Below are 57379 nucleotides of genomic sequence, written 5' to 3'. Positions count from 1 at the left end.
CAGTTCGCGCAGCAGCGCGGCGATCGGCTGCTCGCCGTGGTCGGTGCCGCCGCCGGGCAGGTGCCACCGGCCCGCTCCGGGGTAGCCGTCCGCGATCATGGTCAACAGCACCCGCCCGGCCGGGTCGGTCACCAGCCCGTACGCCCCGAAGCGCAGCCGCCGGTCGGGCCGGGCGGCCGGCGCGGCCGGCAGCGCCCGGGGCAGACCCGGCGGCAGGGGTGTGACGGGCAGGCCGAGCAGGTCGGCGGTGAACGGCATCAGCGGCACGGCCGCCGCCTCGGCGGGCGTGAACCAGGAGAGCTCGTCGCTGCCGCCGGCCGGCTCCGGCCGCGGTTCTCCGCCCCGCACGGCGACGTCGAAGACGAGCCGGTCGGTGTGCACCGCGACGCCGGAGTCTCCGAAGGTGGTCACGTCGGCGAGCACGGCCCGCAGCCCGGTCACCTCCACGGCGAGGCCGGTCTCCTCGGCGAACTCGCGGACCACCGCGTGCGCCGGGTGCTCGGCGTGCTCCACCCCGCCGCCCGGCAGCTGCCAGACTCCCGGGAAGGGGCAGGAGGCCGACCCCCGGGCCAGCAACACCCGGCCGGCGTCCTCACACACCCCGTACGCCCCGACCCGCCGCAGCTCCTCGGCCACCCGCTGCTCCCCCGCATCGCCGGCTCCACCCCGTCGATCATGAGGCTAGCGGCACCCGAGCCGGCGTGTGGCCCGGTCAACCTCATGATCAACGCGGCGCGGCGTGGGTGGGTCAGGCCAGGCGGGCGGCCTGGACGGCTTCGGCGGTCACCTCGGTGAGGCGGTCGGTGGGCAGGGCGCCGAGTTCGGCGGGGGCGAACCAGCGCGCCTCGCAGGTGGAGCCGCCGACGTCGGCGACGGTCGGCGGGGCCGGCTGGTCGACCACCACCCGGTAGAAGGCGCGCACGCCGTGCCAGTCGATCGGGTAGCCCTCCGGGCCGAGCGAGGCGGCGTCCCGGTGGCTGGCCACCCCGAGCAGCTCGACCAGGCGCCCGGTCTGCCCGGTCTCCTCGACCAGCTCGCGGATCAGCGCCGCGCCCGGCTGCTCGCCGTAGTCGGTGCCGCCGCCGGGCAAGTGCCAGCAACCCGCGCCGGGATAGCCGTCGGCCACCCGGGTGAGCAGCACCCGCCCCTCGGGATCGGTGCAGACCGCGTACGCGGCGAAGCGCTGCGCCCGGTGCAGCCCGTCCGGGCCGGGCACCGCGTAGAAGGAGGGGAACTCCGGCGGCTCGTCCGGCACCACGTCGGCGGAGGAGGCAGGCAGGTCCAGGGCGCGCGCGGTGAACGAGCGCAGCGGCAGTTCGGCGGCCTCCTCGCGGGTGAACCAGCGGGCCAGGTCGGTCGGCCGGTCCACCCGGTCGGCGAGCGTCCCGCCGCGGACCGAGACCCGGTAGATCAGCCGGTCGGTGTGGATGGTGATGCCCCGCTCGGGCAGCGCCCGCATGTCGGCCAGCACGTCGCTGAGGCCGGAGACGGTCACCGAGAGCCCGGTCTCGGCTGCGGTCTCCCGGACGACGGTGTGGTTCGGGTCCTCGCCGTGGTCGACCGCCCCGCCGGGCAGCGACCATGTGCCGGGAGTGCCGGAGCGCTCCGACGCGCGGACCAGCAGGACCCGGCCGACCGGGTCAGCACAGACTGCGTATGCCGCGATCCTGCGCAGCGGCTTCAGCGAGGTGGTCACGGGAGGAAATTCTCCCCGGCGCCGGTTACCGGCATCGAAAAGAGTCAGATTCCTGACTCAAGACTCCCCATCAGGGGTCGGTCAGGGTAGAGGTCCGGGCGGTCACCGAGGTCGATCCGGCCGGCCGCGCGGAGGCTGGAGGCATGACACACACCAACCCTCCCCAGGCCCCGTACAAGCAGCTCCGCCGCCCGACCACCGACCGGATGGTGGCGGGCGTGGCCAGTGGTATCGGCCGCTACTTCGCCGTCGACCCCACCCTGGTCCGGGTCGTCTTCGCCGTCAGCGGCCTGCTCACCGGCGGGCTCGCGCTGCTCGCGTACCCGATCATGTGGTTCCTGATGCCCGAGGAGCCGGCCGACGCGCCGGCCTGGCCGCACCCGGCGGAGGGCGCGCCGCCCACCGTGGCGCAGCCCACCGTCCCGCCGACCACCGCCGGGCAGCCGGCGCCGCCGACCTACCCGCCGGCGGCGTGAGGCCGGGTCACTCCCACTCGATGGTGCCCGGCGGCTTGCTGGTCACGTCCAGCACCACCCGGTTGACCTCGGCGACCTCGTTGGTGATCCGGGTGGAGATCTTCGCGACCACCTCGTACGGCAGCCGGGACCAGTCGGCGGTCATCGCGTCCTCGCTGGAGACCGGGCGCAGCACCACGGGGTGTCCGTAGCTGCGCCCGTCCCCCTGCACCCCGACGCTGCGCACGTCGGCCAGGAGCACCACCGGGAACTGCCAGACGCCGCGGTCCAGGCCGGCGGCGGTCAACTCCTCCCGGGCGATCAGGTCAGCCCGGCGCAGCACGTCCAGCCGCTCCCGGTCCACCGCGCCGATGATCCGGATGGCCAGGCCAGGCCCCGGGAACGGGTGCCGCCAGACCATCGCCTCGGGCAGGCCGAGCTGGAGGCCGAGCGCCCGGACCTCGTCCTTGAAGAGCGTGCGCAGCGGCTCGACCAGGGCGAACCTCAGGTCCTCCGGGAGACCGCCGACGTTGTGGTGGCTCTTGATGTTGGCGGTGCCGGTGCCGCCACCGGACTCGACCACGTCCGGGTAGAGGGTGCCCTGCACCAGGAACTCGACGTCGCCGTGCGCGGCGACCTCGCGGGCGGCGGCCTCGAAGACCCGGATGAACTCGCGGCCGATGATCTTGCGCTTCTGCTCCGGGTCGGTCACCCCGGCCAGCGCGCCGAGGAACCGGTCGGCGGCGTCGACCACCTTGAGTTTGATCCCGGTGGCGGCGACGTAGTCCTTCTCCACCTGCTCGGCCTCGCCGGCGCGCAGCAGGCCGTGGTCGACGAAGACGCAGGTGAGCTGGTCACCGACGGCCTTGTGCACCAGCGCGGCGGCGACCGCCGAGTCGACCCCGCCGGAGAGGCCGCAGATGACCTCCTTGTCGCCGACCTGCTCGCGGATCCGGGCCACCTGCTCGTCGATGATGTTCTCGGCCGTCCAGGTGGGCTCGATGCCGGCGATGTCGTGCAGGAAGCGGCGGAGCATCTCCTGGCCGTGCGCGGTGTGCCCGACCTCGGGGTGGAACTGCACGCCGGCCCGACGGCCGGCGAGGTCCTCGAACGCGGCCACCGGCGCGCCCGCCGACTCGGCGGTCACCGTGAAGCCGGCCGGCGCCTCGGTGACGCAGTCGCCGTGGCTCATCCAGACCGGCAGGTCGTCCGGCAGTTCGCGGAGCAGCACGCCGGCCTCGGGGCGGGCCCGCAGCGGGGTGCCGCCGTACTCGCGGTTGCCGGTGCGGGCCACCGTGCCGCCGAGCGCCTGGGCCATCGCCTGGAAGCCGTAGCAGATGCCGAAGACCGGCACCCCGGCGTCGAACACCCCGGCGTCGATCTGCGGCGCGCCCGGAGCGTAAACGCTGGACGGGCCGCCGGAGAGGATGATCGCGGCCGGCTGCTTCGCCAGCATCTCGGCGACCGGCATCGAGTGCGGCACGATCTCCGAGTAGACGTTGGCCTCGCGCACCCGGCGCGCGATGAGCTGGGCGTACTGGGCTCCGAAGTCCACCACGAGGACGGGGCGAGGCGTGCTCATGTGCAGAAAGCCTACCCACAGTCACGGCCCACCCCGGGCGCGCCCCGCCGCACCGCACCCGCAATCCGCGATCTTGCACTTCCCGCCCCGACAAACAGCGCAGAAGTCGCAGCTCGGGGGCCGCAGGTGCAAGATCGCGGGGGTCAGGGGCGCAGGGCGGCGGGGGCGTGCGGCGGGACGGCCGGGTGCCGGGGCGGGACCGGGGCGAGCCGGACGTACGGCGACCCGAGCGGCGGCCGGGGGTCCTCCTCGCCCTGGTTGGGCCAGAAGGACATGGCGCGTTCGGCCTGGGCGGTGATGGTCAGCGACGGGTTCACCCCGAGGTTCGCCGAGATCGCCGCGCCGTCCACCACGTGCAGCCCCGGGTGGCCGTGGACCCGGTGCCAGGGGTCGATCACCCCGTCGGCAGCGGTGGCGCCGATCACCGCTCCGCCGAGGATGTGCGCGGTCATCGGGATGTCGAACGGCTCGGTGAGCGACCCGCCGGGCACGCCACCGATCTCCTCGGCGAGCAGCCGGGCGGCGGTGTTGCCGGCCGGGATCCAGGTCGGGTTCGGCGCGCCGTGGCCGGGGCCGGAGACCAGCCGCCGGCCGAGCGGGCCGCGCCGGAACCGGGTGGTCAGCGAGTTGTCCGCCGACTGCATCACCAGGGCGATCACCGTCCGCTCCGACCAGCCGCGCACGGAGAGCATCCGGGCGGCCGTGCCGGGCTGGCGGAGCAGGGTGGCCACCCAGCGGCGCACCCGGTGCGGACCGCCGTCGACCAGCAGCGACTGGAGCAGGCCCATCGCGTTGGAACCCCGGCCGTAGCGGACCGGCTCGATGTGGGTCTGCGGGTCGGGGTGGAACGAGCTGGTGATCGCCACCCCCTCGGTGAAGTCGAGCCGCTGCGCGCGGGCCCGCTGGCGCGGCACCGAGGCGCCGAGGATCGCCTCGGAGTTGGTCCGGGTCAGCTCGCCGAGGCGGGGCGAGAGCGCGGGCAGCGCCCCGGTGGCCTTCATCTCGTGCAGCAGCCGCTGGGTGCCGAGCGCGCCGGCGGCGAAGACCACCTGGTCGGCGTGGATCACCTGACGGCGCCGGCGCAGCCACGCCCCGGTGCGGACGGTCTCCACCGCGTAGCCCCCGCCCGCGGCCGGCCGGACGGCGGTCACCGTGGTCAGCGGGTGGACCACGGCGCCGAGCCGCTCGGCCAGCCAGAGGTAGTTCTTCACCAGGGTGTTCTTCGCCCCTTGCCGGCAGCCGGTCATGCAGGAGCCGCAGTGCGTGCAGCCGGTGCGCTCCGGGCCGGCGCCGCCGAAGTACGGGTCGGCGACCCGCTCGCCCGGGCGGCCGATGTGCACCCCGACCGGGGTGGCGTGGAAGGTGTGCCCCACCCCCATCCGCTCGGCCACCGCGCGCATCGCCCGGTCCGCCCCGGTGAGCATCGGGTACGTGGTGACGCCGAGCATCCGCTTCGCCTGGTCGTAGTGGCGGGCCAGCTCGTCGCGCCAGTCGGTGATGTCGCGCCACTGCGGGTCGTCGTAGAAGGCGGGCAGCGGCTCGTAGAGGGTGTTCGCGTAGACCAGCGAGCCGCCGCCGACCCCGGTGCCGGAGAGCACCATCACCCCGCCGCCGGCCCGCCGGTCGGCCGGACGGAGCAGGGTGATCCGTTGCAGGCCGTAGCAGCCGAGCTTCGGCGCCCAGAGGAAGCGGCGCAGCCGCCAGGAGGTCTGCGGGAACTCGTCGTCGGCGAAGCGCCGCCCGGCCTCCAGGACACCGACGCGGTAGCCCTTCTCGGCGAGCCGGAGCGCGGTGACGCTGCCGCCGAACCCGGACCCGATGACGAGCACGTCGTACCGCATGGACGCATCATTACCGGTCAGTAGCGGTCGCGCCAGGGGCAGTTTTCGCGCGATCATGCACCCCGTCCACCGCCCGCCGCCCCCGGACGCAACCCGAGGCCACCGTCGGAGCGTTGAGTCAGGTACGGGAAGAGGGGTCGGACATGGTGCTGGGATCACGGACGCCGCGGCGGCGCTGGCTGCTGGGGCTGGCCCTGCTCACCGCCGTCGTGCTGGTGGTGGCGGGCGCCGTGGTGGTGACCCGGCTGGTCGACCGGAACGCCGGGTCCGGGTCGCCGGTCGCCGGCACCCCGGGCGGCACCCCCTCGCCCACGGGCGGCACGCCGAGCGGTAGCCCCAGCCCGACCGGCCCACCGCCGGGCGCGGACATCACCGGCCCGCTCAACCTGCTGCTGGTCGGCGTGGACACCCGGGTCAGCGTGCCCGGCTGGGAGCCGCACGCCGACGCCGTGCTGGTGCTGCACGTGCCGAAGGGACTGGGCCGGGCGTACCTCTTCTCCCTCCCCCGCGACCTGGTGGTGGACATCCCGGCCTTCCCGAAGGCCGGGTACCGGGGCGGGCGGACCAAGCTCACCCACGCGATGAGCTACGGCAGCCGGGTGCCGGGCAAGCCCAAGCAGCCGAGCACCGCGCAGGGGTACGAACTGCTGCGCAGCACCGTCAGCGGCTACACCGGCCTGCGCATCGACGCCGGCGGGGTGCTCACCTTCGGCGGCTTCGACAAGCTGGTGGACACCCTCGGCGGGGTGGACATCTACGTCGACCAGCGGGTGGTCTCCCGGCACCGCCGCCCGGACGGCCGGCACCGCGACCCGGCGCCCGGCGGCTACACCGGGCCGCAGATGGTCTACGAGAAGGGCCAGCGGCACCTGACCGGCTGGCAGGCGATCGACTACGCCCGGCAGCGCTACCTCACCGGCGGCGACTATGCCCGGCAACGGCACCAGCAGCAGCTGGTCCGGGCCCTGGTCCGGAAGCTCCTCGACCAGGACCTGGCCCGGCAGCCGGAACGCGTCGAGCAGGTGGTCGCCGCGCTCGGCGACACGCTGGTCTACGCCGCCGCCGGCGGACGGCGGATCGTCGACTTCGCGTACGCCCTCGGCGGGCTGCCGGCGGACCGGTTCGTCCTGGTCGGACTCCCCGGCGCCGCGGTCGGCCGGGGCAGCGGCTACCGCGGCGAGCAGCTCACCGGGACCGGCCGGGACTTCCTCACCGCGCTGCGCGCGGGCCGGGCCGAGGCGTACCTCGCCCAGCACCCGCAGCTGCGGATCCGGACCTGACCCGCCGGGCGGGCGGTCAGAGCCGCTCGGGGCGGTCGGGGCGTTCGGTGCCGTAGAGCCAGGCGTCGAAGAGGTCGTCCAGCCGCTCGCCGGAGATCCGCTCGGCCAGCGCCACGAACTCGGCCGTGGTGGCGTTGCCGTCGCCCTTCTCCGCCGCCCAGGTCTTGAGGATCTCGAAGAAGGCCTTGTCGCCGACCGCCACCCGCAGCGCGTGCACGGTCATCGCGCCGCGCTGGTACACCGACTCGCTGAACAGGTTCTCCACCCCCGGCTTCCCCGGCGGGGTGCGCCACACCCGGCTGGCGGCGCCCTGATAGCGCGCCTCGAACGTCTGCTCCGCCTTCCGGCCGGCGTCGTGCTCGGCCCAGAGCCACTCGGCGTACGTGGCCAGCCCCTCGTTGAGCCAGATGTCCTGCCACTTGGCGAGCGTCACGCTGTTGCCGAACCACTGGTGGGCCAGCTCGTGCGCGACCACCCCGGTGTTCTCGCCGTCGCGGAAGAAGGCCGCGGCGTAGACCGGGCGGCTCTGCGTCTCCAGCGCGTACCGGATCCGGTCGTCGGAGACCACCACCCCGCCGTACGACTCGAACGGGTACGGGCCGAAGAGCCGCTCCAGGTAGTCGGCGACCTTCACGGTCTCGGCGATCGACCGGTCCGCCGCGCCCTCGGAGAGCCGGGTGGTGACCGCGTGGAACACCGGCCGTCCCTTGTGCTCGCCCCGGGTCAGCCGGAACTTGCCGATCACCACCGTGCTCAGGTAGCTGGCCATCGGCGTCCGCTCGGCCCATTTCCAGGTGGTCCAGCCGTCCGCGCTGCTCCTGCCCACCGGCACGCCGTTGCTCACCGCGGTCAGCCCGTCGGGCACGGTGATCTCGAAGTCGTAGGCGGCCTTGTCGGAGGGGTGGTCGTTGACCGGGAACCAGGTGCTCGCCGACTCCGGCTGGCCGAGCGCGATGGCGCCGTCGGCGGTGTGCAGGAAGCCGCCCTCGCCGACCGCCTCGTTGCGCAGCGGCTCCGGCTCACCGTCGTAGCTGATCTCGGCGACGAAGCCGTTGCCGGCGATCAGGCCGCGTGCCGGCGTGATCACCAGCTCGTCGCCCTTGCGGCTGTGCCGGGCCGGGGCGCCGTCCACCGTCACCGCGCGTACGGTCAGCCCGGCCAGGTCCAGATTGAACGCGGAGAGGTCGGCGGTCGCGGCGGCCTGCACGGTGGTGGTGCCGGTGAGCCGGTCCTTCGCCGGGTCGTAGCGCACCCGGACGGTGTACCGGCCGACGTCGTATCCGCCGTTGCCGTAGGTCGGGAAGTACTCGTCGCCCACCCCGGCGGCCCCGGGTTTGAACTGGCGCCCGGCGCCCGGCGTCGGGGCGGCCGAGGTGACGTCCGGCTCCACCGCGGACCCGCACCCGCCCACGCCCAGCGCCCCGACCATCAGCAGGCCGGTGACCAGCAGAACCCGCCGCGACAGCGCCATCGCCTCGCCCCTTCCCGCGCCGACGGGCCGCCCGGCCGGTCGGCCGGCGGCGGCCACCGGGGGACCCGCGCCACGGCCGGCCCGCCCGGCGGCAGCCTACCGACCGTCGATCAAGGACCCGTCACGGCAGGGCGGGCGCGCTGCCGCCGACCAGCCAGGCGTCGAAGAGCGGCCGCAGCGCCCGCCCGGCGACCCGCTCGGCGAGCGCGACCAGGTCGGCGGTGGTGGCGTTGCCGTCCCGCCGCTCGGCGGTCCAGCCGCGCAGGATGCGGAAGAAGGTCTCGTCACCGACGGTACGGCGCAGCGCGTGCACGGCCAGCGCGCCGCGCTTGTAGACGGCCGTGCCGAACAGCTGTGCCGGTCCCGGGTCCACGGACGGCCGGGACCAGTCCGTGGCGGCGTACTGCAGCTCGAAGTTGCGCTGCGCGGTGCGCCCGCCGTCGTGCTCCTCCCAGAGCCACTCCGCGTAGCTGGCGAACCCCTCGTTGAGCCAGATGTCGCTCCACCGGGTCAGCGCCACGCTGTTGCCGAACCACTGGTGGGCCAGCTCGTGGGCGACCACCCCGGTGTTCGGCTGGCCGTCGCGGAAGAAGCCCGGCCCGTACACCGGCCGGGACTGGGTCTCCAGCGCGTAGCCGATCCGGTCGTCGGTGACCACGATCCCGCCGTACGAGTCGAACGGGTACGGCCCGAAGCGGCTGGCCAGGAAGTCGGCGATCTCCCCGGTCCGGGCCAGCGAGGCGGCCGCCGGGCCGGTCGCCGGCAGGCTCGCCGGCACGGCGGTGACCATCGGCTTGCCGGCGTGGGTGCCCGTCCGCACCCGGTAGTCGCCGATCACCAGCGTGCTCAGATAGCTGGCCATCGGCGCCCGCTCGGTCCACCGCCAGGTGGTCCAGCCGCCCGCGCTCGTCTTCTCCCCCGGCACCCCGTTGCTCAACGCGGCCAGCCCGTCCGGGACGGTCACCTCGATGTCGTAGGTGGCCTTGTCGGACGGGTGGTCGTTGACCGGGAACCAGGTGGCCGCCGAGCGCGGCTGGCCGAGCGCGATGGCGCCGTCGGCGGTGTGCAGGAAGCCGCCGCTGCCCAGCACGCCGTCCAGGACCGGGGCGGGCACCCCGCCGTACTCCACCTCGACGGCGAAGCGGTTGCCCCCGGCCAGGCCCGCGGCCGGGGTGACCACCAGCTCGTCGCCGTCGCGGGTGTGCTCGGCCGGGCTGCCGTCCACCCGGACCGCGGCGACGGCCAGCCCGGCCAGGTCCAGGTTGAACCGGGACAGCGGCCGGGTCGCGGTCGCGGTGACCACGGCCCGCCCGGTGAGTCGGTCGTCGGCCGGGTCGTAGCGCACGGCCAGCCGGTAGGCGGCCACGTCGTAGCCGCCGTTGCCGGCGCCGGGCACGTACGGGTCGCCGAGGTCGGCCGCGCCCGGGCGGAAGCCGTCGTCGGGGTCGGGGGCGGTGCAGCCGGTGAGGGCCAGCGCCGCCACGACGGCGACGGCCACGGCTCGGCGGGACCGGTCAGGAGTACGACGCACCGGCCGAGCCTAACGGCGCGGCCGATGCGGGAAGGGCGACTCGCGACGGGTCAGCGGTCGAGGACCAGGCCGACCTTCTGGAACTCCTTGAGGTCGCGGTAGCCGCACTTGGCCATCGCCCGGCGCAGCCCGCCGAAGAGGTTGAGCTGCCCGTCCGGCTCGTCGGCCGGGCCGAAGAGCAGCTGCTCCATCGAGCCGAGCGGCTCGCCGGCAACCTCGAACGCGCCCCGCGGCAGCGACGGGTGGCTGGCGGCCGAGTGCCACCAGGCACCACCGGCCGGCGCCTCGGTGCACAGCGACAGCGGCTCGCCGAGCATCACCGCGTCCGCGCCGCAGCCGAGCGCCTTGGCGATGTCGCCGGAGGTCTGGATGTCGCCGTCGGCGATCAGGTGCACGTACCGGCCACCGGTCTCGTCGAGGTAGTCCCGGCGGGCCGCCGCCGCGTCCGCGATCGCGGTCGCCATCGGCACCCGGATGCCGAGCACCGACTCGGTGGTGGACCACTCGTCGCCGCCGATGCCGACGATCACCCCGGCCGCGCCGGTGCGCATCAGGTGCAGCGCGGTCTTGTAGTCGGTGCAACCGCCGACGATGACCGGCAGGTCGAGGTCGGCGATGAACTCCTTGAGGTTGAGCGGCTCGTCGGTGGTCGACACGTGCTCGGCGGAGACGATGGTGCCCTGGATGACCAGGATGTCCACGCCGGCGTCCAGGATCACCGGGGCCAGCGCCAGGGTGTGCTGCGGGGAGACCCGGACGGCCACCGTCCCGCCGCCGGCGCGCAGCTCGCGGACCCGCTCGGCGATCAGGTCCGGGCGGATCGGCTCGGCGTACACCTCCTGGAGCCGCTTGGTGGCGCGGGCGTCCTCGTCGAGCGCGGCCAGCTCCTCGAGCACCTTGGTCGGGTTCTCGTAGCGGGTCCACAGGCCCTCGACGTTGAGCACGCCGAGGCCGCCGAGCTGGCCGAGCCGGACGGCGGACGCCGGGCTCATCGTGGCGTCGGAGGGATGCCCGACGCAGGGAATGCCGAACTGGTAGGCGTCGAGCTGCCAGTTGGTCGAGACGTCGTCGACGTCCCGGGTCCGGCGGCTCGGCACGATGGCGATGTCGTCCAGGTGGTAGCCGCGTTGCGCGGTCTTACCCAGCCCGATCTCGACCACGTCACGCATGGGGGACTCCAGGTGTCTTCGGGGGTGGTGGTGGGGGTCAGCGGGAGTGGTAGTTGGGCGCCTCGACCGTCATCTGGATGTCGTGCGGGTGGCTCTCCTTGAGCCCGGCCGCGGTGATCCGGATGAGCTGGCCGCGCCGGTGCAGCTCGGGGATGCTCTCCGCGCCGACGTACCCCATCGCCGCGCGCAGCCCGCCGACGAGCTGGTGGGCGACCGTGGCGAGCGGCCCGCGGTAGGGCACCTGGCCCTCCACGCCCTCGGGGACGAGCTTGTCCTCGGCGAGCACGTCCTGCTGGAAGTAGCGGTCCTTGGAGTAGGACTTGCCCTGGCCGCGCGACTGCATGGCGCCGAGCGAGCCCATCCCGCGGTACGACTTGTACTGCTTGCCGTTGATGAAGATCAGCTCGCCGGGGCTCTCCTCGCACCCGGCCAGCAGGCTGCCCAGCATCACCGTGTCGGCCCCGGCGACCAGGGCCTTGGCGATGTCGCCCGAATACTGGATGCCGCCGTCGCCGATCACCGGCACGCCGGCCGGGCGGGCGGCCCGGGCGGCCTCCATGATCGCGGTGATCTGCGGTACGCCGACCCCGGCGACGATCCGGGTGGTGCAGATGGCGCCCGGCCCGACGCCGACCTTCACCCCGTCGGCGCCGGCCTCGACCAGCGCCCGGGCGCCGGCGTAGGTGGCCACGTTGCCGCCGACGATGTCGATGGTGACGTCCTTCTTGAGCCGGCGCACCATGTCCAGCACGGCCCGCTGGTGGCCGTGTGCGGTGTCCACGATCAGCACGTCGACGCCCGCGTCGACCAGCGCCCGCGCCCGCTTGTAGGCGTCCTCGCCGACCCCGACCGCGGCGGCGACGCGCAGCCGGCCGGCGGAGTCCTTGGTGGCGTTCGGGTACTGCTCGCTCTTGGTGAAGTCCTTGACCGTGATCAGCCCGCGCAGCTTGCCGGAGTCGTCGACGATCGGCAGCTTCTCCACCTTGTGCTGGCGCAGCAGGCCGAGCGCGTCCTCCTTGCTCACCCCGACCTGCGCGGTGACCAGCGGAGTCCGGGTCATGATCTCGCGGACCGGGGTGGCCGGGTCGGAGACGAAGCGCATGTCGCGGTTGGTGACGATGCCGACCAGCTGGCCGTCGCCGTCCACCACCGGCACGCCGGAGATCCGGTAGCGCCCGCAGAGCGCGTCGACGTCGCGCAGGGTGTCCCCCGGGCTGGCGGTGACCGGGTTGGTGATCATGCCGGACTCGGAGCGCTTGACCAGGTCGACCTGGAGCGCCTGGTCCTCCAGGGAGAGGTTGCGGTGCAGCACCCCGATGCCGCCCTGCCGGGCCATCGCGATCGCCATCCGCGCCTCGGTCACCGTGTCCATCGCGCTGGACAGCAGCGGCACGCTGAGGTCGATGTTGCGGGTCAGCTTGGTCACCGTGTTGACCCGGCTCGGCACCACGTCCGACTCGCCCGGCTGGAGCAGCACGTCGTCGAAGGTCAGCCCGAGCGGCACCACCCGGGCGGAGCCGGCGGGCAGCTCCGGCAGGTGACCGCCCAGCTCGCCGTGGTCGGCGCCGCTCGGCAGGTCGGTGCTGGGCGAAATTTCCACGATTGCTCCCCTGAGCTGCTCGGACGGGCTTCAGCGAGGTGGCGCGGACGGGCACCGGCGTACGCCGGGTGACGGCGCTTCGCCCCATCGTACCCAGTGACCTGCGCCGGGCCTGCCGGCGGCGGGCCGGGTCTCGGCCGGCCGGGGGGCGGGCATCGCCGCTGCGGTGGGTCTACGGTGATGGTGTGCACGACGAGCCCATCGACCCGTTCAACGGCGACCCGGCCGATCCGGCAGCGGGCCTGCACGATCCCGGCGACGACGCCCCGCTCGACCCGCTGACCGAGGGCGAACGACAGGACGTGCTGGAGGACCTTGCCGACCTGGAGATCTACCAGGCGCTGCTGGCGCCGATCGGGATCCGCGGGCTGGTGATCGAGTGTGAGGACTGCCGGGAACCGCACTACTTCGACTGGGACCTGCTCCGCGGCAACCTGCGCCACCTGCTCAGCTCCGGCCGGCCGCGGGTGCACGAGCCGGCCTACGACCCGGATCCGGACCACTACGTCACCTGGGACTACGCCCGCGGCTACGCCGACGGGGTGCACGACACGCTGACCGAGGGCACCGAGGACGAGCCCGGCTCCGGCGACTGACCGGCGCCCCGGCCGCGACGACGGGTGGGGCAGGTCACCTGATCGCCCCGGGTCGTGTTCGGGGATCAGGCCACCAGGCCGGCCCGGAAGCCGGCGGCCACCGCGTGCGCCCGGTCCCGAGCGCCGAGCTTGCGGAAGAGCCGGCGGGCGTGCGTCTTGACGGTGTCCTCCGAGACGAACAGCTCGCGGCCGATCTCGGCGTTGCTCTTGCCCTCCGCCATGCCGAGCAGCACCTGGAGTTCCCGCTCGGTCAGCCCGACCGGCGGCCGGCCGGACCGGGCACCCGGTGCGCCCCGCCGGGCCTCCGGCGCGGTCTCCTCCGGCTCGCCGGCGGCCGGCTCGGCCGGGTCGTCACCACGCTGCACCGGCACCACCGCCGGGGCGCCGCCAGCCTCGACCGAGCCGGAGGGCCAGGGCGGTCCGGGCTCACCGGGCGACCGGCCGCCCGCCGCCGGGCGGGTCGGGCCGCCGACCGCGGCGGTGTCCCGGGCCGGGTCGGTGATCCGGTGCCGGGCCGTGCGGCCGGGCGCGGAGAGCAGCAGCAGGGCCTTGGCCACCGCGCTGGTCAGGTCGTGGTCGGCGCCCTGGATCAGGCCCCGGGCGCCGGCGCTGATGGTGGCGGCCGCGGCCTCCGACTCCTCCGTCCCGAGCAGCACCACGGCGGCCTGCGGCGCGCGGGCCAGCACCCGGCGGACGAAGCCGGCGCTGTCCGGCCGGGTGAGCGCCGTGTCGGCGAGCACCACGTCGGCCGGGCGCTCGGCCAGACGCAGCATCACTTCCGGATCGGAGACAGCGGTCCGGACGACCGCCGACAGCCCGAGCCGGGCCGCCGCCGAGGTCAGGTGCTGGGCGGCGAGCGGTGTCCGAACGCACACAAGAACCGTACGCACTGTGGTCTCCTCTCCGCCCATGAGCAGACCATGTCCGGGCGCGCCCCCGAGGGGGTTCCCGGCAATCCTCCGAACTTTTCCGACAGTTAGGGCATATGCGGCAACTTGCCGGAAGTTTTCGATCACAGAAGTGTGAGTCGGCAACTGCTCGGGTACCGGAAGGTCCAGGCCGGGAACGGTGCGCCTGCGCGGCCCGCCGCCCGGTAGCCGGCCAAGAAGATCTCGCGGTGCCGCGCGGGAGGAGGGGTGCTGATGTCGAACGTACGTAGACTGCCCGGACCCATCGTCGATCTCTGGGACTGGCAGCGACTCGGTGCCTGCCGGGGCCGCGACAGCGCCCAGTTCTTCCACCCGGACGGCGAGCGCGGCTCCTCCCGCCTGCGCCGGGAATCCGGCGCCAAGGCGGTCTGCCGCACCTGCCCGGTACGCGCCGAGTGCGCCGCGCACGCGCTCTCGGTCCGCGAGCCGTACGGCGTGTGGGGCGGCTTCAGCGAGTCCGAGCGGCTGCGGCTGCTCGCCATGGGTTGGGAGGACCTGGCCGACCGCCGGCAGACCCGGGTCGACGTGGCCCGGCTGGAGGCCCGGCTGGGCGGGCCGCACAAGTCGGCCGTCCCTGCCCAGCGCAAGATCGCCTGAGCCGACCCGCCACCCCCGCACACCGTCCGTCGACGCCGCGCCCCGCACCGGGGCGCGGCGTCGGCGCGCGGGTCCGAATCAACCCTCCCGGAGGCCCCGGCCCGTACGGTCGCCGGGGTCTGTCCTGCGGTCGGCTTCCGGCCGAGGCCCCGGGAGTGCGTGGTGTGATGGCACGGTGGAGCTCCGGGAGATGCGGGCGTTCGTCGCGGTCGTCGAGGATGGGAGCCTCTCCGCGGCGGCCCGGCGGTTGCACCTGAGCCAGCCCGCGCTGTCCCAGACCGTCAACGCGCTGGAACGGCAACTCGGCGTGCAGCTGCTGACCCGCGGTAGCACCGGGGTGCGGGCCACCGAGGCGGGCATGACCCTGCTCACCGAGGCCCGGGCGGTGCTCGCCCGGCACGACCGGGCGGTGGCCGCGGTCACCCGGCACACCGCGGCGGGCGGCAGCGTGCTCCGGCTCGGGATCCCGCTCGAACTCCCCGCCGACCTGCTGTCCCGGCCGCTCGCCGACCTCGCCGCGGCTTATCCGGGCACCCGGGTGCAGGCCCGCCACCTGTCCACCGCGGCGCAGCTCACCGCGCTGCGCGCCGGCGAACTCGACCTCGGGCTGGTCCGGGAACACCCGATCGGCCCCGACCTGGACGCCGTCCTGGTCGTCGAGGAACGGCTGGGCGTCCTGCTCGCCGCCGACCAGGCCGCGGCGCTCGCCGGGCCGGAGGGAATCCGGCTGGACGCCCTCGCCGGCCTCGACTGGGTCGGTTTCCCCCGCTCCGGCAGCCCCGCCTGGTACGACGAACTCACCGCGATCCTGCGCAGCCACGGCCTCGACCTCGGACCCACCGCGCCGGAAGGTCAGGAGCTGATCGCCGAGGTCAAGCTCGCGGCGGTGACCGCCGGGGGTGCCTTCGCGTTGGCCCCGCCCGGCTGGTCGCCGCCGCTGCCGGCGGCGGTCACCTGGTCGCCGCTGGTGGGGCATCCCCTCGTCCGCCGGACCTGGGCGGCATGGCCGGCCAGCTCGCACCGGCGCGACCTCGGCCACCTCGTCGCCGCGCTAGAGGTCCGCGTGCCCTGAGTCCGCGTCCGCCACCGGCCCAGCCGCCGCCCCGCCCCCGGACCGCTTATGGCGGCCATAAGTCGCTCGACCAGCCGGGCGGGAAACTCCGGACTCCGCCGCGACTTGCACCCACTGGTCGGGACAGGCCCGACCGCCGCTGATCAGCGGAACTGAATGTGGGTGAAGGAACGATGACAGAACTGCGGGGCAGGTCGGCGCTGGTGACCGGGGGCAACAGCGGCATCGGCCGGGCGACCGCCGTCGCGCTCGCCCGGCTCGGTGCGCACGTGGTGATCTCCGGTCGGGACGCGGCCCGGGGTGAGCAGGTGGTCCGGGACATCCACGCGGCCGGTGGCCGGGCCGACCTCGTGGCCGCCGACCTGCGGGACGAAGCCTCCGCCCGGGAGCTCGCGGCGCGGACCAGGGAGCTGGTCGGGCACGTGGACATCCTGGTCAACAACGCCGGGATCTACCCGTTCGGCCCGACCGACCAGACCAGCGAGCAGAGCTTCGACGCGGTGTACGCGCTGAACGTGAAGGTGCCGTACTTCCTGGTCGCCGAGTTCGCGCCGGAGATGGCGAAGCGCGGCCGGGGCGCGATCGTCAACCTGACCACGATGGTCGCCGAGTTCGGCATGGCGGGGATGGCCCTCTACGGGTCGAGCAAGGCCGCGCTGGTGCTGCTCACCAAGTCCTGGGCCGCCGAGTACGGGCCGCAGGGGGTGCGGGTCAACGCGGTCAGCCCCGGCCCCACCCGGACGGAGGGCACCGCCGGGATGGGTGGGACCTCGACCAGTTGGCGGCGACCGTGCCCGCCGGCCGGCCCGGGTCGCCCGAGGAGATCGCGGAGGCGATCGCCTTCCTGGCCACCGACCGGTCGAGCTTCGTGCACGGTGCGGTCGTGCCCGTCGACGGCGGACGCGTCGCCGTCTGATCCGGTCGGCCGGCCCGGCCCGCTCCACGGTGCTCCATCGTGGACGGGCCGGGCCGGCGCCGGTCAGCGGACGGTGACCTTGACGGTGTGCCAGCCGGTGGCGCCGTCCGGAGCGACCTCCTGCCGCCGGCCGGTCTGCGTCTCGCCGGTGCTGTCGGTCGCCCGGACCTGGAGGGTGTGCTCGCCCGGCGTGGCGTCCCACCGCCACGACCACTGCACCCAGGTGTCCACCGACACCGTGGCGGCCAACTCCGCCTCCTGCCACGGGCCCTCGTCGACCCGGACCTCCACCCGCCGGATGCCCCGCCGCTGTGCCCAGGCCACGCCGGCCACGATGATCGGACCGGCGGTGAGCCGGTTGCGCGGCCGGGGCGCGTCGATCCGCGACTGGGTCTTCACCGGTCCCTGCGCCGACCAGCCGCGCGGCACCCAGTACGCGTCGAAGTCGGCGAAGCTGGTCAGCTCCAGCTCGGTGACCCACTTGCAGGCCGAGACGTAGCCGTACAGGCCGGGCACCACCATCCGCACCGGAAAGCCGTGCTCGACCGGCAGCGGCTCGCCGTTCATGCCCACCGCCAGCAGCGCGTCCCGCCCGTCGCGCAGCACGGCGGTGGGGGTGCCGCAGGTCCAGCCGTCCACCGACCGCCCGACCACCTGGTCGGCGCCCTCCTCGGGCTCGACCTCGTCCAGCAGCTCCCGGATCGGCACCCCCAGCCAGCGGGCGTTGCCGATCAGGTCGCCGCCGACCTCGTTGGAGACGCAGGCCAGGGTCACGTACCGCTCCACCATCGGCCGGGCCAGCAGGTCGGCGAAGCTGAGCGTGAGCGGCCGGCGGACCCGGCCGTGGATGCGCAGCCGCCAGCTCTCCGGATCCACCTGCGGCACCACCAGCGCGGTGTCGATCCGGTAGAAGCCGAAGTTCGGCGTCACGTAGGGGGGCGAGCTGGGCCAGCGACAGGTCGGCCCCGGCCGGCACCGGTGGCGCCGCGGAGACCGGGGCGGGCAGCGTCACCGCCTGGCGGGCCGCCGAGACGCCCCGCCGCCCGGCCAGCCACCGCCCGCCCAGGCCGGCGACGGTGGCCGCGCCGAGCAGCGCCCCGGTTCCGGTGAGGAACCGCCGCCGGGACTCCGGGTGGGTGCTCTCCAGCGGCTCCCAGCCACCGGCGGGCCCCGGCTCCGCCGCGCGTTCCCGGCCCCTGCCGCGGGCCGGCCCGCCGCCGGTCCGGCACCCGCTGCCGGTTCGACCGTCGCCAGCCGGCCCTCGGGCTCACCCGCGGCCGGTCCGGCGTCCGCCGCCCCGGTCGACGCGGGGGCGGGCCGGGGCGCGGCGGAGGGCAGGGGTGCCGGTGGCGACCAGGGCCACGGGTCGAGTTCCAGCGGGCCGGCGATGAAGAGCCAGAGCACCAGCGCGCCCGCCCCGGCGCCGAGCAGCGCGGGCAGCGCGTCGGCCAGGTCCGCGCCGGCCCGGGTCAGCGCCGCGAACACCCCGAGCGCCGCGAAGGCGGCGATGCCGGCCAGGCCGACCGCCAGCCGGCGGACGGCCAGCACACCGAGCAGCGCGGCCACCGCGCCGAGCAGCAGCGCCGTCCCGACCAGCAGGGCGATCTTGTCGTACGTGCCGAACAGCGCGATGCCGAGCTGCTTGAGCGGCTCGGGCACGGTGTCGACCACCAGCCCGCCGACCGCTACCAGCGGAGCCGAGCGGGGGCCGGTCAGCACCGCCACCACCTCGGCGGAGCCGATCGCCACCGCGGCGGCGGTGAACCCGGCCAGCGCGGCGTACCGGCGCGTCGTGGTGCTCATCGGGCCAGTCTTTCCGACCGACCCGCGCGGCCGGTAGCCGCGTCAGCGTTCCGTAATGCCGGGAGGTGGCGGTTCCGGTCCGGGTCGTGCTACCGGGTCAGAAGCCCGGGCCGTGCTGGTGGCCGTGGCCGTGGCCGTGCGAGTGGCCGTGCCCACCGGCGGCCGGCTCCGGCTCCGCCGGCTTCTCCACCACGAGGCTCTCCGTGGTGAGCAGCAGGCCGGCGATGGAGGCGGCGTTGGTGACCGCGTTGCGGGTCACCTTCACCGGGTCCAGGATGCCGGCCTTGACCAGGTCGACGTACTCGCCGGCGGCGGCGTCGAGGCCGTTGCCCCACTCCTTGCCGGCGACCTTCTGCACCACCACGTAACCGTCGTGGCCGGCGTTCTGGGCGATCCAGCGCAGCGGCTCGACCAGCGCCTTGCGCACGATCGAGACGCCGACCTTCTCGTCACCGGTGAAGCCGAGGTCGTCGTCGAGCACCGGCAGGATCTGCGCCAGGGCGGCGCCACCGCCGGGGACGGTGCCCTCCTCGACCGCGGCCTTGGTCGCCGCGATGGCGTCCTCGATGCGGTGCTTGCGCTCCTTCATCTCGACCTCGGTCGCCGCGCCCACCTTGATCACGGCGATGCCGCCGGAGAGCTTCGCCAGCCGCTCGGCCAGCTTCTCCCGGTCCCACTCGGAATCCGAGGCCTCGATCTCCTTGCGGATCTGGGCCACCCGGTCGGCGACGTCGGAGGACTGGCCGCCGCCGTCGACGATGGTGGTGTTCTCCTTGTCGACCACCACGCGCCGGGCGGTGCCGAGCACCTCCAGACCGACCTGGTCGAGCTTGTAGCCCAGCTCGGGGGCGACCAGCTCGGCGCCGGTGAGGATCGCCATGTCCTGCAGCATCGCCTTGCGCCGGTCACCGAAGCCCGGGGCCTTGACCGCGCAGACCTTGAGGGTCTTGCGGATCGAGTTGACCACCAGGGTGGAGAGCGCCTGGCCCTCCACGTCCTCGGCGATGATCAGCAGCGGCTTGCTGTTCTGGAGGACCTTCTCCAGCAGCGGCAGCAGCTCCTCGATCGCGGAGATCTTCTGCGTGGTGATCAGGATGTACGCGTCCTCGAGGACCGACTCCTGCCCCTCCGCGTCGGTGACGAAGTTCGGCGAGATGAAGCCCTTGTCGAACTGGAGACCCTCGGTCACGTCCAGCTCGGTGTGCAGGGTGGAGCCCTCCTCGACGGTGATGACACCGTCGCGGCCGACCTTCTCCATCGCCTCGGCGATCAGTTCGCCGATGGTGGCGTCCTGCGCGGAGATCGTCGCCACGTGCGCGATCGACTCCTTGCCGGCGACCTCGACGGCCCGGCCGAGCAGCGCCTCGGAGACCTTGGCGGCCGCCGCGTCGATGCCCCGCTTGAGGCCGGCCGGGTTGGCCCCGGCGGTCACGTTGCGCAGGCCCTCGCGGACCATCGCCTGGGCCAGCACGGTCGCGGTGGTGGTCCCGTCGCCGGCGACGTCGTTGGTCTTGGTCGCCACCTCCTTGACCAGCTGCGCGCCGAGGTTCTCGTACGGGTTGGTGAGCTCGATCTCCTTGGCGATGGTCACACCATCGTTGGTGATCGTCGGCGCACCGAATTTCTTGTCCAGGACGACGTTGCGCCCGCGCGGGCCGAGGGTGACCTTGACCGCGTCCGCGAGGGCGTTGACACCATGCTCCAGCAGGTGTCGGGCGTCGTCCGAGAAGCTCAGGATCTTCGCCATGAATGTCCCTTCGAAGCGACGCTGCCCCGGCCCGGCGAGCCGGACCGGGGCAACGACACTGATCGGTTGCTTACTTCTCGATGACCGCGAGGACGTCGCGGGCGGAGAGCACCAGGTACTCCTCGCCGGCGTACTTGACCTCGGTGCCGCCGTACTTCGAGTAGATGACGGTGTCGCCGACCTTGACGTCAACCGGGATCCGGTTGCCGGAGTCGTCGACGCGCCCCGGGCCGACAGCGAGGACGGTGCCCTCCTGCGGCTTCTCCTTGGCGGTGTCGGGGATCACGATGCCCGACGCCGTGGTGGTCTCAGCCTCGTTCGCCTGGACCAGGATCCGGTCCTCGAGCGGCTTGATCGCAACCTTGGTCGCGGTAGTCACGGGCATACCCTCCTGGGGTACTGGTTTCGTTGCCGGCCGGCGAGCCGACCAGCGTCAATCTGCCACATGCCACCGGGCGGGGCCGTCGTCGCGGGTGCCGGTCCGCCTGGTGCTCAGCGCCCGGACCGAGCGGTCCGGAAGCTGGCACCCTCAGGGTGAGAGTGCTAATCGCAGGTTATTCCTCGGCTAGCACTCCGTCAAGGAGAGTGCCAACCCGCTGGTCGGCGCGTCGGATCGGGCGGCCAGAATGGCCGGGTGGATCTCGACCAGCTCGCCGCGCTGCGTACGCCCGAGGGGTCGGCCGCGCTCGCCGCGGCGGCCGAGGTGGCCGGCGGCGACCCGCTGGCCGCGGCGTCCGCGCTCCGCTCGGCCGGTGTCCCGGCCGGGCTCGCCGCCGCCGCGTTGACCCAGGTCGAGCTGCGCCGCCGGGCGGCCGGCAAGTTCGGTCCCGAGGCCGCCGGCATGTTCCTCACCCGCCCGGGGCTGGAGCAGGCAACCCGCCGGGTGGTCGCCGACCGGCGGGCCGGGCGGTTGCGCGCCGCCGGCGTGCGCACCATCGCCGACCTCGGGTGCGGCCTCGGCGCGGACGCGCTCGCCGCCGCCCGCGCCGGGATCCGGGTGTACGGCGTGGAGGCCGACCCGCTGACCGCCGCGATGGCCGCCGCGAACGCCGAGGCGGCCGGCCTGGCCGAGCTGTTCACGGTCGAGTGCGGTGATGCCACCGAGTTCGACGTCGGCCGGGTCGACGCGGTCTTCTGCGACCCGGCGCGGCGCAGGGCGGGCACGGGCCGGCGCATCTTCGACCCGAACGCCTACTCGCCGCCGTGGGACTTCGTCGTCGGGCTGGCCGAGCGGGTGCCGTACACCGTGGTGAAGGTGGCCCCCGGGCTCGACCACGCGCTGATCCCGGCGGGCGCCGAAGCGGAATGGGTCAGTGTGGACGGCGACCTGGTCGAGGCGGCCCTCTGGTGCGGGCGGCTCGCCGAGGTCCCCCGCCGGGCCACCGTGCTGCGCGGCGAGGTCGCGCACGTGCTCACCGGCACCGGCGACCGGGAAGCGGCGGTCGGGCCGGTCCGCCGCTTCCTGCACGACCCGGATGCGGCGGTCGTCCGCGCCCACCTGGTCGCCGAACTGGCCGACGCCGTCGGCGCCACGCTGGCCGATCCGGGGATCGCCTACCTCTACGCCGACGCGCCGGCCGCCACGCCGTTCGCCCGCCGCCTGGCGGTCACCGACGTGCTGCCGTTCTCGCTGAAGCGGCTGCGCGCCCTGCTCCGCGAGCGGCGGGTGGGCCGGGTGGAGATCCTCAAGCGCGGCTCGGCGCTGGAGCCGGAGCGGCTGCGCCGCGACCTGAAACTCGACGGGGACGGGTCGGCCAGCCTGGTGCTGACCCGGGTGGCCGGGGCGCCGACGGTCCTGGTCTGCCAGCCCGTACCGGCGGCCTGACCCGATCGGCCGGCGCGGCGCCGTGGGTATCCGGTGGCCCGCGGGCCGGGGGCCCCGCTAGCTTGTCGGTCATGGCGGGACAGGGAACGCCGGCGACGGCGCTGCTGGCGAAGCGGAAGATCGCACACAGCACCCATCCGTACGACGTCTCCCCGGACGCCCCGAACTACGGCGCGCTGGTCGCCGCGGCGCTCGGCGTACCGCCGGAGCGGGTGTTCAAGTCGCTGGTCACCGAGGTCGACGGGGCGCTCACCGTGGCGGTCGTGCCGGTCACCGGCGAGCTGGACCTGAAGGCGCTCGCCGCGACGGTCGGCGGCAAGCGGGCGGCGTTGGCCGACCGTACGGTCGCCGAGCGGACCACCGGCTACGTCCGGGGCGGGATCAGCCCGCTGGGCCAGCGCAAGCGCCTGCCCACCGTGCTCGACTCGTCGGCGCTGGACTTCCCGACGATCTACGTCTCCGCCGGCCGGCGGGGCCTCCAGCTCGAACTCGCCCCGGCCGACCTGGTGGCGCTGACCGGCGCGCACACCGCCCCGGTCGCCGGCCGCTGACCTTTCGCCCGCACCGCCCGGATCGGCACCGGTCACTCTCCCGGACGATCTCGGTAACTCAGGGTGATTTTTCCCACCCCGTCGCTCCCGTTCCGCCGGTGCCCCTGGTGCCGGCGGGGCGACGGAGCGCCAACGGGACGCCCGTGAGAGCGATTTCCGCCCTGGTGACCAGGCGGCTACCGGCGCGTTGCTGAATTGTTACCGCCCCCAACAAACTCGCCTTCACGGCACCCTTGTGGTCGGGTCCGTGAGCGGAATACGTTGCCGGGCACAACAAAACATCACCTACCCCCACCCTCGAAAGGACCCTGCACATGCGCAAGGGCTTCCTCACCTTCGCCGCCGTGGGCCTGCTGGCCGTCGGCAGCGTGGCCGCCTGCGGCGACGAGTCCGGCAGCGGTGACCAGGCCGGCGGCGACAAGACCCCGAAGATCGGTGTCATCCTCCCGGACAGCAAGTCCTCCGCCCGCTGGGAGGGCGCGGACCGCAAGTTCCTGGAGGAGGCGTTCAAGACCGCCGGTGTCCAGTACGACATCCAGAACGCCCAGGGCGACAAGACCCAGTTCCAGACCATCGCCGACCAGATGATCACCAACGGCGTCACCGCCCTGATGATCGTCAACCTGGACTCCGGCACCGGCAAGGCCGTGCTGGACAAGGCCAAGTCGCAGGGCGTGGCGACCATCGACTACGACCGGCTCACCCTGGGCGGCTCGGCCGAGTACTACGTCAGCTTCGACAACGAGGCCGTCGGCAAGCTCCAGGGCGAGGGTCTGGCCAAGTGCCTGACCGACAAGGGTGTCAAGAACCCGGCGGTGAGCTACCTCAACGGCTCGCCGACCGACAACAACGCCACCCTGTTCAAGAACGGGTACGACTCGATCCTCAAGCCGAAGTTCGACTCGAAGGAGTACACCAAGGTCGCGGACGACTCCGTGCCGGACTGGGACAACGCCCAGGCCGCGACGATCTTCGAGCAGCAGCTCACCCAGGCCAAGGGCAAGATCGACGGCGTCCTCGCCGCCAACGACGGCCTGGGCAACGCCGCCATCTCGGTGCTGAAGAAGAACAAGCTCAACGGGAAGGTCCCGGTCACCGGCCAGGACGCCACCCCGCAGGGTCTGCAGAACATCCTCGCCGGCGACCAGTGCATGACCGTCTACAAGGCGATCAAGGAGGAGGCGAAGGCCGCCTCCGACCTGGCCATCGCGCTGGCCAAGGGTGAGAAGAAGGAGACCGGCCAGACGGTCAAGGACCCGGAGGGCGGCCGCGACGTCGCCGCCGTGCTGCTCACCCCGAAGGCGATCTACAAGGAGAACGTCAAGGACGTGATCGCCGACGGCTTCGTCACCAAGGACGAGGTCTGCTCCGGGGCGTACGCCAAGCTCTGCGCCGACGCCGGCATCAGCTGACCGACGCCCCGCGTCGCACCCGCCGAGGCGAGCCGCCCGGCACGGGATCCATCCCGTGCCGGGCGGCACTCGCCGGACGGGCTCCGAGATCTCCCCTCCATCCGAAGGAGACACCCCGTGTCCGCAACACCACTGCTGGAGCTACGCGGGATCGACAAGAGCTTCGGTCCCGTCCAGGTCCTGCGTGATGTCGCCTTCGCCGCCCACCCGGGCGAGGTGACCGCGCTGGTCGGCGACAACGGCGCCGGCAAGTCGACCCTGGTCAAGTGCATCAGCGGCATCTACCCGACCGACGCCGGCGAGTTCCTCTTCGACGGCCGGCCGGTGACCATCAACAGTCCCCGGGACGCCGCCGCGCTCGGCATCGAGGTCGTCTACCAGGACCTCGCGCTCTGCGACAACCTCGACATCGTGCAGAACATGTTCCTCGGCCGGGAGAAGCGCAGCGGTCTCGTCCTGGACGAGCCGACCATGGAGCAGATGGCCGCGGAGACGCTGGCCGGCCTCTCCGTACGCACCGTGAAGTCGTTGCGGCAGCACGTCTCCAGCCTCTCCGGTGGCCAGCGCCAGACGGTCGCCATCGCCAAGGCGGTGCTCTGGAACAGCAAGCTGGTCATCCTCGACGAGCCGACCGCCGCGCTCGGCGTGGCGCAGACCGCGCAGGTGCTCGAACTGGTCCGCCGGCTGGCGGACAACGGCCTGGCGGTCGTGCTCATCTCGCACAACATGAACGACGTCTTCGCCGTCTCCGACCGGATCGCCGCGCTCTACCTCGGCCAGATGGTCGCCCAGGTGAAGACCACCGACATCACCCACTCGCAGGTGGTGGAGCTGATCACCGCCGGCCGCTCCGGCGGGCTCGGCCTCCCCGCCGACGCGGCCAGCAACGGCCACGGCGCGGAGCCGGCCGGGACCACCACAGGAGGCGTCCAGTGAGCACCACCGTCGTGCAGAAGGAAGGGCCGGCCGCCGTCACACCGACGCCCACCCTCGGCAGCCACGCGCGCAACTACGTCAGCCGGGTACGCGGCGGCGACATCGGCGCGCTGCCGGCCGTACTCGGCCTGATCGTGCTCTGCACGGTCTTCTCGGTCATGCGGCCGTCGTTCCTCACCGCAGGCAACTTCGCCAACCTGTTCACCCAGGGCGCGGCGGTCACCCTGATCGCCATGGGCCTGGTCTTCGTCCTGCTGCTCGGCGAGATCGACCTTTCCGCCGGCTTCGCCAGCGGGGTCTGCGCCGCGGTGCTCGCCAACGTGGTCACCGTGCTCGGCTACCCCTGGTACGTCGCGGTGGTCGCAGCCCTCGTCACCGGCGTGGTGATCGGGACCACGCTCGGCTTCCTGGTCGCCAAGATCGGGATCCCGTCCTTCGTGGTGACCCTCGCCGGGTTCCTCGCCTTCCAGGGCGTCGTGCTGATGCTCATGAAGGAGGGCACGAACATCTCGGTGCGGGACGACGTGCTGGTGGCGATCGCCAACCGCAACCTGCCCCCCATCCTCGGTTGGTCGCTGACCGCCCTGGCGGTCGCCGGCTACGCGGCCGTGCAGCTGCTGCGGCACCGCAACCGGGCCGCCCGCGGGCTGGTCACCGACCCGCTCGCCGTGGTGTTCGCCCGGATCGCCGGCCTGACGGTGATCCTCGGCGTCGCGGTCTACGTGCTCAACCTGGAGCGCAGCCGCAACGTGCTGGTCGTCTCGCTCAAGGGCGTGCCGATCGTGGTGCCGATCATCGCCGTGCTGCTGGTCCTCTGGACCTTCGTCCTCCAGCGCACCAGCTACGGCCGGCACGTCTACGCGGTCGGCGGCAACAAGGAGGCGGCTCGCCGCGCCGGCATCAACGTCGACCGGATCCGCATCTCGGTCTTCATGATCTGCTCCTCGATGGCGGCCATCGGCGGCATCGTGGCGGCCAGCCGGGCCAACTCGGTCGACCCGAACACCGGCGGCAGTAACGTGCTGCTCTACGCCGTCGGCGCGGCCGTGATCGGCGGCACCAGCCTCTTCGGCGGCAAGGGCCGGGTGCTCGACGCGGTGCTCGGTGGCGCGGTGGTCGCGGTGATCGACAACGGCATGGGTCTGATGGGCTACAGCTCGGGCGTGAAGTACGTGGTCACCGGCGTGGTGCTGCTGCTCGCCGCGAGCGTGGACGCCTTCTCCCGCCGCCGTTCCGCGGCGACCGGCACGCGCTGACCCCCGCGGTAGCGACGTGGCGACCGTGATGCGCGCAGGGCCGAGCCAGGACGAGATCCGCCGGCAGAACCTCGGCGCGCTGCTGCGCTACGTGCACGTCCACGGGGCGACCACCCGCGCGGAACTGACCACCGCGCTGGGGTTGAACCGCAGCACCATCGGCGCGCTGACCGCCGACCTGGCCGGCGCCGGGCTAGTCAGCGAGGGGACGCCGAAGGAGACCGGCCGGGCCGGACGACCGTCGCTGGTCGTCCGGCCCGAGTCGGGGCGGGTCTACGCGTTCGCGTACAGCATCGAGGTGGACCGGCTGCGGGCCGCGCGGGTCGGCCTGGGCGGCGCGGTGCTCGACCGCCGGGAGCTGGACCGGCCCCGCGGCCTGACCGCCGCGGAGGCCGCGCCGCTGCTCGCCGGGGCGGTCAAGGAGATGCAGCACGGGGTGCCGGGCGGGTCGCTCTGCGTCGGCGCGGGGGTCGCGGTCTGCGGCATGGTGCGCCGCGACGACGGCCTGGTCCGGCTGGGGCCGACCACCGGCTGGGTGGACGAGCCGATCGGCGCGGCGCTCCGCGCGGAACTCGGCTGCGAGGTGGCGGTCACCGTGGGGAACGTCGCCGACGTGGCGGCGTTCGCCGAGCACGCCCGGGGCGCGGCGGCCGGCTGCGACAACGTCATCTACCTCTACGGCGACGTCGGCGTGGGCGCCGGCATCATCGCCGGCGGCCGGCGGCTGACCGGACACGGCGGGTACGGCGGCGAGGTCGGCCACATGAAGGTGGTCCGCGACGGCGAGCGCTGCGAGTGCGGCTCCCGCGGCTGCTGGGAGACCGAGATCGGTGAGCACGGGCTGCTGCGCCGCGCCGGCCGTTCCGACGCCCGCGGCCGGGAGGCGCTGCTGGCCGTCTTCGACGCCGCCGACCGGGGCGACGCGCGGGCCCAGACGGCGGTCCGCCAGGCCGGCGACTGGCTCGGCTTCGGGGTGGCGAACCTGGTCAACATCTTCAACCCGGAGATGGTCATCTTCGGCGGCACCATGCGCGACCTCTACCTCGCCGCGGCGGCCCAGGTCCGCAGCCGGCTCAACTCCAACGCCCTCGCCGCCTGCCTGGAACACGTCCGGCTGCGCACCCCGAAGCTGGGCGAGGACGCCGCGCTGGTCGGCGCCGCCGAACTGGCCTTCGAGCGGCTGCTCGCCGACCCGCTCGACGCCGGCTGACCGGTGGCACCGCCGGCGGCGCCCACTCGGCTGTCCGGCGGACCCGCCGGTGCGGCGTTCCTGCGTAGCCTGTCCCCCGTGGACGTTCAGCTGCGCGCCTCCGACGACGACCGGCACCGAGTGGTCGCCGAGCTGCAACGGCACACCGCGGCCGGTCGGCTCACCCTCGACGAGTTCGCCGAGCGGGCCGGCGCCGTCTGGGCCGCCCGTACGCTCGGCGACCTCGCCGTGGTGACCCGGGACCTGCCCGCTCCGGCCGGCCCGGCGGCCACCGAGCGGTCCGGCGACCACGGCCGGCGGGAACTGCTGGTGCTCTTCGCCGCCGCCGCGCTCACCCTGCTGCTGCTCGGCCTGGTGCTCGCCATCGCCCGCTGACGGGCCGCGAGCTGGCGGGCCCCGCGGGCCGGCGGACCGGATGAACTGATCGGGCGGTCAGCCCGTACCAGTGGGCGGACGGGCGGCCGACGGCATGCGGGCGCCCGGCAGACGCGTTCGGCCCGCACCGAGGAGGCAGCACAGACATGGCAGCGCTCAGATCCGCCCGTCGCCGGCAGGGGCACCGGACCCGTCGCGTGGCGGTGCTGCTCGTCACGATCGCCGCCGGGCTCGGCGTGCTACCCGGCCTGGCCGTCGCCGCGCCCGCCGGGCAGCAGCTCAACGCCGCCGACGCCGCCCTGCTCAACGGGGTCCGGCTGGCAGGGCTCTGGGAGATGCCGGCCGGGCAGATGGCCGCCGAGAAGGGCCAGTCGGCCAAGGTCCGGGAGATCGGGGCGGGCATCGCCACCGAGCACGAGGAGTTGGACCGGCTGACCGTCGAGGCGGCCAACAAGCTGGGCGCGACCATCCCGACCGACCCGACGGACGAACAGAAGGGCTGGTTGAAGGAGATGCAGAACGCCACCGGCGCCCGCTTCGACCAGATCTTCGTCACCCGACTGCGGGTGGCGCACGGCAAGATCTTCCCGGTGATCGGGGCGGTCCGGGCCAGCACCCGCGACCCCATCGTGCGCAAGCTCGCCGAGGACGCCAACAAGTTCGTCCTGCACCACATGCAGATGCTCGAGAGCACCGGGCTGGTCCGCTGGCCGGAACTCCCGCCGGCCGCGCTGCCCGCCCCCGGCAACGACGGGCTGCTCGCCGCGGCCTCGGCGAACACCGGCCCGCAGATGGGCGTCAGCAGCACCGTGGTCTGGCTGGTCTTCCTCGCCGCGCTGGGCACCGGCGGGATCGCCACCTACCGGATGCTCCGCCGCACCTGACCCCCGGCGCGCCGCTACTCGTTCTGGGCCGGTCCGAGCAGGCGGATCTCCTCGATGTCCAGCACGGCCTGCACCTCGCGCAGCACGATGTCGTCGATCTGGTTCGTGTCGCGCAGCCGGGTGACCTCGCGGCGCTTGTGCTCGAGGACGGCGAGGCGCAGCTGCCGGTCGAGCTCCTTGGCCTGCTCCGGCGCCTCGCCCCGCTCCTCGGCGATGACCGCGTCCAGGTGCTGCTCGTACTCACCGCGGAGCCGGTCGACGACCTCCCGCTCGATGCCGAGCCGGGACGCCACCTCGGGCAGCGCCGCCAGCCCGACCTCGGTGGCCCGCCGCCGGGCCAGCCGCACCTCGTCCGCGCGTTGGACGTCGCCGACCAGGCCCGCCCAGCGGACCACGGCCGGCAGCGTGGTGCCCTGGATCAGCATGATCAGCACGATGACCACCACCGTGGTGAAGATGATCAGGTCGCGCTCGTGCACGGGCGTGCCGGCGGCGGTGGCCACCGGAACCGCGAGGGCGGCCGCGAGGGAGACGGCCCCTCGGAAGCCCGACCACCCGGCCGCGGTCGCCACCCGCCACGGCAACTCCACGGACCGCTGGGAATGACGACGGTCGATCACCCGGATGAGGAACGTGGTCACGTGGACGTAGAGCAGCCGGGTCGCGATGACGACGCCGGTCACCCCCACCGCGATGGTCAGCGCCTGCGCGGCGGAGGTGCTGGTGAGGCTGCGCAGGGCCCGCGGGACCTGCATCCCGAGCAGGATGAAGAGACTGCCGTTGATCAGGAACGTGGTCAGGTCCCAGAAGTCGAACGCCATGATCCGGGAGCGCGCCCGGATGATGCGAGGGCTCGCGTAGGCGAGCATCAGACCGGCGACCACCACCGCCAGCACGCCGCTGGCGTGGATCAGCTCGGCTAGGAAGAAGGCGGTGAACGGGGTGAGCACGCTCAGCCCGCCCTCGCGCAGCGGGTCGTCGAGCCGCTTGCGCAGCAGGATGACCAGCAGACCGACCGCGATGCCGGCGGCGACGCCGCCGACCGCCGCGACGACGAACCGCTCGGTCAGGGCGAACAGGCTGGGCTCGGTACCACCGGTGATCAGGCCCACCGCGACCGCGAAGAGCACCAGCGCGGTGCCGTCGTTGATCAGGCTCTCCGCGTGCAGGGTGGTCAGGATCCGGCGCGGCATCCGCTTGGCCAGTCCGGAGACGGCCGCCGCGTCGGTCGGCGCGAGCACCGCGCCGAGCACCCAGGCCGCGGCCGGGTTGACGCCGAACCGCTCCACGAAGATCGTCACCGCCACCATGGTCACGATCACCAGCCCCACCGCGAGCGCCGCGATCACCAGCAAATTGGCCCGGATCTCGCGGAGGCTGGTGGTGATGCTCTCCCGGTAGAGGATCGCCGGCAGGAAGAGCAGCAGCACCACCTCGGGGTCGAGCGTCACATGGGACAGCGGTGGCACGAGCGCGAGCAGGGCGCCCATCGTGATCAGCAGGACCGGGGGCGCCACGCTGTACCGGCCGCCGAGGGTGGTGCCGACCAGCACGGTGGTGCCCAGCACCACGATCAGTACCAGCGCCTCCACGCCCCACCCCCGCCACACATGGTGGTACGCCGGACCGGCGGCGCACCGCCGTTCGTCCGAATTGCCGGGGCCGGGTCAGGGCCCGATCAGGGGCGGTCGCCGTGCCAGGAGCGCCAGAGGGCGGCGTACGGGCCGCCGGCCGCGACCAGCTCGTCGTGCGGGCCGAGTTCGGTGATCCGGCCGTCCTCGACCACCGCCACCCGGTCCGCGTCGTGCGCCGAGAAGAGCCGGTGCGCGATGGCGATCACCGTCCGGCCGGCCAGCACCGCGGCCAGCGAACGCTCCAGGTGCCGGGCGGCCCGCGGGTCGATCAGCGAGGTGGCCTCGTCGAGCACCAGGGTGTGCGGGTCTGCCAGCACCAGCCGGGCCAACGCCAGTTGCTGCGCCTGCGCCGGCGACAGCGGGTGCCCGCCCGAGCCGACCACGGTGTCCAGCCCGTCCGGCAGCGCCCGCGCCCAGTCCAGCGCGTCGACGGCGGCCAGCGCCGACTCCACGGCCGCCTCGTCGGCGCCCGGCCGGACCATCGCCACGTTCTCCCGGAGCGTGCCGATGAAGACGTGGTGCTCCTGGGTGACCAGCGCGACGTGCGAGCGCAGCTCGTCCAGCGGCAGCTCGTCCAGCCGCCGGCCGCCCACGGTGACCGAGCCGGAGCGGGGCGCGTGCACCCCGGCGAGCAGCCGGCCCAGGGTGGACTTGCCGGCGCCCGACGGGCCGACCATGGCCAGCTTCTCGCCCGGCTCCGGCACCAGGGTCACCCCGTGCAGCACGTCCCGGCCGGGGCGGTAGGCGTACCGGACGTCGTGGGCGGCGAGCCGCCGGTCCGCGGCCGGCTCCGCACCGCCGGCCTGGGTGGCGGGGGCGGCCGGGGCGGTGCCGGCCGGGTCGCCGGCCACGCCGAGCAGCCGGGCCATCGACGCCCCGCCGACCTGGAACTCGTCCAGCCAGGAGAGCAGCCGGTCGACCGGGTCCACGAGCTGCTGCACGTAGAGGGTGGCGGCGGTGACCTGACCGAGGCTGACCCAGCCCTCCAGGTAGAACCAGCCGCCGATGAGCAGGGTGGCGGCCACCGGCACCACGTACCCGATCTCGGCGACCGGGAAGAAGATCGTCCGCAGCCAGAGGGTGTACCGCTCGGCCGCGTACGACCGGCGGATGTCGGCGTCGATGCGGGCCCGGCGGCGCGCCTGCTGCCGCAGCGCCTCGGTGGTCCGCGACCCCTCGACGGTCTCGCTGATCCCGTCGGTGATGTCCGAGTAGGCGGCGTTCTCCCGCAGGTAGCCGTCGGGCGCCCGGCGCAGGTACCAGCGGGTGCCGGCCCAGAGCACCGGCACGGCGATCAGGCAGGGCAGCGCGAGCAGCGGGCCGACCAGCAGCAGCGCGCCGATGATGAAGCCGGCGGTGACGACCGCGATGAGCGTCTCCGGCACCGCGAACCGGACCGTGCGGGACAGCGCCGACACGTCCCGGGAGGTACGGGTGAGCAGGTCGCCGGTGCCCGCCCGCTCGACGGTGGCCAGCGGCAGGGCCAGCAGCCGGTCGACGAACTCCTCGCGCAGCTCGGCCAGCACCCGCTCGCCGAGCCGGGCCGAGGCCAGGTGGGCGAAGCGCATCAGCACCGACTGCGCCACCACGAACCCGGCGATGAGCAGCGCGATCCGGTCCACCGTGGTGCCGGTGGTCCCCCGGGAGATCCCCTCCACCAGGTCGCCGAGCAGCCGCGGCGCGACCAGGCCGGCCGCGGCGGCCAACGCGTGCAGGGCCAGCGCCGCGGCGAGCGCGCGCGGGTGCCGGCGGACCAGGCTGCGCGCGTACCGGCGGACCTGCCCGGCGTCGGCGACCGGCAGTGCGGTGCCCATCAGTCCTCCTCCCGGCTCACCGTGGCGCGGTAGCGCGGTTCGCTGTCGAGCAGGTCGGCGTGCGTCCCCTCGGCCACCGCCTTCCCGTCCTCCAGGAAGATCACGTGATCGGCCCGGCCGAGCACCAGCGGGCTGGTGGTGCAGACCAGGGTGGTGCGGCCGGCGCGGGCGATGGCCAGCCGGTCGGCGATCCGCGCCTCGGTGTGCGCGTCGACCGCGCTGGTCGGCTCCACCAGCAGCAGGGTCTCCGGGTCGGCGACCAGCGCCCGGGCCAATCGCAGCCGCTGCTGCTGGCCGCCGGAGAACTCCCGGCCCCGCTCGGCGACCGCGCTGTCCAGCCCGTCGGGCAGCGCCTCGACGATGTCCGTCGCGCTCGCCGCGGCCAGCGCCGCCGCGATCGTCTCGTCGTCGGCCGTGTCGTGCGGGTCCAGCTCCGCCCGGAGCGCGCCGGTGAACAGGTGCGCGTCGTTGTCGGCCACCATGATCCGCTCGCGCACCGTGGCCAGCGGCAGGTCCCGCAGTGGTACGCCGTGCAGGGTGGCCTCCCCGTCGGCGTACCGGCCGAGCCGGTCCACGATCGCCGCCGCCTCCTCGGGCGCGGTCGCGGCGAGCGCGGTGAACCGGCCGGGGAGCAGGGTCACCCCGGACTCGACGTCCACCAGCTCACCGGGGCCGTCCGGCAGCCGGGCCGGACGCGCCGGCTCGACCAGTTCCGGGGTGAGCCGGAGCAGCCGCACCACCCGCCGGGCGGCCACGTGCCCCCGGGTCAGCTTGTCCACCGTCTCGGTGAGCTGCCGCAGCGGGCTGACCAGGAACGCGGTGTAGCCGTAGAAGGCGACCAGTTGCCCGGCGCTGATCTCGCCGCGCAGCGCGAACCGGGCGCCGAGCCAGGTGACCAGCACCAGGAAGGCGCCGGGAAGCAGCACCTGCGCCGCCTCCAGCAGCGACTCGACCCGGGCCACCCGTACGCCGTCGGCGCGCAGCGCCTGCGACTGCGCCCGGTAGCGGGCCGACAGCACCGGTTCGCCGCCGACGCCGCGCAGCACCCGCAGCCCGGAGACGATGTCACCGGCCCGGGTGGTCAGCGCCCCCTCGGAGTCCCGGTACGCCTGCTGCTGCCGGTGCAGCGGCCGGATGAGCAGCCCGACCACCGCCATCAGCAGCGGTACGCCGAGCACCACGACCAATCCGAGCGGCACCGAGGCGCCCAGCAGGATCACCGCGACGGTGACGATGGCGACCACGGCGCCGGTGCCCCGGGCGGTGATGTCGACCGCATGGCCGATGTGGCTGATGTCGGCGGTGCCGATGCTCACCACCTCGCCGGCGGCCACCCGCCGGGGCAGGGCGGCGCCAAGCCGGTTGGCCGTCTCCACGGTGACCTGCACCGTCCGGTACGCGGCGGCGAGCCAGTTGTGGACCGCGCACCGGTGCCGCAGGATCCCGGCGACCGCCTGGAGCACGCCCAGGCCGAGCAGCACCAGCCCCCAGGTGACCAGGGCGCCCTCGTCGCGGCGGGTGAGCCCGTCCACGGCCCGGCCGACGGCGGCGGGCATCAGCGCCTGGGCCACCATCCAGAGCACGCCGAGGGCGATGCCGGCGCTGAACACGGCCTTGTGCCGCAGCGCCAGCCACAGCAGGTAGCGGGTCGCCGACCGCGAATCGGGTACGCCGGGATCGCCGGCCGGTAAGGAGCGCATAGCCCCTCGACGCTAGACGTCCGGCCGTCCGTCAGGCGAACCAATTACCGACCGACGGTCAGCGGTCGACCTGCGTGAAGTCCCACGCGTGCGGCGGCCGGGCGAGCAGCGTCGGGGGCGGATCCGGCAGCGCCCGCGGGTTGCTGCGCCACTTGGAGATGACCACCACCCGGTGGTCGGTGGAGGAGAACACCTCGCTGGACAGGTGCAGCGGGTCGTGCTCGAACTCCGGCAGCGCGGTGTCACAGACCCAGGTGATCAGGTCGGCGAGCCCGTACGGCTCCGCGCGCGCCTCCCACATCCGGACGATCACGTCGACCCCCGTCACACGCTGACCGTGGTCAGCGGCATGGCCGAGTCGGCGGGCAGGTCGAGCCGGCTCGGCGCGACTCCGGCCGCGACCAGGTGCGAGCCGAGCGCGGCGACCATCGCCCCGTTGTCGGTGCAGAGCTTCGGCCGGGGCGCGCGGACCCTAATGCCGTGCTTGGCGGCGCGGTGCTCGGCCATCGCCCGCAGCCGCGAGTTGGCCGCCACGCCGCCGCCGATCACCAGGGTGTCGATGCCGTTCGCCCGGCAGGCGTCGATCGCCTTGCCGGTGAGCACGTCGCAGACCGCCTCCTGGAAGGACGCGGCGACGTCGGCCACCGGCACCGGCTCGCCGGCCCGCTGCCGCGCCTCCACCCAGCGGGCCACCGCGGTCTTCAGGCCGGAGAAGGAGAAGTCGTAGCGGTGGGCGGCGAGGTCCTTGGCGGCGGTGAGGCCACGCGGGAAGGCGATCGCCGCCGGGTCGCCGGCGCGCGCCTCCCGGTCGATCGGCGGGCCGCCGGGGAACGGCAGCCCGAGCAGCCGGGCGACCTTGTCGAACGCCTCACCGGCGGCGTCGTCGATGGTGGCGCCGAGCGGGGTGACGCCGCGGGCCAGGTCGTCGACCCGGAGCAGGGACGAGTGGCCGCCGGAGACCAGCAGGGCGATCGCCGGCTCGGGCAGCGGGCCGTGCTCCAGGGTGTCCACCGCCACGTGCGCGGCGAGGTGGTTGACGCCGTAGACCGGCTTCTCGGCGGCGAGCGCGTACCCCTTGGCCGCGGCCACACCGACCAGCAGGGCGCCGGCCAGGCCCGGGCCGGAGGTCACCGCGATGGCGTCGATGTCGGCGAGGGTGACCCCCGCCTCGGCCAGCGCCCGGTCCATGGTCGGCACGATGGCCTCCAGGTGGGCGCGGCTGGCCACCTCGGGCACCACGCCGCCGAACCGGGCGTGCTGCTCGACGCTGGAGGCGAGCGCGTCGGCGAGCAGCGTGTGTCCGCGCACGATGCCGACGCCGGTCTCGTCGCAGGAGGTCTCGATGCCGAGGATCAGTGGTTCGTCAGCCACGGTTCGTCCCGTCTCCGGTCTCCGCCGCGACGCGCTGCATGACCAGCGCGTCGGTGTTGCTCGGTTGGTAGTAGCCGCGCCGTACGCCGATCGGCTCGAAGCCGTACGCGGCGTAGAGCTTCTGGGCCGGGGCGTTGTCCGCCGCGACCTCCAGCAGGGTGCTGCGGGCGCCGAGCCGGGCGGCCTCGGCGAGCAGCGCCTCCAGCAGCGCCCGACCGATGCCGCGCCGCTGGGCGTCCCGGCGGACGGCGACGTTCTGCACCCAGGCCTCGTCCGGCGGGACGACGGTGAGCCCGGCGTAGCCGAGCAGGCTGCCGTCGTCGTCGCGGGCCACCCGGTAGAAGTGCCCGTTGGCCAACTCGTTCCAGAACATCGCCGCGGACCACTGCTCGGCCCCGAACAGGTCCGCCTCGATCGGCAGCACCTCGTCGATGTGCCACCAGCGGAACGGCTCCAGACGCACCGGGCTCACGGCAGGACCGGCTTGCGCGCGGTCGCCGCCACGGCGTCCGGGCGGCGCAGATAGAGCGGGGTGAGCCGCTCGCCGGGCGCACCGGCCCGGATCCGCTCGGCGGCCAGGGCGGCCAGCGACCCGGGGTCCGGGTAGCGCGGCTCCGCCCGGACCGGCAGGCCGAGCGCGTCGGCGTACCGGTGGGCGCCGTCGCCGACGGCCAGGGTGACCGCCAGGCCGCGGGCCCGCTCGGCGGCGACCGCCGGCGCGGAGACCTCCGGCCCGGCGATCCGCTGGCCGGCGCCGTCGTAGACCGCCCAGTAGATCTCCTTGCGCCGCGCGTCGCTGGCGGCCAGCACCGGCTCGCCGGCGGCCGTCGGGTGGCCGATAGCGTCCAGCGAGCAGACGCCGTACGTAGGGATGCCGAGCACCTGGCCCATCGTGGCGGCGGTGACCAGCCCCACCCGCAGCCCGGTGAACGGGCCCGGGCCGAGCCCGGCGACGATCGCCGCCAGGTCGCCGGGACGGGCGTCGGCATCGGCGAGGACCGCGTCGACCTGCGGGGCGAGCAGTTCGCCGTGCGCGCGGGCGTCGACCGTGCACCGCTGTGCGCGGAGCGCGACGCCACCGGCCGAGACCTCCACCAGGGCCGCGGTCACCGCAGGGGTGGAGCTGTCCACCACGAGTACGAGCACGGTATGCCAGCCTAGCCGCCCACCCGTCACCCCCGGTCACGCCCCGCCCCCAGTGGCCTCGGCTGTCGCACGCGCTCGGCCCCCGCGTCGCCGGGCCACCTCTGCCGGAGCGCCACGACCTCCGGGTGGCGTGGCCGGCACGGCTCCGCCGCCGCTCGATGCGGGCCCGGCGTGGGCGGACCGGCGGCGTTGCCGGCACAGCTTCGCCTCCATCCGACGCGGGCCCGGCATGGCCGGACCAGCGGCGTTGCCGGCGCGGCTCCGCCTCCGCCCGACGCGGGCCCGGCATGGCCGGACCAGCGGCGTGGCCGCCCGCGACGCCGGAGGCCGCACAGCACGTAGGAGGCCGCACAGCACGTAGGAGGCCGCACAGCACGTAGGAGGTCGCAGCCGGACCGGCCGCACGTGGCCGCACGCGACGCAGGGGGCTGCACAGCCGCATGGCCTCGTGTCGCCAGAGACCGGCATGCTGCCCCGCGAGGGCGATACCTCAGAGTCATCAAAATGACTCTGAGGTATCGCCCTCGTTTTCGAATGGTCGATCATGCCGGGATGTCCTCCCGCCTCGTCACTCTCCTCGGCAGCACGGTCCGGCGACAACGCGAGTCGCGTGAGCTCAGCCAGCGGCAGCTGGCTGAGTTGGCCGGGGTCAGCCAGGCCGCGGTCGCCCGCATCGAGCGCGGCGACCGCTCGCCGAGCGTGCCGGTGCTGGAGCGGCTGCTCGCCGCGATGGACCTCCAGTTGGCGGTCACGGTGGAGCCGCTCGACGCGCAGTTGGACGCCCGGATGGCCGAACTGGCCGCCCGGCCGCTGGCCGACCGGATCGACGACCTGGGGCTGGACCGGATCCTGGAGCGGCTCGGCGACCTGCCGTACGTGCTCACGGGAAGCACCGCCGCGCTGCTCCAGGGGGCGCCGGTGCCGGTCGACGCGCCGGAGATCGCGGTCCGCTGGCGCGACTCGGCCCGGTTCGCCGCCTGGTTGGAGGCCGCCTACGGGCAGCGGTGGAACGCCCGGTGGGGCGAGTTCGGCGGGGTGCGGCCGGAGCCCGAGGAGCCCGGCGAGCACCGGTGGCAGACCCGGTACGGCGAGCTGCGGGCCGTGATGTGCGACGAGCTGCCGGAGCCGGTCGAGGTGCGGCACGGCGACCGTGGCTACCGGGTGGTGCCGCTGGTCGAGCTGGAGCTGACCGACCCGCACGCCGCCGGGCTGCTGCGCCGCTACCGGAGCCGGGCGCGCGCCGTCCCGGCGGACCGGCCGGTTGACGGCAGGTCCGCCGGGGGTGGCGGGACGGGTGGCTCCGGGGGTCAGCCGGCCGAGCGTTCCCAGTCGATGGTGGGCAGGCCGGCGTCGGCCAGCGCCTTGTTGGCCGCGCTGAACGGGCGGCTGCCGAGGAAGCCGCGCGGGTTCATCGGGCTGGGGTGGCCGGCCTCCAGCACGACGTGCCGCGGGTTGGTGACCAGGGCCGCCTTCTTGCGGGCGTAGCCGCCCCAGAGCAGGAAGACCACCCGGGTGTCCAGCGCGTCCAGGGCGCGGATGGTGGCGTCGGTGAACTCCTCCCAGCCGGAGTTCGCGTGCGAACCCGGCGCACCCTGCCGGACGGTCAGCACCGAGTTGAGAAGCAGCACGCCCTGCGCGGCCCAGCCGTCGAGGTTGCCGCTGCGCGGCTTGGGCACGCCTAGGTCCTCCCCCAGCTCCTTGAAGACGTTGCGCAGCGACGGCGGCACCGTCACCCCCTCGCGGACGCTGAAGCTCAGCCCGTGCGCCTGCCCGACCCGGTGGTAGGGGTCCTGCCCGAGGATCAGCACCCGGCAGTCACCGGGCGCGCAGAGCCGGTAGGCCGAGAAGAGGCCCTCGACCGGCGGGAAGACCGTCGCGGTGGCGTACTCCCGGGCGACGAAATCGGCCAGCGCGGCGGTGCGGGCCGGGTCGAGGTGCGGGGTGAGCACGGCACGCCAGTCCGCCGGCAGCAGCGCCAGCAGGTCGAGCGTGGGGGCGTCGTCGGGCATCGGCAACCTTTCGCCGGTCGGGTCGGTCGGCCGAACTCTAGGCAGCGGGTACGACAGCGCTCAGTCCAGGGCGGCGAGTCGCTGCGCCCAGTCGCCGCCGACCGGCTCCAGCTCGACCACCCGGGTGTCGTCGTCCCGCCGGTCGATACGCACCCGCAGGTGGGCGTCGACCAGCTGTTCGACCATCCCCTCGCCCCACTCGACCACGGTCACCGACTCCTCCACCGAGGCGTCCAGGTCGAGGTCGTCGATCTCGGCCCGCGGGTCGGCCGCGTCCCCCAGCCGGTACGCGTCGGCGTGCACCAGCGCCACCCGGCCGCCCCGGGCCCGGTCGGGCCGGTGCACCCGGGCGATCACGAAGGTCGGCGAGGTGATGTCGCCCTGCACCCGCAGCCCGGCGCCGATGCCCTGGGTCAGCGCGGTCTTGCCGGCGCCCAGCGGACCGGTGAGCAGCACCAGGTCACCGGCGCGCAGCACACCGGCCAGCCGGCGGCCGAACTCGTGCGTGTCGGCGACCGTGGACAGCTTGACCACGTGGCTCACAGCTCCTCCATGCTCACAACGATTCGAGGAAACGCACCAGCGCGGCGTTGACCTCGTCGGCGTGCTCCAGCATCACCACGTGCCCGCTGTCGTTGATCTTGACGAACTCGGCGTGCGGCAACCGCCGCACGATCTCCTCCGAGTGGGTCACCGGGGTGATCATGTCCTTGTCGCCGACCACCACCAGCACCGGCGTGTCGGCCAGCGCCGCCAGCGCCGGAAACCGGGAGTGGGTGGCCAGCGTGCGCAGGTAACGGGTCACCGTGTCCGCCGAGGTACGCGAGTTCATCGTCTCCACGTACGACACCAGGGCGGGGCTCGGGTTCCGGGCGCCGAAGCCGTACTTGCGGGTCAGCAGCCAGGCGACGTTCGTGGTGGACTTGCGGGCCCGGTCGATCACGGTGCCGCCGTAGCGGGTGACGTTGCCGACCATGTAGAGCACCGGCGCGCCGACCCGGCCGAGCAGCGCCGGCGCCACCAGCTTCGTCTCGGCGATCAGGCCGCCCGAGGTGGCCATCAGCACGGTGCCGACCACCCGGTCGCCGAACATCTCCGGGAACAGCTCGGCGAAGGCCATGATGGTCATCCCGCCCATCGAGTGGCCGACCAGCACCAGCGGCCCCTCCGGGGCGGTCCGGTCGATCACCGCGCGCAGCGTGCGGCCGAGCGCGGCGAGGTCGTACTCGCCGGTCTCCAGCCGGCCCGAGCGGCCGTGCCCGGGCTGGTCGTACGCGACCACCCGGTGCTCGCCCCGCTCGGCGAGCAGCTTGCGCTGGAAGTGGAAGGTGCCCATGTCCAGGCAGAAGCCGTGCACCAGCACCACGGTCGGATTGCCGGCCACCGGCCGGGTCGGCTCCACCACCTCGACGTGGATGTCGGTGCCGTCCGGCATCTCCAGCCGGAACGACTCGTCGTACCGCTGCTCCCCGAAGACCTCGTGGGCGTACCGGTCGGTGGGGTCGGCCTTGAGCCGGCGGACCAGGGCGCGCTCGGTGGCGACGCCGGCGGCGAGCCCGGCGGCGGCCACCCCGACCGCGGCCCCGACCAGACCGGCGACCTTGCCGGTCGCGGTCCGCGGCCGCGGGATCCGGTATTTCTGACCGCTCACGCGCGCTCGCCGTCGTAGACCCGCGGCACCCGGGTGCCGCCGAACCGCGTGACGATCTCGTAGTTGATGGTGCCGACCGCCTCGGCCCAGTCGTCGGCGGTGGGCTCACCGTCCGCGCCGCTGCCGAAGAGGGTGACCACGTCGCCGGCGGCGACCGGGTCGTCGCCGCAGTCGAGCACGAACTGGTCCATGCAGACCCGGCCGGAGATGGTCCGCCGGCGGCCACCGAGCTGCACCGGGCCGCTGTTGGAGGCGTGCCGGGGCACCCCGTCGGCGTAGCCGAGCGGCACCACGGCCAGGTTGGCCTCCCGCGCCGTGGTGTAGGTGTGGCCGTAGGAGACGCCGGAGCCGGCCGGGACCCGCTTGGCGAGCATCACCCGGGCCCGGGCGGTCATCGCCGGCCGCAGCCCGTAGCTCTCACCGGCCACCGGGGAGAGGCCGTAGACGGCCAGGCCGGGCCGGACCAGGTCGAAGTGGGTGTCCGGCCGGGTCAGCGTGGCCGCCGAGTTGGCCAGGTGCCGGTAGCGGGGACGCAGCCCGGCCTGCTCGGCCATGCCCAGCCCCTCGTGGAAGACGGCGAGCTGCCGGTCGGTGGTCGGATGCCCGGGCATGTCGGCGTAGACGAAGTGACTCCACACCCCGACCACCTCGACCAGGCCGTCCGCCTGGGCCTTGGCGGCGGCGTCGAGCAGCGCCGGCCAGTCGGCGACGCTCGCGCCGCCCCGGGAGAGCCCTGTGTCGATCTTGAGGTGCAGCCGGGCCGGGCGGCCGGCCAGCCGGCTCGCCTCGACCATCTCGTCGAGCTGGGGCAGGCTGGCGGCGCCCAGGTCGACCCCGGCGCTGACCCCCTCGTGCAGCGGCAGCCCGGGGGCGAGCAGCCAGGCCAGCACCGGGGCGGTGATCCCGGCCGCCCGCAGGGCCAGCGCCTCGTCCAGGGTGCAGACGCCCAGCCAGTCGGCCCCGCCGTCGAGCGCCGCCCGCGCGGCCGGGACCATGCCGTGGCCGTACCCGTCGGCCTTGACCACCGCCATCAGCTCGGCGCCGGTGCCGGACCGGAGCCGGCTCACGTTCTCGCGGATCGCGTCAAGGTCGACCCGTACCTCGGCCTGCCACATGCCACCCAGCCTACTTTCCGGGCTGATCTCGCCGGCCGAGGCCGCCGGTCAGCCGAGCCGGGCCAGCACCGGGCGCAGCGCGGCCGCCACGTCGGACGCGGTTACCGGGCCGCCTCGGGCCGCCTCCCGGCCGGCCAGCCCGTGCAGGTACGCCGCCATCGCGGCCGCCCGGTCCGCCGCCACCCCGGCGGCGAGCAGCGAGCCGAGCAGCCCGGCCAGCACGTCGCCGGTGCCCCCGGTGGCCAGCACCGGGGTGCCGGTCGGGTTGACGTACGCCCGCCCGTCCGGCGTGCCGATCACCGTGCGGTCCCCCTTGAGCAGCACCACCGCGTTCATCCAGGCGGCCAGCCGCAGCGTGGCGGCGACCCGGTCGGTGCCCGGGCTCTCTCCGCAGAGCCGGGTGAACTCGCGGTCGTGCGGGGTGACCACGATCGGGGCGTCCCGCTTGCGCAGCGGGTCGGCGAGCGACCCGTCGACCAGCAGGGTGAGCGCGTCCGCGTCGAGCACCACCGGCACCGGGGCGGCCAGCACCGCCCGCAGCTCGCCGGCCGCCTCCTCCCCGGTGCCCAGTCCGGAGCCGCAGACCCAGGCTTGCACCCGGCCGGCGTCGGCGACCCGGCCGGTGGAGATCACCGAGGGGTGCTGGTGCAGCACCTCGGCCCGGGCGCCACCGGCGTAGCGGACCATCCCGGTCGGGCCGGCCAGCGCGCCGCCGACCGAGAGCACCGCGGCGCCCGGGTACGTCGCGGAGCCGGTGGCCACCCCGACCACGCCCCGGGTGTACTTCTCCGACGCCGGGCCCAGCCGGGGCCACCAGTCGAGCACGTCCGACCACTCGGTGACCCGCAGCGCCGGGGTGCCGCGCAGCCACGGCCCGAGCCCGATGTCGACCAGCTCAACCTGACCGGCGAGCGGGGCGGCCGGGCCGACCACCAGCGCCGGCTTCAGCGCGCCGAAGGTCACCGTCACGTCGGCGCGGACCGCGTTCGGCCGGCCGGAGGCGGCCAACGGGACGTGGCCGGTGTCCACCGCAACCCCGCTGGGCACGTCCACGGCGACCACGGTGGCCCGGTCCCCGTCCCGCCCGCAGTGCCGCACCAGGCTGGCCGCCAACTGGTCGGCGGTCTCCCGGAGCCCGCCGCTGGCGCCGATCCCGACGATCCCGTCCAGCACCAGGTCGACCACGGCCGGTGGCCGGTCCACCAGCCGGCCGCCGGCGGCCCGGAACGCCGCCAGCCCACCGGGGTGCGCCCGACCCGGGTTCAGCAGCAGCGCGGACACCGCCGCGCCGCGCCGGGCCAACTGAGCCCCCGCGTAGAGCGTGTCGCCGCCGTTGTCGCCGGTGCCGACCAGCAGCAGCACGCGCGCGGCGTACACCCCGCCCCGGTCGGCGAGCAGCAGCGCGCAGCGGCGGGCCAGCCCGGTCGAGGCGCGCTGCATCAGTGTCCCGGGCGGCAGGGTGGCCATCAGTCCCGCCTCCGCCGCGCGTACGTCCGCGACCCGCCACACCGGTCTCATGCCACTCCGTCCCGGCGTGCCGGCGCGGCACGCCCCCGATCACCGTTCCGCGACCACCATGGCCGAGGCGATTCCGCCGTCGTGGGACAGCGAGAGGTGCCAGCGGCTGACCCCGCGCTCGGTCGCCGCGGCGGCGACGGTGCCGGAGACGGTCAGCCAGGGGCGGCCGTCCGGGTCCGGCACGATCTCGCAGTCGTGCCAGCTCAGCCCGGCCGGCGCGCCGAGCGCCTTGGCCACCGCCTCCTTCGCGGCGAACCGGGCGGCCAGCGACTCGGGCGAGCGCGGGTTGCCGGAGCGGGTGGACCGCTCGGCCTCGGTGAAGAGCCGGTCGGCGAGCAGCGGCGTCCGCGCGAGGGCCCGGGCGAACCGGTCGACCAGCACGACGTCGATGCCGACAGCCACGATCACGAGCCCACCCTACCGGCGCGGAAGGCGGCAGATTAGCCGCCGGCGCGGTCCGGGGCAATGCCTGTGGACAGCCGCGGCGGACAGCCGGCGCCGGCCGTCCACAGGGCACCCGGCCGGGTGCCGCCACCGCCTAGCGTCGGCCCGTCGATGTTCCTGTTCGGGGCGGGGGCCGGGATGAGCGACCAGGAGATCAGCGTGCGACCGGAGGTGCTGCGGCAGGCCGCGGGCCGGCTCGCCGACGACGGCCACCGGCTGGCGCACGGGCTGGCCGGGGTGCCGGGCCTGCTGGTGCCGGCGCCGGGCTGGTCGGCCGGGGGTGCGCTCGCCGGGCTGGAGTCGGCGGTGCACGCCTGGTGCGGCCGGCTCGGCGGGCGGGTGGCGGCGACCGGGGCGGCGGTCTCGGCCACGGCCGAGGCGTACGACGCGGCCGACGACCGGGCGGCCGCCCGGCTCGCCGCCGTGCCGCGGTGACCCGGGCCCCGGCCGGACGATCGGCAGCGGTCACCGGCGGCGCCGGCTACGCCCAGCTGTGGGCGGCCGATCCCGTCGCCTGGCGGGCCGCCGGCACCGCCTGGGCGGGGCTCACCGCGCTGGTGGGCCGGCGGTCCGGCGAGCTGGCCGGCGCCGCGGCGACGCTGCGGGGCGGCTGGTCGGGCGGGGCCGCCGGGGCGGCCGACGCGCGCCTGGCCGGGCTGCGGGGCGAACTGATCACGCTGGCCCCCGCCCTGATCGAGGTCGACCAGGTGCTCGCCGAGTTCGCCGCCCGGCTGGCCGCGGCGAAGGCCCGGCTGGCCGCCGCCGTGGCGCTGGCCGACGGGTCCGGTGTGCTGGTCGACCGGCACGGGCGGGTGGGTGCCGACCCGTCCCGCCCGCCGACCGAACGGGCCGGGCCGGCCGCCGCCCGGGTGGCCGCGGCCATCCGCGGTGCTCTCGACCTCGCCGGCGCGGCCGACCGGGATGCCGCGACCCGGCTGGACGAGCTCGCCGCCGCGGCCGGGACGGGCTGGGCGGCGGCGCCGCCGCCCGGCCGGCCCGCGGCGGGTGGCGACCCGGCGCTGGTCCGCGCCTGGTGGGCGGGGCTCAGCCCGGCCCAGCGCCGGTGGCTGGTGGCGCACGAGCCGGGCCTGGTCGGCCGCCTCGACGGCGTGCCGGTCGCGGCTCGCGACCAGGCCAACCGGCTGTTGCTCGGGGGCCGGCGCGAGGAACTGCTCGCCGAGCGGTCGCGGCTGCTCGGCCGGGTGCCGCGCGGGCCGCTCGAGGTGGCCGGGTTGCTCCGGGTCGGGGCGGCGCTGGCCGGGCTCGGCGCGCTCGAGGCCCGGCTGGCGGCGCCCGGGCCGCCCCGGGCCTACCTGCTCGGGCTGGACCCGGCCGGCGAGGGCCGGGCGGTGGTCGCGCTGGGCAACCCGGACCGGTCGAGCCGGGTGTTGACGTACGTGCCGGGGATGACCGCGGGCCTCGACGACGCCCCGGGCGAGCTGGACCGGGCGGCCCGGGTGCTGGCCCGCTGCACCGCCCTCGACCCGGCCGAGGAGACCGCGGCGGTGCTCTGGCTGGACTACGACGCCCCCGACTTCCTGCACGAGGCGGTGTGGCCGGGGCAGGCCCGGGACGCCGGGCCGGCGCTGCACTGGTTCCAGGAGGGGCTGCGGGCCACCCATGAGGGGCCGCCGGCCCGGCAGACCGTGCTGGGGCACAGCTACGGCTCGCTGGTGGTGGGCAACGCCGCCCGGGAACACGGTCTGGCCGCCGACGCGCTGGTCTTCGTGGGCTCCCCCGGGGTCGGCGTGGCGCACGCCGCCGATCTGGGCCTGCCGGCCGGCCAGGTCTGGGCGAGCACCGCGGCGGACGACGTGATCCGGCTGGCCCGCCCGCCGGACGAGCTGGCCCGGCGCGGGTTGGTCGGCGCGGCACCGCTCGGCGCGACGCTGGGGCTGGCCGGCGGCCACGAGCTGTGGTTTGGCCGCGACCCCACCGACCCGGGCTTCGGCGCGCGGACGTTCCCGAGCGGCCGGCACGGCCACACCGGCTACTGGGCGGCCGACAACCCGGCGCTGGACGGCATGGCCCGGATCGTGCTGGGTCGGTGAGGCTACGCCCCGCCGAAGCCGCCGCCCGGCCCGCTCCTCCGGCGCGGCCGAACGGCCCCGGGTGGAACGGCCCGGTCATCCCGGGCGGCCGACCGGCTGGCGCTGGAACGGGCCGGCCCCGGTCGCCGCCGACGCGACGGACCGGGGCCGGATGACCGGGTTACCGCCTACTCGACGGTGACGGACTTCGCCAGGTTGCGCGGCTGGTCGACGTCGTGCCCGCGGGCGGCGGCGATCTCAGCCGCCAGCACCTGCAACGGCACGGTGGTGAGCAGCGGCGCGAGCAGCGTCGGCGTGCGCGGCACGTAGATCAGGTGGTCGGCGTAGCGGACGACGGCCTCGTCACCCTCCTCCGCGATCACGATCGTGCGGGCCCCCCGGGCACGGACCTCCTGGATGTTGGAGACGACCTTGTCGTGCAGTACGCCCCGGCCGGCCGGCGAGGGCACCACGCAGACCACCGGGGTGCCCTTGTCGATCAGCGCGATCGGGCCGTGCTTCAGCTCGCCCGCGGCGAAGCCCTCGGCGTGCATGTACGCCAGCTCCTTGAGCTTGAGCGCGCCCTCGAGGGCCACCGGGTAGCCGACGTGCCGACCGATGAAGAGCACGGTCGGCTCGCTCTTCAGCCCCCGGGCCAGCTCGCGGACGGGCTCGATCCGGTCCAGCAGGTCACGCAGTTTGCCGGGCACCTCCTGGAGCTGGGCGACCACCGCGGCCACCTCGTCGGCGAACTTGATCCCGCGCACCTGGGCCAGGTGCAGGCCGATCAGGTAGCAGGCGACCAGCTGGGTGAGGAACGCCTTGGTGGAGGCGACCGCGATCTCCGGCCCGCCGTGGGTGTAGAGGACGGCGTCGGACTCGCGGGGGATGGTGGAGCCGTTGGTGTTGCAGATGGCCAGCACCCGGGCCTTCTGCTCCTTGGCGTGCCGCAGCGCCATCAGGGTGTCCATCGTCTCGCCGGACTGCGAGATCACCACGATCAGCGTGGACCGGTCGAGGACCGGGTCGCGATAGCGGAACTCGCTGGCCAGCTCCACCTCGCAGGGGATCCGGGTCCAGTGCTCGATGGCGTACTTGGCGACCAGGCCGGAGTGGTAGGCCGTGCCGCAGGCCACGATGAAGATCTTGTCGACGTCGCGCAGATCCTGGTCGCTGAGGCGGACCTCGTCGAGCGCGATCTCACCGGTCTCGGTGAGCCGGCCGAGCAGCGTGTCGGCGATGGCCTGCGGCTGCTCCTCGATCTCCTTGAGCATGAACCAGTCGTAGCCGCCCTTCTCCGCGGCCGAGGAGTCCCAGTCGATGTGGAAGTCCTTGCCGGTGGCGGGCTGGCCGGCGAAGTCGGTGATCTCGATGGTGTCGCCGGTGATCAGGACGATCTGGTCCTGGCCGAGCTCCACCGCGTCCCGGGTGTGCTCGATGAACGCGGCGACGTCGCTGGCGAGGTAGTTCTCCCCGTCACCCCGGCCGACGACCAGCGGCGAGTTGCGCCGGGCGCCGACCACCGCGCCGGGCACCCCGGCGTCGACGGCGAGCAGGGTGAACGCCCCCTCCAGCCGCTGGCAGACCACCCGCATGCCGGCGGCGAGCAGCTGCGGCCCCTCCGGCTGGCCGGCGGCGCGCAGGTCGGCCAGCGCGGCGGAGAGCAGATGCGCCGCGCACTCGGTGTCGGTGTCGCTGGTGAACTGGACGCCGTCGGCCTCCAGCTCGGCGCGGAGCTTCGCGAAGTTCTCGATGATGCCGTTGTGGATGACCGCGACCCGGCCGTCGGGGGCCAGGTGCGGGTGGGCGTTGCGGTCGGTGGGGCCGCCGTGGGTGGCCCAGCGGGTGTGCCCGATGCCGGTGGTGCCGTCGCCGATCCCGATCGGGCTTGCGCCGCAGGACGTCGGGTCGTCGGCCGCCCGCTCGGAGAGGACCTTCTCCAGGTTGGCCAGCTTGCCGGCCTTCTTCTCGGTCAGCAGCTCACCGTCGCAGACGATGGCCACCCCGGCCGAGTCGTAGCCGCGGTATTCCAGCCGCCGCAGTCCGTCCAGCACGATGCCCAGCGCCGGACGCGAGCCGGCGTACCCCACGATTCCACACATGAGTGGCAGCCTAACCCAGTTTCGCTCACCAGGTGTGCTCGAAAGCCGGGTAAACGATCACTGAACTTGAGCGATCAAGTCGGAGTCGGGGACCAATCGGGCAAACGCCCCAACCCGGGGTCGACCGGCGCGGGGACCCGAGTTGCGGACCCCGACGGGGGTACGACAGGCTCGCCCGGCCGGCGTTCCCCCGAGCCCGCCGGCCGCGCAGCTGACCCGGCACCTGGAGCGACCGTTGTCCGAGACGACCCCGCCGACCGATTCGCCGACCCCGCGCCCGGCGGCCGACCCGCACCCCTGGGCCCCGCTCGACCCGCGGCCCGAGCCGGCGCAGCCGCACCCGTGGCTCCCCGCCACCCCGCGGTACGCCCCACCGTCGGCTCCGCACCCCGTGACCGAGGGCCCGCCCGGCGGCGCCCGCTCCCCGGGTCGCCGACGGCGCGGACTGGTGGGCGCGGTGCTCGCCGGGGTGCTCGTCCTCGCCGCCGGCGTCGGGTTCGGCGGCTACGAGCTGCTCCGCCCCGACGACCGGCCCGGGGCCGAGCCGGCGGTCGCCGACCCGGGGACCGAGGTCGGTGGCGCGGAGCGTCCGGAGACCTCCCCGTCGCCGCGGGAGAGCCCGGCGGCCCGCCCCGCGGCCACCCCGTCCGACGGCCCCGGCCGGATCAGCGTCGTCTACGAGGTGACCGGGCAGGGCGCGGCCGACATCCTCTACCACGACGCCAACGGTGCGCCGATCTGGCTGGACGCGGTCCGGCTGCCGTGGCGCGCGAGCGTCCGTACGGACCGGCTCGACCTGGTGATGGTGCAGGCAAGCAAGCCCGACGACGCGATGTGGTCGGTCTCCTGCTCGGTCACCGTGGACGGCGGCGCGCGGACGACCGAGACGGCCGGCCGCGGCGCGTGGCGGGCCAGCTGCTTCGGCGCGGCGTAGGGGTCTGAGCCGGCGCGCCGCGGCAGCCGTCCGCGTACATTGAGCCGCCGGCCCGGAGCGCCGGTACGCCGCCACCCCGTCGCGGACGCCCCAACCGCCCCACCGGAGCAGACCGATGTCCGAGGCCCCGCCACCCCCCGACCCGACCCCGCCGACCGGACCGGCCGCACCCGACCCGTCGGGCCCGCCGGCGACGCCCGAGCCGGCATCGCCGCCGTCCTGGACCCCGCCGGACGCGACGCCGCCGCCCCAGCCGTGGGTGGCGCCCGCCCCGTGGACGCCACCCGGCGCGCCGGGCCCCGCCGCCGCACCGCCGGGCTTCCCGCCGCCGGCCGGTGCTCCGGGGCCGGCCTGGTACCCGCCGGGTCACCTGCCGCCCGGCTACCCGACGCCGTACGGGCCGACGGCCCCGGCCCGGCAGGGCAACCGGTCGGCGGTGGTCGGCGTCGTCGTCGCCGTGGTGACCGTCCTCGCGTTCGGGCTCTGCGCCTGCCTCGGCATCGCCGGCCTCATCTACAGCGCCGACGCGCCCTACCCGGACGACCCGTACGCCGAGGAGTCCTACGACCCGTACTACGACTACGAGGAGGAGGAGCCGCAGGTCTGGCCGACGCAGGCACGCCCGACGGTGCGACCGGCGCTGACCCCGTCCGACGGGCCGGGCGAGGTCACCGTGGTGTACGAGGTGACCGGGCGCGGCCCCGCGGACCTGGAGTACTACGACGCCAACGGCGCCTTCATCCAGGTCGAGCAGGTCACGCTGCCGTGGCGCCGGAGCCTGCGGATGCACGACGCCGAGCGGGTGATGGTCCTGGCGAACCACGGCCGGCAGGATCCGATCAGCTGCCGGATCACCGTCGACGGGCGCACCGTCGCGACGGACGACCGCGCGTGGGGGGTGAACTGCACCGGCTGAGCGGGGGGTTGAGGCCGCGCCGGGGGCCCGTAGGCTGGCGGGCGTGACGACCACCGCCGATGTCGACCCGCTGGTGGCGCGGATGCGCCCGTTCGGGACGACCATCTTCGCCGAGATGTCCGCCCTGGCCGTCCGCACCGGCGCGGTCAACCTCGGGCAGGGCTTCCCGGACACCGACGGCCCGCCGGAGATGCTCGCCGCCGCCGCGGAGGCGCTGCGCGCCGGGCAGAACCAGTACCCGCCGGGCCCGGGCGTCCCGGCGCTGCGCGCCGCGGTGGCCGCGCACCAGCGCCGGTTCTGGGGGCTGGAGTACGACCCGGACGGCGAGATCGTGGTGACCGCGGGCGCCACCGAGGCGATCGCCGCGGCGATCCTCGGTCTCTGCGAGCCGGGCGACGAGGTGGTCTGCTTCGAGCCCTACTACGACTCGTACGCCGCGTCGATCGCCCTGGCCGGCGCGGTCCGGCGGCCGGTCACGCTGCGCCCCGGCGCGGACGGCCGGTACGCCTTCGACCCGGCCGCGCTGCGCGCCGCGTTCGGCCCGCGCACCCGGCTGGTGCTGCTGAACTCGCCGCACAACCCGACCGGCAAGGTCTTCACCCCGGCCGAGCTGGCCCTGGTCGCCGAGCTGTGCCAGGAGCACGGCGCGTCCGCGGTGACCGACGAGGTCTACGAGCACCTGGTCTTCACCGACGCGGCCGCCCCGCACGTCCCGCTGGCCACCCTGCCCGGGATGCGGGAGCGGACGCTGCGCATCTCCTCGGCCGGCAAGACCTTCTCCTGCACCGGCTGGAAGGTGGGCTGGGTGAGCGGCCCGCCCGCGCTGGTCTCCACCGTGCTGCGGGTGAAGCAATTCCTCACCTTCGTCAACGCGGCACCGCTGCAGCCGGCGGTCGCGGTGGCGCTGGCCCTGCCGGACGACTACTTCACCGGGTTCCGGGCCGGGTTGCAGGCCCGCCGGGACCAACTGGTCGGCGGGCTGGCCGACGCCGGGTTCGAGGTGCTCACGCCGGAGGGGACGTACTTCGTCACCGCCGACGTCACCGCCCTCGGCGGCCGGGACGGGGTGGAGTTCTGCCGGTCGCTGCCCGAGCGGTGCGGGGTGGTCGGCGTACCGACCCAGGTCTTCTACGACGACCCCGAGGCGGGCCGCCGGCTGGTCCGGTTCGCCTTCTGCAAGCGCCCCGAGGTGCTGACCGAGGCGGTCACCCGGCTACGCCGCCTGGCGGGCACCCGATGACCGACGCGTACGCCCAACGGGTGCGCCGGCTGACGGCGTTGCGCGGGTGCGACACGGTCCTCTCCGGCGTACGACCGGAATCGGTCGCGGAGCAGCTCGCCACGTTGCGCACGATGACCGGCGACGACGCGCTGCCGGACTGCTACGGCGAGGGCGGCGCGGTGGCGGAGCTGGAGAGCCGGGTCGCCGAACTGCTCGGCGCGGAGGCCGCCGCCTTCTTCCCGACCGGCACGATGGCCCAGCAGGTCGCGATGCGGTACGGCGCGGAGCTGTCCGGCCGCTCGGCGATCGGCCTGCACCCGCTGAGCCATCCCGTGCTGCACGAGCGGGACGCGTACGCGGTGCTCGGCGGGCTGCGCGCGGTGCGCACCACCGACGCCCCGCGCAATCCGACCGCCGACGAGGTGGCGGCGCTGGACGAGCCGATCGGGACCCTGCTGCTGGAACTGCCGCTGCGGGACGCCGGCTTCGTCCTGCCGTCCTGGGACGAGCTGGTCGCGGTGGTCGACGCGGCCCGGGCCCGGGGCGCCCGGGTGCACCTGGACGGCGCCCGGCTCTGGGAGTCCACCACCCACTTCGGGCACTCGCTGGCCGAGATCGCCGGCCTCGCCGACAGCACCTACGTCTCCTTCTACAAGTCGCTCGGTGGCCACTCCGGCGCCGCCCTGGCCGGCTCGGCGGAGCTGGTCCGGTACGCGCGGGCCTGGCGGCACCGGCACGGCGGCACGCTGTTCCAGCAGTGGCCGGCCGCCCTGTCCGCGCTCGCCGGCCTGACCCACGAGCTGCCCCGGCTGGCCGGTTACGTGGCGCACGCCCGCACGGTGGCCGCCGCCCTGGCCGGCCTGCCCGGCGCGCGGGTGTTCCCGGCGCCGCCGCACACCCACCAGTTCCGGCTCTGGCTGCCGCACCCGGCGGACGCCCTGAACGACGCCAACCTCGCCCTCGCCGAGGAGGAGAAGGCCTGGTTCGTGGCCGGCTGGCGGGACACCGAGGTGCCCGGCGTGGCCACGGCCGAGGTGACCGTCGCCGGCCCGGCGACGGAGCTGGACGCGGGCCAGGTGACCGCGTTGGGCGAGCGTTTCCTGCGCCGGCTGCCGGTGGACTGACCGCCCGCGGGCCGCCGGCCGGACCCTCGGCCGTGCCTTGCATTGTCGCAATGTATCGCGCAGAGTGTGCTGCAGCACCCGGGGAGGCGCGACATGTTCCGAATGGTCTGGCGGCAACTTCGTGGCCGTGCCGGCCGGTCGGTGGCGCTGCTGGTCGGCGTACTGGTGGCCACCACCGGGTTTGTCGTCCTCACCGGAGCCACCACCACCTCCCGGCTGGAGGTGACCGGCGCCGTCGAGCGTGGGACCCGGTCCGCGTACGACATCCTCGTCCGCCCCGCGGGGGCGCGTACCGCGCTGGAGGCCGAGCACCGGCTGGTCCGCCCGAACTATCTCTCCGGCATCTACGGCGGCATCACCCTGGAGCAGTACGAGCGGGTGCAGGCCGTCGCCGGGGTGGATGTGGCCGCCCCGATCGCGATGCTCGGTCACTCGACGTCGCGCGTGCCGATGTCGGTCGACCTCACCGACGCCGTCGACCGCTCCCTGGACCGCCAGGTGATCCGGATCGACCGGACGTACGTCGCCGAGCGTGGCCTCTCCACCGCCCCGGGCAGGCCCACGTACGTGTACGTCACCCGGCACCAGCTGATCTATCCGGTCATCGAGCCGGACACGGTCGACTCCGCCCGGTACACCGACGGCCGCGTCTACTCGTGGTCCGACCAGTGCGGGGCGGTCCCCCGCGAGGTCCAGCCGGACGGGAGCAGCCGGCCGGTCTGCGACCCGCAGAGCGCCCCCGTCGAGGGCAACCCCGGTTGGTCGGAGCGCGGGATCTGGCGGGTGCTCGCCGCCCGCCTGCTGCCCGACGGCCGCTTCGAGGTAACCCACCGCGCGCTCGGCGCGCCCGTCGGCGCCGTGGATCCCGGCCCCACCGCGATCAGCCGGCTGGTGCTGGAGGAAACGCTGACCGTACCGTTCCTGATCGCCGCCGTGGACCCCGACGCCGAGCAGCGCCTGGTCGGCCTCGCCGACGCGGTGGTCGACGGCCGCCCACTGAACGCGACGGACACACTCACCGACACCTCGATTCCGGGCTTCGTCCCCGACCGGAGCGTCCCGGCGCTGATCCCGAGCCGGCCCTATCTGGACGGTGCGGTGCGCGCCCGTCTCACCCGGCTGCCGACGGCCCGCCCGGCAGGGCTGCCGCCCGAGGCGTTGGACGAGGCGTTGCGGCGGGCCGAGGGGACCCCGGTCGGCAGTGCCGAGGTCGACCTCGCGGAGAGCTACCGGGGCATGCTCGCCAGCGGCCTCGGTGACGACGCCTTCGACAGCTGCTGCCGAGGCCAACTCCAGGTGCTCGCCCAGCCGGGCCCGGTGGACTACGAACGCGGGGCGGACGGCACCCTGCGCATCGCCCGCGTGTCACCGCCCGACCCGGCGGTCTTCGGCGACCGGACGGAGATCAACCTGCTGCCCCGGCCCTGGCTCAGCGACGACACCGGCTCCCGCCGGGTGGGCCGGCTGGTCATCCCCAGCGACGAAGCCCTCCACGACTGGCGGGCGGTGGGCGTGTTCGATCCGGACCGGCTGACCGGCTTCGGCGAGCTCAGCAAGGTGCCGCTGGAGACGTACGAGCCGCCGACCGCCGAGGGGGCGGACGACCGCAGCCGCGCCGCACTCGGTGGCGAACCGCTGCTGCCCAGTGGCAACCCGGCGGGCTACCTGTCGGCCCCGCCGTTGGTCCTGACCACTCTGGACAGCGTCCCGAAACTGCTGGAACGGGCGGGTCCGCAGCGCGACGCGCCGATCAGCGCGATCCGGGTCCGGGTCGCCGGGGTGGACGGCTACAGCGAGCGCTCCGCCGAGCGGGTCCGGCTGATCGCCGAGCAGATCAACCGGCTGACCGGCCTGGACGTCGACATCACCCTGGGTTCCTCCCCGGCCCCGCAGACCGTCACGCTGCCCGCAGGCGAGTTCGGGCGGCCCGAGCTGCGGCTGACCGAGAACTGGTCGGCGCTCGGGGTGGCTTCCACCATCGTCCAGGCGTTAGACCGCAAGAGCGCGGCGCTGTTCGCCCTCGTGCTGGTGGTCTGCGTGCTCTTCCTCGGCAACGCCGTCTCCGCCGCCGTCCGGGACCGCCGCCCCGAACTGGCGGTGCTCGCGTGCCTCGGCTGGCCGGCCCGCAGGATCGGGGCACTGATCCTGGGCGAGGTCGCGGTGCTCGGCCTGGTAGCCGGGTTGCTGTCGCTCGGGCTCGCCGTGCCGCTCGGCGCCGTGCTCGGCATCGACGTCGACTGGCGGCGGGCCGCGCTCGCCGTACCGGTGGCGCTGCTGCTCGCGCTGGTCGCCGGCCTGGCGCCGGCGCTGCGGGCCGCACGCGCCCACCCGGCCGCCGCCCTGCGCCCACAGGTCGCCACCGCCCACTGGATACGCCGGCCGCGCACCCTGCTCGGGCTGGCCCTGGTCAACCTGATCCGCACTCCCGGACGCACCCTGCTCGGCGCCGGCGCCCTGGCCATCGGAGTGGCGGCACTCACCATCGTGGCCGCCATCAGCTACGCCTTCCACGGCGCGATCGTCGGCAACCTGCTCGGCGACACCGTCGCACTGACCGTCCGCGGCGCCGACGCCCTCGCCGCCACCGCGACCGTGCTGCTCGGCGCCGCCGCCGTCGCCGACGTGCTCTACCTCAACATCCGCGACCGGGCGACCGAACTGGCCGCCCTGCGCGCCACCGGCTGGACCGACCCCGAACTCGGCCGGCTCATCGGCTACGAAGGACTGCTCCTCGGCACACTCGGGGCATTCACCGGCGCCGGACTCGGCACGGCCGGCGCGGCCTGGCTGGTCGGCGACGTCCCGGGCGCGCTGGTGCTGGTCGCCGGGCTCACCGCCGCAACCGGCGTGCTGCTCACCGCCGCCGCGGCGCTGGCACCCGCCACGCTGCTACACCGCCTACCCACGGCACGACTACTGGCAGAGGAGTGACACCGATGGGCGACGGCACCGCCGGCTCGGCGGTCGCGCTGGCCTGACAGGCGGATCGGGTCCGTCGTCAGCCGGCCGCCCGGCTCGGGCCCGTGCCCTCGTCCGGGGCCGCGGATACCGGGCGGTCGAGCGCCAGCGCGGCGAGCGTCGCGCCACCGTCGGCGAGCAGCGCCGACTCGGCGTCGTCGACGAAGGCGAGGTCGGCCTCGACGTGCCGGCTGGCGGCCGAGAGCAGCAGCCCGACCACCGGGTCAGCCGCGCGGCGCCGCAGCCCGTCCAGGTTGCGCAGCTCCCGCATCAGGTGCCCGCGCTGGTTGGTGAGGACGGATCGCACGGTGTCCGGCGAGCCGGTGCGGGCGGCGGCGGTGACCTTCAGGAAGAAGTCGTCCCGGAACCCGCCGCTGCGCGGGCTCGGCTCGGCGAGCCAGCGCTCCAGCTCGACCCGGCCCTCGGGGGTGATCTCGTAGACCACCCGGTCGGGCTTGACCGGCTGCGGCTCCCGCGCCGAGACGACCAGGCCGTCCCGGGAGAGCCGGTCCAGGATCTGGTAGAGGTGGCCGATGTTCAGTGGCCCCCACTGCGGGCCGACGGCGGCCTCGAACGCGCCCTTGAGCTGGTAGCCGTGGCTGGGGCCGTGGGCGAGCAGGGCCAGGACGGCGTGCTGAATCGCCATGTCACCTCCGGGTCGGGTCTTGCATTGTCACAATGTATCGCGCAGAGTGTGGGCAGCACACGGGGAGGCGCGACATGCTCAGCTTCGTCTGGAGGCAGCTTCGTGGCCGTGCGGGGCGGTCGGTGGCCCTGCTGGTCGGCGTACTGGTGGCGACCACCGGGTTCGTCGTCCTGACCGGGGCCACCACCACCTCTCGACTGGACGTCACCGGCACCGTCGAGCGCAACACCCGGGCGGCGTACGACATCCTGGTCCGTCCCAAGGGGACGCGCACGCCGCTGGAGGTCGAGCGGCGGCTGGTCCGCCCCAACTATCTCTCCGGCCTCTTCGGCGGCATCACCACCGCCCAGTACGAGCAGGTCAAGGCGGTGGCCGGCGTCGACGTGGCCGCGCCCATCGCCATGCTGGGCCACTCCACCGCGCCGGTGCCCATGGCGTTCGACGTCACCGACGCCGTCGACCGGAGCCTGGATCGACAGGTGATCCGCGTCGACCCGACCTTCGTGGCCGAACGCGGCCTCTCCACGGCACCGGCCAAGCCGCGCTACGTGTACGTCACCCGCCACCCGCTGATCTATCCCCGCTTCGACGCCGAGTTGTCCGAGCGGGGGACGCCATACTCCGACGGCCGGTCGTACCCGTGGGACATCGTGTGCGGACCCGTCCCCCGGGAGGTGCTCCCCGACGGAGGTAGCCGGCCGATCTGCGATCCGCAGTTCGGCGCCCTGCAGGGCAACCCGGCCACCCTCTCCGAGCGGGAGCTGTGGAGCCTCGACTCGGTGCGGCTGTTGCCGGACGGCCGGTTCGAGGCGGCCAACGGCGTACTCACCCCGGGCACCGGTCCCGCCACCGCTGACCGACTGGTGTTGACCTACCAGCTGACCGTGCCGTTGCTGATCGCCGCCATCGACCCCGTCGCCGAGAACCGGCTGGTGGGGCTGGACGCCGCAGTGGTCAGCGGGCGGTCCGTCCACGCCGACGAGCCGGTGGTGGAGCGGCGCGGCGGCAGCCAGGTCACCCGCACCGCACCGGCGCTCGTCACCAGCCGTCCCTTCATCGACAGCACGGTGCGCGCCCGGTTCACCCGGCTGCCCACGGCCCGGCCGGCTTCGGTGCCGGCCGTCGAGCTGGAGCGGACCCTGGGCCGGGCCGCCGGGATCCCGGCCGGGTCCGCCGAGGTCGAGGCGGGCGACGCCTACCGCGCCCAGCTGGTGAAGGGAATCGACGGCGACGCCTGCTGCCGCGGCCAGCTCCAACGGGTGATCCAGGCGGGGCCGGCGGAATACCGCGAGCTGCCCGACGCGACCCTGCGCGCCGGCCCGGTGCCGCCCGCCGACCCCGAGGTGTACGGCACCCAGTTCACCCACAACTTCCTGCCCCGGCCCTGGCTGGCCGAGGACACCGGCTTCCGACCGGTCCGGGCCCTCCCACGGAGCGAAGGTGGCGCGGCCACGCAGTACCACCAGTGGCAGGCCGTCGGGGTCTTCGACCCGGAGAAGCTGGCCGGCTTCAGTGACCTGGGCGCGGTCCCGCTGGAGACGTACGAGCCGCCGCGCGCCGAGGGCGCCGACGACCGTAGCCGCGCCGCGCTGGGCGGGCAGCCGCTGGAGCCGAGCGGCAACCCGGCCGGCTACCTCTCCGCGCCACCCTTGCTGCTCACCAACCTCGGCAGCGTGCCGAAGCTCCTGGAGGGGAGCACCGGCCCGCAGGTCAAGGCACCGATCAGCGCCATCCGCGTCCGGGTCGCCGACGTGGCGGGCTACAGCGAGCGCTCCGCCGAGCGGGTCCGGCTGATCGCCGAGCAGATCAACCGGGTGACCGGCCTGGACGTCGACATCACCCTGGGCTCCTCCCCCGCACCGCAGACCGTGGAGTTGCCGGCCGGCGCGTTCGGCCGCCCGGACCTGCGGCTGACCGAGAACTGGTCGGCGCTCGGCGTCGCCTCCACCATCGTCCAGGCGGTGGACCGCAAGAGCGCGGTGCTCTTCCTGCTGGTGCTGGTGGTCTGCGTGCTCTTCCTCGGCAACGCCGTCTCCGCCGCCGTCCGGAACCGCCGCCCCGAACTGGCGGTGCTCGCCTGCCTCGGCTGGCCGGCCCGGCGGATCGCCGCGCTCATCCTCGGCGAGGTCGCCGCACTCGGGTTCGCCGCGGGGTTGCTGTCGCTCGGGCTCGCCGTGCCGCTCGGCGCCGTGCTCGGCATCGACGTCGACTGGCGGCGGGCCGCGCTCGCCGTACCGGTGGCGCTGCTGCTCGCGCTGGTCGCCGGCCTGGCGCCGGCGCTGCGGGCCGCACGCGCCCACCCGGCCGCCGC

48 protein-coding genes and 3 pseudogenes (1 of these 51 cut by a window edge) are annotated in these 57379 nt (G+C 74.7%); 24 read left to right on the top strand and 27 right to left on the bottom strand.

The genetic code is table 11. From position 1 onward, the window contains the following. Both ACVCAH_RS02585 and ACVCAH_RS02580 read right to left on the bottom strand, forming a co-directional pair. On the bottom strand, positions 1 to 636 hold the 5' portion of the coding sequence (locus tag ACVCAH_RS02585) for an NUDIX hydrolase (protein ID WP_447134414.1). The gene continues 276 nt to the left of window position 1, outside the view; only the first 636 of its 912 coding nucleotides appear in the window; it begins with the start codon at positions 634 to 636; its stop codon lies beyond the left edge, outside the window. A gap of 112 nt (positions 637 to 748) precedes the next feature. Next, positions 749 to 1696: an NUDIX domain-containing protein gene (locus ACVCAH_RS02580; protein ID WP_447134413.1), complete on the bottom strand. Its 948-nt coding sequence runs from the start codon at positions 1694 to 1696 to the stop codon at positions 749 to 751. A 143-nt stretch (positions 1697 to 1839) separates the two neighbouring features. Between ACVCAH_RS02580 and ACVCAH_RS02575 the strand changes: the two genes are divergently transcribed. Further along, the gene (locus ACVCAH_RS02575; protein WP_447134412.1) at positions 1840 to 2172 is read left to right on the top strand and encodes a PspC domain-containing protein; all 333 of its coding nucleotides are present in this window, start codon (positions 1840 to 1842) and stop codon (positions 2170 to 2172) included. A gap of 7 nt (positions 2173 to 2179) precedes the next feature. Here the strand turns inward: ACVCAH_RS02575 and guaA are convergent, their stop codons facing one another. Beyond that, complete coding sequence (guaA, locus tag ACVCAH_RS02570; RefSeq protein ID WP_447134411.1) at positions 2180 to 3733, bottom strand: glutamine-hydrolyzing GMP synthase; 1554 nt, start codon at positions 3731 to 3733, stop codon at positions 2180 to 2182. 143 nt (positions 3734 to 3876) lie between these two features. Further along, the gene (locus ACVCAH_RS02565) at positions 3877 to 5574 is read right to left on the bottom strand and encodes an FAD-dependent oxidoreductase (RefSeq protein WP_447134410.1); all 1698 of its coding nucleotides are present in this window, start codon (positions 5572 to 5574) and stop codon (positions 3877 to 3879) included. Positions 5575 to 5717: 143 nt separating this feature from the next. Between ACVCAH_RS02565 and ACVCAH_RS02560 the strand changes: the two genes are divergently transcribed. Next, on the top strand, positions 5718 to 6854 hold the full coding sequence (locus ACVCAH_RS02560) for an LCP family protein (protein ID WP_447134706.1): 1137 nt from the start codon (positions 5718 to 5720) through the stop codon (positions 6852 to 6854). 16 nt (positions 6855 to 6870) lie between these two features. On the opposite strand, the gene ACVCAH_RS02555 is transcribed toward ACVCAH_RS02560, so the two are convergent. From ACVCAH_RS02555 to guaB, 4 genes are all read right to left on the bottom strand, one after another. Continuing rightward, positions 6871 to 8325, bottom strand: coding sequence for a M1 family metallopeptidase (locus ACVCAH_RS02555; RefSeq protein WP_447134409.1), 1455 nt, complete (start codon positions 8323 to 8325; stop codon positions 6871 to 6873). A gap of 121 nt (positions 8326 to 8446) precedes the next feature. Continuing rightward, a complete protein-coding gene (locus tag ACVCAH_RS02550) occupies positions 8447 to 9856 on the bottom strand; it encodes a M1 family metallopeptidase (protein ID WP_447134408.1) in 1410 nt (469 codons plus the stop codon). Between the two features lie 50 nt (positions 9857 to 9906). Beyond that, on the bottom strand, positions 9907 to 11025 hold the full coding sequence (locus ACVCAH_RS02545; RefSeq protein WP_447134407.1) for a GuaB3 family IMP dehydrogenase-related protein: 1119 nt from the start codon (positions 11023 to 11025) through the stop codon (positions 9907 to 9909). A 37-nt stretch (positions 11026 to 11062) separates the two neighbouring features. After that, entirely contained in the window at positions 11063 to 12625 is a 1563-nt protein-coding gene (guaB, locus tag ACVCAH_RS02540) for an IMP dehydrogenase (protein WP_447134406.1), read from the bottom strand. 185 nt (positions 12626 to 12810) lie between these two features. Between guaB and ACVCAH_RS02535 the strand changes: the two genes are divergently transcribed. Continuing rightward, positions 12811 to 13221: a DUF5319 domain-containing protein gene (locus ACVCAH_RS02535; RefSeq protein WP_447134405.1), complete on the top strand. Its 411-nt coding sequence runs from the start codon at positions 12811 to 12813 to the stop codon at positions 13219 to 13221. Between the two features lie 65 nt (positions 13222 to 13286). Here the strand turns inward: ACVCAH_RS02535 and ACVCAH_RS02530 are convergent, their stop codons facing one another. Next, on the bottom strand, positions 13287 to 14111 hold the full coding sequence (locus ACVCAH_RS02530) for a LuxR C-terminal-related transcriptional regulator (protein WP_447134404.1): 825 nt from the start codon (positions 14109 to 14111) through the stop codon (positions 13287 to 13289). Between the two features lie 252 nt (positions 14112 to 14363). Between ACVCAH_RS02530 and ACVCAH_RS02525 the strand changes: the two genes are divergently transcribed. From ACVCAH_RS02525 to ACVCAH_RS02510, 4 genes and pseudogenes are all read left to right on the top strand, one after another. Beyond that, positions 14364 to 14747, top strand: a complete 384-nt coding sequence (locus ACVCAH_RS02525; protein ID WP_447134403.1) for a WhiB family transcriptional regulator — start codon at positions 14364 to 14366, stop codon at positions 14745 to 14747. Between the two features lie 175 nt (positions 14748 to 14922). Beyond that, positions 14923 to 15819 (top strand): LysR substrate-binding domain-containing protein, encoded by an 897-nt coding sequence (locus tag ACVCAH_RS02520; protein ID WP_447134402.1) that lies wholly within the window; start codon positions 14923 to 14925, stop codon positions 15817 to 15819. Between the two features lie 173 nt (positions 15820 to 15992). Further along, positions 15993 to 16529: pseudogene (locus ACVCAH_RS02515) on the top strand (SDR family NAD(P)-dependent oxidoreductase); the annotation flags it as partial. A gap of 68 nt (positions 16530 to 16597) precedes the next feature. Continuing rightward, positions 16598 to 16735: an SDR family oxidoreductase gene (locus ACVCAH_RS02510; protein ID WP_447134401.1), complete on the top strand. Its 138-nt coding sequence runs from the start codon at positions 16598 to 16600 to the stop codon at positions 16733 to 16735. A 63-nt stretch (positions 16736 to 16798) separates the two neighbouring features. Here ACVCAH_RS02510 and ACVCAH_RS02505 read toward each other — a convergent pair. From ACVCAH_RS02505 to groES, 3 genes and pseudogenes are all read right to left on the bottom strand, one after another. Continuing rightward, positions 16799 to 18538: pseudogene (locus tag ACVCAH_RS02505) on the bottom strand (molybdopterin-dependent oxidoreductase). Between the two features lie 97 nt (positions 18539 to 18635). Then, on the bottom strand, positions 18636 to 20285 hold the full coding sequence (groL, locus tag ACVCAH_RS02500; protein WP_447134400.1) for a chaperonin GroEL: 1650 nt from the start codon (positions 20283 to 20285) through the stop codon (positions 18636 to 18638). Between the two features lie 70 nt (positions 20286 to 20355). Continuing rightward, positions 20356 to 20670, bottom strand: a complete 315-nt coding sequence (gene groES / locus ACVCAH_RS02495) for a co-chaperone GroES (protein ID WP_377437469.1) — start codon at positions 20668 to 20670, stop codon at positions 20356 to 20358. 249 nt (positions 20671 to 20919) lie between these two features. On the opposite strand from groES, the gene ACVCAH_RS02490 reads away from it, so the two are divergent. From ACVCAH_RS02490 to ACVCAH_RS02455, 8 genes are all read left to right on the top strand, one after another. Beyond that, complete coding sequence (locus ACVCAH_RS02490) at positions 20920 to 22110, top strand: THUMP-like domain-containing protein (RefSeq protein ID WP_447134399.1); 1191 nt, start codon at positions 20920 to 20922, stop codon at positions 22108 to 22110. Positions 22111 to 22181: 71 nt separating this feature from the next. After that, positions 22182 to 22661 (top strand): Cys-tRNA(Pro) deacylase, encoded by a 480-nt coding sequence (gene ybaK, locus ACVCAH_RS02485; protein WP_447134398.1) that lies wholly within the window; start codon positions 22182 to 22184, stop codon positions 22659 to 22661. Positions 22662 to 22975: 314 nt separating this feature from the next. Continuing rightward, positions 22976 to 24073, top strand: a complete 1098-nt coding sequence (locus ACVCAH_RS02480) for a sugar ABC transporter substrate-binding protein (protein WP_447134397.1) — start codon at positions 22976 to 22978, stop codon at positions 24071 to 24073. 117 nt (positions 24074 to 24190) lie between these two features. Continuing rightward, entirely contained in the window at positions 24191 to 25009 is an 819-nt protein-coding gene (locus tag ACVCAH_RS02475) for an ATP-binding cassette domain-containing protein (RefSeq protein WP_447134396.1), read from the top strand. After that, positions 25006 to 26265, top strand: coding sequence for a sugar ABC transporter permease (locus tag ACVCAH_RS02470; RefSeq protein WP_447134395.1), 1260 nt, complete (start codon positions 25006 to 25008; stop codon positions 26263 to 26265). Before ACVCAH_RS02475 ends, ACVCAH_RS02470 begins: the two co-directional genes overlap by 4 nt. A gap of 28 nt (positions 26266 to 26293) precedes the next feature. Next, the gene (locus tag ACVCAH_RS02465) at positions 26294 to 27475 is read left to right on the top strand and encodes an ROK family protein (RefSeq protein WP_447134705.1); all 1182 of its coding nucleotides are present in this window, start codon (positions 26294 to 26296) and stop codon (positions 27473 to 27475) included. Positions 27476 to 27553: 78 nt separating this feature from the next. Beyond that, positions 27554 to 27850: a DUF1707 SHOCT-like domain-containing protein gene (locus tag ACVCAH_RS02460; RefSeq protein ID WP_447134394.1), complete on the top strand. Its 297-nt coding sequence runs from the start codon at positions 27554 to 27556 to the stop codon at positions 27848 to 27850. Positions 27851 to 27996: 146 nt separating this feature from the next. Next, positions 27997 to 28734, top strand: coding sequence for a DUF4142 domain-containing protein (locus ACVCAH_RS02455; protein WP_447134393.1), 738 nt, complete (start codon positions 27997 to 27999; stop codon positions 28732 to 28734). A gap of 14 nt (positions 28735 to 28748) precedes the next feature. Here ACVCAH_RS02455 and ACVCAH_RS02450 read toward each other — a convergent pair whose 3' ends face one another. From ACVCAH_RS02450 to tsaB, 7 genes are all read right to left on the bottom strand, one after another. Further along, on the bottom strand, positions 28749 to 30326 hold the full coding sequence (locus ACVCAH_RS02450; RefSeq protein WP_447134392.1) for a Na+/H+ antiporter: 1578 nt from the start codon (positions 30324 to 30326) through the stop codon (positions 28749 to 28751). Between the two features lie 86 nt (positions 30327 to 30412). Next, entirely contained in the window at positions 30413 to 32182 is a 1770-nt protein-coding gene (locus tag ACVCAH_RS02445) for an ABC transporter ATP-binding protein (RefSeq protein WP_447134391.1), read from the bottom strand. Then, positions 32182 to 33882: an ABC transporter transmembrane domain-containing protein gene (locus ACVCAH_RS02440; protein ID WP_447134390.1), complete on the bottom strand. Its 1701-nt coding sequence runs from the start codon at positions 33880 to 33882 to the stop codon at positions 32182 to 32184. Before ACVCAH_RS02440 ends, ACVCAH_RS02445 begins: the two co-directional genes overlap by 1 nt. Positions 33883 to 33940: 58 nt before the next feature. Beyond that, positions 33941 to 34195: a hypothetical protein gene (locus tag ACVCAH_RS02435; protein WP_447134704.1), complete on the bottom strand. Its 255-nt coding sequence runs from the start codon at positions 34193 to 34195 to the stop codon at positions 33941 to 33943. Positions 34196 to 34206: 11 nt separating this feature from the next. Further along, positions 34207 to 35253, bottom strand: coding sequence for a tRNA (adenosine(37)-N6)-threonylcarbamoyltransferase complex transferase subunit TsaD (gene tsaD / locus ACVCAH_RS02430; protein WP_447134389.1), 1047 nt, complete (start codon positions 35251 to 35253; stop codon positions 34207 to 34209). After that, a complete protein-coding gene (gene rimI, locus ACVCAH_RS02425; protein WP_447134388.1) occupies positions 35246 to 35725 on the bottom strand; it encodes a ribosomal protein S18-alanine N-acetyltransferase in 480 nt (159 codons plus the stop codon). The genes tsaD and rimI overlap by 8 nt, the downstream gene beginning before the upstream one ends. Continuing rightward, on the bottom strand, positions 35722 to 36399 hold the full coding sequence (tsaB, locus tag ACVCAH_RS02420) for a tRNA (adenosine(37)-N6)-threonylcarbamoyltransferase complex dimerization subunit type 1 TsaB (RefSeq protein ID WP_447134387.1): 678 nt from the start codon (positions 36397 to 36399) through the stop codon (positions 35722 to 35724). The genes rimI and tsaB overlap by 4 nt, the downstream gene beginning before the upstream one ends. Before the next feature lie 504 nt (positions 36400 to 36903). Between tsaB and ACVCAH_RS02415 the strand changes: the two are divergent. Then, positions 36904 to 37131 (top strand): annotated as a pseudogene (locus ACVCAH_RS02415) (helix-turn-helix domain-containing protein); the annotation flags it as partial. A gap of 575 nt (positions 37132 to 37706) precedes the next feature. On the opposite strand, the gene ung reads toward ACVCAH_RS02415, so the two are convergent. The 6 genes from ung to ACVCAH_RS02385 are packed head-to-tail and all read right to left on the bottom strand — an operon-like array spanning position 37707 to position 43100. Continuing rightward, positions 37707 to 38408, bottom strand: a complete 702-nt coding sequence (gene ung, locus ACVCAH_RS02410) for a uracil-DNA glycosylase (RefSeq protein WP_447134386.1) — start codon at positions 38406 to 38408, stop codon at positions 37707 to 37709. A gap of 60 nt (positions 38409 to 38468) precedes the next feature. After that, positions 38469 to 38951, bottom strand: a complete 483-nt coding sequence (tsaE, locus tag ACVCAH_RS02405; RefSeq protein ID WP_447134385.1) for a tRNA (adenosine(37)-N6)-threonylcarbamoyltransferase complex ATPase subunit type 1 TsaE — start codon at positions 38949 to 38951, stop codon at positions 38469 to 38471. Between the two features lie 13 nt (positions 38952 to 38964). After that, a complete protein-coding gene (locus tag ACVCAH_RS02400; protein ID WP_447134703.1) occupies positions 38965 to 40038 on the bottom strand; it encodes an alpha/beta fold hydrolase in 1074 nt (357 codons plus the stop codon). A gap of 17 nt (positions 40039 to 40055) precedes the next feature. Further along, a complete protein-coding gene (gene alr / locus ACVCAH_RS02395; protein WP_447134384.1) occupies positions 40056 to 41174 on the bottom strand; it encodes an alanine racemase in 1119 nt (372 codons plus the stop codon). 48 nt (positions 41175 to 41222) lie between these two features. Then, positions 41223 to 42692, bottom strand: a complete 1470-nt coding sequence (locus tag ACVCAH_RS02390; RefSeq protein WP_447134383.1) for an NAD(P)H-hydrate dehydratase — start codon at positions 42690 to 42692, stop codon at positions 41223 to 41225. Between the two features lie 39 nt (positions 42693 to 42731). Beyond that, complete coding sequence (locus ACVCAH_RS02385; protein WP_447134382.1) at positions 42732 to 43100, bottom strand: holo-ACP synthase; 369 nt, start codon at positions 43098 to 43100, stop codon at positions 42732 to 42734. Positions 43101 to 43247: 147 nt separating this feature from the next. Between ACVCAH_RS02385 and ACVCAH_RS02380 the strand changes: the two genes are divergently transcribed. Together ACVCAH_RS02380 and ACVCAH_RS02375 are read left to right on the top strand one after the other, a co-directional pair. Then, positions 43248 to 43571: a hypothetical protein gene (locus tag ACVCAH_RS02380; RefSeq protein ID WP_447134381.1), complete on the top strand. Its 324-nt coding sequence runs from the start codon at positions 43248 to 43250 to the stop codon at positions 43569 to 43571. Next, positions 43568 to 45187: an alpha/beta hydrolase gene (locus tag ACVCAH_RS02375; protein WP_447134380.1), complete on the top strand. Its 1620-nt coding sequence runs from the start codon at positions 43568 to 43570 to the stop codon at positions 45185 to 45187. The genes ACVCAH_RS02380 and ACVCAH_RS02375 overlap by 4 nt, the downstream gene beginning before the upstream one ends. A gap of 167 nt (positions 45188 to 45354) precedes the next feature. On the opposite strand, the gene glmS is transcribed toward ACVCAH_RS02375, so the two are convergent. Next, a complete protein-coding gene (gene glmS, locus ACVCAH_RS02370) occupies positions 45355 to 47268 on the bottom strand; it encodes a glutamine--fructose-6-phosphate transaminase (isomerizing) (protein WP_447134379.1) in 1914 nt (637 codons plus the stop codon). 235 nt (positions 47269 to 47503) lie between these two features. Between glmS and ACVCAH_RS02365 the strand changes: the two genes are divergently transcribed. From ACVCAH_RS02365 to ACVCAH_RS02345, 5 genes are all read left to right on the top strand, one after another. Beyond that, entirely contained in the window at positions 47504 to 48202 is a 699-nt protein-coding gene (locus ACVCAH_RS02365) for an MmpS family transport accessory protein (RefSeq protein ID WP_447134378.1), read from the top strand. 115 nt (positions 48203 to 48317) lie between these two features. Then, positions 48318 to 49118 carry an MmpS family transport accessory protein gene (locus ACVCAH_RS02360; protein ID WP_447134377.1) on the top strand — a complete coding sequence of 267 codons (801 nt, stop codon included), beginning with the start codon at positions 48318 to 48320 and terminating at the stop codon, positions 49116 to 49118. A gap of 43 nt (positions 49119 to 49161) precedes the next feature. Continuing rightward, positions 49162 to 50358, top strand: coding sequence for a pyridoxal phosphate-dependent aminotransferase (locus ACVCAH_RS02355; RefSeq protein ID WP_447134376.1), 1197 nt, complete (start codon positions 49162 to 49164; stop codon positions 50356 to 50358). Further along, the gene (locus ACVCAH_RS02350) at positions 50355 to 51464 is read left to right on the top strand and encodes a threonine aldolase family protein (RefSeq protein WP_447134375.1); all 1110 of its coding nucleotides are present in this window, start codon (positions 50355 to 50357) and stop codon (positions 51462 to 51464) included. The genes ACVCAH_RS02355 and ACVCAH_RS02350 overlap by 4 nt, the downstream gene beginning before the upstream one ends. Before the next feature lie 93 nt (positions 51465 to 51557). Then, on the top strand, positions 51558 to 54395 hold the full coding sequence (locus tag ACVCAH_RS02345) for an FtsX-like permease family protein (RefSeq protein ID WP_447134374.1): 2838 nt from the start codon (positions 51558 to 51560) through the stop codon (positions 54393 to 54395). A gap of 67 nt (positions 54396 to 54462) precedes the next feature. On the opposite strand, the gene ACVCAH_RS02340 is transcribed toward ACVCAH_RS02345, so the two are convergent. After that, entirely contained in the window at positions 54463 to 55068 is a 606-nt protein-coding gene (locus ACVCAH_RS02340; protein ID WP_447134373.1) for a PadR family transcriptional regulator, read from the bottom strand. A 74-nt stretch (positions 55069 to 55142) separates the two neighbouring features. Here ACVCAH_RS02340 and ACVCAH_RS02335 point away from each other — a divergent pair. Further along, on the top strand, positions 55143 to 57379 hold a 2237-nt coding region (locus ACVCAH_RS02335; RefSeq protein ID WP_447134372.1), incomplete at its 3' end, for an FtsX-like permease family protein.

Source organism: Micromonospora sp. LZ34 (assembly GCF_052981855.1).
Note: the sequence above shows the minus strand (reverse complement) of the source record. Positions and strands in the feature narration are given on the sequence as shown.

What these genes read in the sequence shown, in the direction of transcription:
- ACVCAH_RS02575 (WP_447134412.1), top strand. Translation starts at nt 1,840, where the DNA reads ATGACACACACCAACCCTCCCCAGGCCCCGTACAAGCAGCTCCGCCGC.
- guaA (WP_447134411.1), bottom strand. Translation starts at nt 3,733, where the DNA reads ATGAGCACGCCTCGCCCCGTCCTCGTGGTGGACTTCGGAGCCCAGTAC.
- ACVCAH_RS02565 (WP_447134410.1), bottom strand. Translation starts at nt 5,574, where the DNA reads ATGCGGTACGACGTGCTCGTCATCGGGTCCGGGTTCGGCGGCAGCGTC.
- ACVCAH_RS02560 (WP_447134706.1), top strand. Translation starts at nt 5,718, where the DNA reads ATGGTGCTGGGATCACGGACGCCGCGGCGGCGCTGGCTGCTGGGGCTG.
- ACVCAH_RS02555 (WP_447134409.1), bottom strand. Translation starts at nt 8,325, where the DNA reads ATGGCGCTGTCGCGGCGGGTTCTGCTGGTCACCGGCCTGCTGATGGTC.
- ACVCAH_RS02545 (WP_447134407.1), bottom strand. Translation starts at nt 11,025, where the DNA reads ATGCGTGACGTGGTCGAGATCGGGCTGGGTAAGACCGCGCAACGCGGC.
- ACVCAH_RS02525 (WP_447134403.1), top strand. Translation starts at nt 14,364, where the DNA reads ATGTCGAACGTACGTAGACTGCCCGGACCCATCGTCGATCTCTGGGAC.
- groL (WP_447134400.1), bottom strand. Translation starts at nt 20,285, where the DNA reads ATGGCGAAGATCCTGAGCTTCTCGGACGACGCCCGACACCTGCTGGAG.
- groES (WP_377437469.1), bottom strand. Translation starts at nt 20,670, where the DNA reads ATGCCCGTGACTACCGCGACCAAGGTTGCGATCAAGCCGCTCGAGGAC.
- ybaK (WP_447134398.1), top strand. Translation starts at nt 22,182, where the DNA reads ATGGCGGGACAGGGAACGCCGGCGACGGCGCTGCTGGCGAAGCGGAAG.
- ACVCAH_RS02480 (WP_447134397.1), top strand. Translation starts at nt 22,976, where the DNA reads ATGCGCAAGGGCTTCCTCACCTTCGCCGCCGTGGGCCTGCTGGCCGTC.
- ACVCAH_RS02465 (WP_447134705.1), top strand. Translation starts at nt 26,294, where the DNA reads ATGCGCGCAGGGCCGAGCCAGGACGAGATCCGCCGGCAGAACCTCGGC.
- ACVCAH_RS02455 (WP_447134393.1), top strand. Translation starts at nt 27,997, where the DNA reads ATGGCAGCGCTCAGATCCGCCCGTCGCCGGCAGGGGCACCGGACCCGT.
- ACVCAH_RS02445 (WP_447134391.1), bottom strand. Translation starts at nt 32,182, where the DNA reads ATGGGCACCGCACTGCCGGTCGCCGACGCCGGGCAGGTCCGCCGGTAC.
- ACVCAH_RS02440 (WP_447134390.1), bottom strand. Translation starts at nt 33,882, where the DNA reads ATGCGCTCCTTACCGGCCGGCGATCCCGGCGTACCCGATTCGCGGTCG.
- ung (WP_447134386.1), bottom strand. Translation starts at nt 38,408, where the DNA reads ATGCCCGACGACGCCCCCACGCTCGACCTGCTGGCGCTGCTGCCGGCG.
- alr (WP_447134384.1), bottom strand. Translation starts at nt 41,174, where the DNA reads ATGTGGCAGGCCGAGGTACGGGTCGACCTTGACGCGATCCGCGAGAAC.
- ACVCAH_RS02390 (WP_447134383.1), bottom strand. Translation starts at nt 42,692, where the DNA reads ATGAGACCGGTGTGGCGGGTCGCGGACGTACGCGCGGCGGAGGCGGGA.
- ACVCAH_RS02380 (WP_447134381.1), top strand. Translation starts at nt 43,248, where the DNA reads ATGTTCCTGTTCGGGGCGGGGGCCGGGATGAGCGACCAGGAGATCAGC.
- glmS (WP_447134379.1), bottom strand. Translation starts at nt 47,268, where the DNA reads ATGTGTGGAATCGTGGGGTACGCCGGCTCGCGTCCGGCGCTGGGCATC.
- ACVCAH_RS02360 (WP_447134377.1), top strand. Translation starts at nt 48,318, where the DNA reads ATGTCCGAGGCCCCGCCACCCCCCGACCCGACCCCGCCGACCGGACCG.
- ACVCAH_RS02350 (WP_447134375.1), top strand. Translation starts at nt 50,355, where the DNA reads ATGACCGACGCGTACGCCCAACGGGTGCGCCGGCTGACGGCGTTGCGC.
- ACVCAH_RS02345 (WP_447134374.1), top strand. Translation starts at nt 51,558, where the DNA reads ATGTTCCGAATGGTCTGGCGGCAACTTCGTGGCCGTGCCGGCCGGTCG.
- ACVCAH_RS02340 (WP_447134373.1), bottom strand. Translation starts at nt 55,068, where the DNA reads ATGGCGATTCAGCACGCCGTCCTGGCCCTGCTCGCCCACGGCCCCAGC.